Here is a 57,671-nt window from a genome sequence, read left to right on the forward strand (position 1 = left end):
GGGCAATCTTTAAAGTTCAACTGATTTACGCTGTCATTTAATCACGCAAAGTCGCAAAGCCGCGAAGAAAAACTTAAAAGAAAAAAACTTTGCGCCTCTGCGCCTTTGCGCGAGATTTGTGGGCAATCTTTAAAGTTCAACTGATTTACGTTGTCATTTAATCACGCAAAGTCGCAAAGCAGCAAAGAAAAACTTAAAAGAAAACTTTGCGCCTCTGCGCCTTTGCGTGAGATTTATGCGCAATCTTTTGGTAGAAACTTTAAACCTCAACTTCCGGTTTCCAGAAATGTTTTTCAAAATCTACAATTTGATTGTCCACAACTTCAATGCCTTCATTTTCAAGAAGCTGTTGCATTAAATTAGTGCCATCAAAATGATGTTTTCCTGTCAAAAGTCCTTTTTGGTTTACAACTCTGTGTGCCGGAACGTCTTCCATATTATGAGAAGCATTCATTGCCCAGCCCACCATTCTGGCAGAACGTGCTGTTCCCAAAGCTTTTGCAATAGCGCCATAAGAAGTTACTTTTCCGTAGGGAATTTGTCTGGCGACAGCATAAACTCTTTCGAAAAAATTTTCTTCGGCCATGATGAAATGGTTTTAGTATTGAGAAAATATTACTTAACGTAAATTAAATTTGTAGCAATAGAAAGTCCTAATTACCAAAATAGTAATTCAGGATATTAATAAGGGTAACAATAGCTACGATCCCTGTAATGCTTCCAATAATGGTATTCATGTTGCGCATTAGGTAATCTGTTTTCTTTTCTATTCTGCCAAAGAAAGCAATGTAGCTGTACAGCACCACGAAAGATCCTAAAACAGAACCAAATACAAAAGTAAAGATCGTATTGTTTTCGAATTTAAAAAGATGATAAGAAGCCAACGTTACACTCACTACAACATAATACGGAATAGGGAAGAAGTTTAATCCTGAAAGTAACATGCCTAAAAAGAAACGGCTTTTTTTACTGCTCTTTTTAATCTTCGATTTTTTTGCTTTTGGTTTCTTTGCTAAAAACAGAAAGTAGATGGTTAACATCGAAAAAATAGCAAAACCAACTTCTCGTAATAATGTTAGAATATCAGGACGATTGTCGATAACGCGCGCAAATAAAACAGCTATGTATACCTGACAAAAGATCACCAGAACAGCACCAATAACAAACCACATGGCGTTCTTTTTTCCTTCTTTAAGATTTATTTTGGCAGCCGTCATGTTGATTAAACCAGGCGGTATAATTCCGATGATAGCAGCAATAAAACCTGAAAGTAAAGGGGTAAGTAATGCCATTCAGTTGATTAATGGGTTAAAAAAAGTATGTTTTTGGAATTAATCTTTAATTCTAAAACGAATATACGTAATTGCTTTGTTAATTTCTAAATATTGTTTCTCATAGAAAGTTTGAAAAGCCGTAACTTCTTCCGGACTTCCTTCATTTTTGTATACGTTATGGTTAGCATACAAAACTTCGTGACCTTCTCCGTGAAGCAATCCTAAAGTGTATCCGTGCATAAATTCGCTGTCGGTTTTTAAGTTTACGACACCGTCTTTTTTAAGGATTTTTTTGTACAATTTCAAGAACTCAGAATTGGTCATTCTGTGTTTTGTTCTTTTGTATTTGATTTGAGGATCCGGAAAAGTAATCCAGATTTCATCTACTTCATTTTCTGCAAAAACGTGATCGATTAACTCGATTTGAGTTCGGATAAAAGCAACATTATGAAGTCCGTTTTCTACAGCGGTTTTGGCACCTCTCCAGAAACGAGCTCCTTTGATATCGATTCCAATAAAATTTTTGTTAGGATATTTTTCTGCTAATCCAACAGAGTATTCTCCTTTTCCACATCCTAATTCTAAAACTAATGGATTGTCATTTTTAAAGAAATCAGAATTCCATTTCCCTTTCATAGGCAGATCAGCCACAACTTCTTCTCTTGTTGGTTGAAAAACGTTTTCAAATGTTTCGTTTTCTCTGAATCTTTTTAGTTTATTTTTACTTCCCACTTTTTACAAAAATTTTCCGCAAAATTAAGGAATATAAATGAATCAGAGCAGTTGAATTCAGTTTTAAAAAAAGATAGCCACGAATTCACAAATTAGATACTATCATAAGAGTATAAAAATTCGTGAATTCGTGGCTAATAAACTTTAGCGATAGCTAAAATACTATCCGTAATGCGGTTCTGTGATTGGTTTTAATTTTGGGTCTAGTGTTTCGTCGTGTTGTGATAAGTCTAATCCTATGTGTTCGTTTTCTTCAGAAACTCGTAACGGAATGATAAAGTTGGTTACTTTGAAAAAGAAATAAGCCCCAAAGAAAGTAAAGATCGAAACCAGTACCAATGCCATCATGTGATGCGCAAATACATTCCATCCTCCGTGTAGTAAACTTGCATTTTCGCCATGAGCAAATATTGCGGTTAGAATCATTCCCATAATTCCACCAACACCGTGACAGGCAAAAACATCTAAAGTATCATCAAATCGTTTAGAGAAACGACAATTTACCACTGAATTAGAAACCAAAGCCGTAATAAATCCGAAAAACATACTTTCCGGAACCGATACATAACCTGCTGCAGGTGTAATCGAAACTAAGCCCACAACAGCGCCAATACAAGCACCAAGCGCCGAAACTTTTCTGCCGTTCATTCTGTCAAAGAAAACCCACGTTAGCATTGCTGCTGCCGATGCTGTTGTAGTGGTAGCAAAAGCCATAGCGGCAGTTCCATTGGCCGCAAGGGCAGAACCCGCGTTGAATCCGAACCAGCCAAACCACAACATTCCGGTTCCTAATAAAACAAACGGAATATTTGTTGGTATATGATCGCTGTTTTTTCTTTTTCCTAAAACCAAAACACCAGCCAAAGCGGCAAATCCGGAGCTCATGTGTACAACGGTACCTCCGGCAAAATCTTTTACACCAAAATAACTTCCTAAAACTCCTGTAGGATACCAAACCGAATGGCATAAAGGAGCATAAATGAAAATGGTAAATAAGCTAATGAAAAGTAAATAGGATATAAAACGAACACGTTCTGCAAAAGAACCTGTAATAATAGCGGGAGCAATAATGGCAAATTTCATTTGAAATAAGGCAAAAAGCATAAAAGGTATGGTGCTTGCCAATTGTTTATGAGGTAAAACACCAACATAATCCATAAAAGCAAAAGTAGTTGGGTTACCAAAGAAGCTGTAAAAATGATCTCCGGAACCAAAACCAACCGGTTCTCCAAAAGCAAGGCTAAAACCTACTACAACCCATAAAAGCGTTACAACGCCCAAACAGATAAAACTTTGTAACATCGTCGAAATTACATTTTTTCGACCTACCATTCCACCGTAAAAAAAAGATAATCCCGGTGTCATGATCAGTACAAGGCAACAAGAAGTCAGCATCCAGGCAACATCTGCGGGAACAATATGATCTAAAGTTCCAAATTCAGATAAAACATAACTATTTTCAGTAACCGTTGGCCAAAATGCACCAGTAATGCAAACGATACTAATAACGATAAAGGAAATGATCCAGCGTCTTTCTATTTTCATTTTTTCAATACTTAACTTAAACCCTATTTTTTTTGGGGTCAAAGTTATGAAAAAATAAATATTTCGTTTTTAATGGTTGTTAAATTAGGGGTTCGGTATTGATTTTAGTTGATTTTGTAAAATTTGCACCGTTTTATTACTGAAATTTTATTTTTGATACTAAAAAAAGGGTACTAACTGACAAATATGTTATAATTATATTCGCAAGTGTTTCCCTAAAGTGCTGAAAAAGTTATGATTGTAATAACAAAGTCAAATTTTGTTTATTTTTTTTGAAGCTTTGCGATTAAGGCATCTTCAATTGGTGCTTTTAGTTTGGTAACGGAATCCACTTCTTCGTTAGGAACGGTCATGGATAACACATAATGTTGAATTTTCCATTCTTTCCCCACTTTTACTAAAACACCCGAGCCACGGCAAATTTTCATTTGTGTACTTAGCAATTCATCAAACCAGGCAATTTTTCCTGATTTATCAAAAAAGATATGACGTTCTAAAGCGGTAAAACTCCAGGTTGTTCCCTGATTAAAGAAAGGAGTTGCCCAAGTTCTAAAGTCTTTTTTATTCCAGTTTTCAGTAGCATCTGTTCCTATATAGATCGCATCATCTGTTAAGTAGCTAAAATAAGCGTCGATTTTTACATCAGCAGCTGCTTTGTGCCAAGTGTCAAGCATCTGATTGATTTTATCTTTATCCGTATTTTGTGCATTGGCAAAAAACGTAACGAATAAAAGAAATAGGATTGATTTTTTCATAATAAAAGGTATTTGTTTTTTAAGGTTGGAAATATAGTAAATCATTTTTTTCAGTAGCAGGAAATCAAGGTAAATTTTATCGTACTGATAGCACAAATAGCGCCGTTAGGAAATTATCATCAGGTTAATTTTGTCTTTATCTTATCTTTTTAAAGTGAAAAAAAACGTATATTTGAGGGTTTTAAATAGTTACAATATATGAATCCGAAAATCTTTATGAGTTCTATCGCATTAAGCGCTTTGCTTTTTGCTTCTTGCAAAAAAGAATTAGAACCACAGGAACATACCCCAACCTCTGAATTGATTAAATTAGGGCTGGTACAAGATACAGCAAAAGTAAAATCAGTTGTAGAAACTCAGGGACAAGCTCAGGTTGCCAATACAAATACAGTACTTAATACAGCAAGCGGAATAAATCCTGCTCACGGACAACCCGGACACCGATGTGATATTCCGGTTGGAGCACCCTTAAATTCGCCTCCCGGACAAACACAAACACAAACTGCGACAACCCAAACAGCACAAGCAGTTCCGGTTAGTCAGAGTAATGTAACAACGACTACAACAACTGTAGCAGCTCCTGCAAAAGTAGGGAAGGGCATGAATCCTGCGCACGGACAACCCGGACACAGATGTGATATTCCGGTTGGAGCACCTTTGAACTCTCCGCCAGCAGCAAAACAAACGGCTACGAGTACTACAACAACCAGCGCTTCTCAAGGAGGAACGGCAACGCAAAACTTTACAGTTTCACCGCCAGCGAATAATGTTCCTGCTTTGTTAAGTACAGATGCAAATGCAACCAAAGCAGTTGCGGAAGGAATGAATCCTGCACACGGACAACCCGGACACCGATGCGATATTCCTGTTGGAGCAGCATTACCAAAATCATAAACATAAAATACAGACAATTTTGCTAAAACAGAATTGTACCTCAATACAAAAAGGACCAACATTGCACTTGCAGCGTTGGTCCTTTTTTTAGGTGTTATAGTCACAGTTCGTATGCAAATATTGAATACGATTTGTGTTGATTTTATTTTATTATTCGATCTCGAAAATAGCCTGAATTTCTACCACTGAATTTATTGGTAATGAAACAGCGCCAATCGTTGCTCTGGCATGTTTTCCGTTTTCGCCAAAAACTAATGCTGTTAAATTCGAAGCCGAATTCATAAGTCCTGCGTGTTGTGTGTATTCTGGTGTGGTGTTAAAATAACCTGTCAATTGTACACATTGTTTTACTTTGTTCAGGTCGCCTCCGCAAGCTTCTTTAAGTACCGCAATAACGTTTAGCATCGTTTGGTATGTCGCTTCTTTGGCTTGTTCTTCCGTAACGTTGGCACCAACTTTTCCCGGGTTTACAATTTTACCGTCTTTTAAGGCTACTTGATTGATGTATACTTTGTGATTCGAAATCGTATACGGAACATAATTCCCAACTGGTTTAGGAGCTTCTGGAATTACAATTTTATTATCCTTTAATGTTTTATTGACATCAATAGTTTTTGTTTCTGTTGAGGTTGTTTTGACGCTTTTAGTTGTCGGAACGTTTTTTAATCCCGATGCAACTCTTGCCAAAGCTTTTCCTTGTTCTTTTGCAACGCCTAATTCACTTTCGGAAGGACGTATTCCCGGTGATCCTGTCAACGAAGTAGCACCAAATGGTGTATTACCCTGAGCAACTGATTTGTCTAAAGTTGCCGTTCCCATAATTCCGGTTGGAACAATGATCATTCCGTGTGAGGCAAGGATATTCCAGAAAGACAAAATAGCTGCTTCTTTTCCTGCTCCCGATCCTGAAGACATAAACACCGTTGTTGGTTTACCTTCTAAAGTTCTTGATGTCCAAAACGGAATACTCTGACTGAAAAAGTAATTCATATCAGCGCTGATATTCGCAAAATGAACTGGGCTTCCAAATGCGATTCCGTCATAATTGGCCAATTCGTCGATAGTAGCGACAGCTAATTTTTCTACCTCAGCAGAAAGTTTTTCTTTAGGATTTATAGAAGGAACTCTTTTTATAGTAGCCTTTGTGTTTGGATATTCCTGAATTCCCTCGGCAATAGCTTTTGCCATTTTATACGTTCCGCCACCTTGCGAATAGATTAAAACAAGAACGTTGGTTTCTGAAGATTTAACTTGTGCGTGTACACCAAAACTCAATAGAACTGCTGTTACTAATAGGAGTAATTGCTTTTTCATAATACTTTTATTTAATTATTTTTGAATCCTACTTTTAGAAAGAAACAGTTGTTTCCTTTTTCTAAAACAAAATCCGTTTTAAGTAATGCAAAAGTAATTCTTACAAAAATCATAATACGTTATTTTTATACTAATTAAAGACATAATTTGTATCAGGCACCAAAATAAGATTGAGCATAAAAAAAATGGCATCATCTAAAAGTTAGACAATGCCATTCCTGCATGTTGCTCTATATTGATTAATACTCTTTCATTTTTTCGAAAGTAGTAGTAAGTGTTTTTTTTGCTTTAGCCAAAGCACCGCTAAATGCTTTTTCCAGCGTATCAGCATGTTCTGTAACCGTTACAGGCTGTAATTTTGCAGTACGAACTTCGATAACACATTTTTTATCGTTTAAACTGAATTTCTCTCCATTTTCATCACCAAAATGTACTTCAACGCGGGTTATTTTTTCCTCAAAACGAATTAAGCCTTTCTCTAATTCTCCAGAGAAATAAGCTTCTAATCTTTCGTGTCCTTCAATGTTTTTGTCTGTGTTGATTTGAATTTTCATATTGGGTTATATTTATAGTTTGTTTCTCAAAGCTATCGTAATTAGAATGAAAAGCCAAGTGAGTTAATAAAACATTAAGAAAAATATTTCAGGTATTTTTTGCGCCTTATTTTTATTCTGAATGTCAGAAAAAGAGGTGCTGAAGCTTTGCAGGAAGTCCTGCAACAATGCGCAACCTAAAAATTAAAAACCTTGCAAATTGATACCTAAATCCTACTATCCGCAATTGATTATTTGGTATCTTCGCAGTCCTAAACTTCAAGATTATGAATAGATCAAAACTTCTTGCCCGTGTGGTATGCTGGCGGTATTGGAAACAACTGCAACGTGTTCTTGAAGACGTAGGACAGCTAACCCATGCGGGTTTTATATTTCCTAAACTTCAAGATTATGAGTACAAACACAAACACCCTTTCCAAAGAAACAGAATTGCGATTAGCTGACTTTCTTACCAAAACAGTCGACCCCGAAAGTCTTGCTAAAAAAATCAGACACGTCAATTATCTTCTCGGATTATGTTTAATGTGTGAATGCGAAACCCTGCAACAAAACATCCAAACCGCAGAAAACGGTTATTTCTGGTTAAACGAATTAGCCGAAATTCTGGATCCTTATTTTGATGCGGATTGAGTAAAAGCAAAAAGCCACAGTGATGTGGCTTTTTTTTGTTTTTTGTTTGGGTTATGTCTTTGATTTATTGCGTTTTGTTTTGCTTTTTCGCCTGCTTTGTCATTCCGAAGAATGAGGAATCTCCGCAAGAAACTCCGCAAAAATATAATGAAAAATTGTTATAATTGATTGATTGTTAAAGTGTAATTTGTTTGTTGAAAATTGTGTCCAGATGATATTCGAGGAATTCTTTTCGGGGTAAATATTTTTGAGCGACCATTATTTTTTGATGTTCAATAGAGGCAAAATATCTACTATAGAATTCGTTTTCTTTTTTCTGTTTAATTGTATCAGAAAAAATTATTTCATGATTTATGTTTATTCCAATTAACCCTTTATCAAAAGCCTTGTCATAAAGTGCAGAAAAACAAATTCCGTTTTCGGGATTTAAACGATGTTGTTCGTTTTTAGACCAAGGAACTATATGACTAGCTAATAATAGCGCAGGAATATTAATGCCTGAAATTGCACATTTTGTATCATAGTTTGCAAGAACCATTTGTCTGAATACTGATTGATTTACTCTGGTTTTTAATTCACGAATTACATCATTACCTTTTAAGTCCTTTGTATCAAAAAGTATATCTTCAAATTTCTTTTCAATTGATGTATTCTCTTTTTGAGCGAGGATTTTTTCACTTAAGAAAATTAATTCTTCTTGGTTATTGAAAAACTCATTCCAAATAGGTTGAACTTGATTCATTCCATTTTTTAAACCTCCAACTCCTCTTTCTTGATGAAAAGGATCAACACTTGCAAAATTTCCTAATCTCATGCCTATTGAACTTGGTGTTCTCCCAATCAAATTTGCAAGTTGAACAATCTCAGCTGTACTTTTATTCATTTTTCCAAAAGGCAATTTAAGATACAGGTTGAAAGCAAGTATTAATTCTTCACGAGTCCAAAGATTTTTTTGATTATTCAAATTATTAAATCATTTATTGTTATATTTTTTCCAATTTTAACTAACGCATTTTTATTATGCAATAATAATGAGGCTATTACTGGATCAGTTTTATAAACCTTTTTGATATGATAATCATAATTTTGTATCATTTGAGAATAAACATTATCAGTAGATTCACCATTAATAAAAAGAAATAAACCATGATTTGCACACTCTAGAAAAGAAGAGAAACCTGAGTAGAAATTAAAATGTTCTTTATATCCAAAAAAATTTTTACAACCATTTTTTATTAATTCATGACCAAGTGTATGTCCACTACTACATGAAACAGTATAAAAAAAAGTATTCGAAAAATTGCTAATGTTGATAGTTTCTGAAAGAAAAACGTTAGCTCCACCTTCTGCTAAGCAAGTTTCATTGCCATGACAATAAGTTACGAAAATGAACGACTTTAAATGTGAAGTACTTTTATTTATGTGATTATGATTTAGTTCATTACTGTTAATAATAGATAAAGGAAAAACTTTCCCATTAAAAAAATTTAATATATCATCACGACATTCTGTTAAAAATATACCAGCGTTAATGTCATCATTGTCAAATGCTAAAAGAATATCAATCATTTAATTTTTCTAGTTTATTAAGTAATAAATGTATTGTAAGCTGATTTAGTTTTTTAGAAAAGGATTTACCTAAATAAGTTTGGTTCCTTATTTCATACAAAATCTGATTTAGCGATAATGATAATCCGTTTGCAGTAAAAAAAACAGGAATATCTTTATCTTCAGGTTTTTGAATTATCCAATCTTCAATTATGTTATCCAAATTTGTTTTTAGAAAAGTTAATGCTTTGTCAATTAAAACAAATGCTTCTTGAATTGTAGCATCCTTACTTATAAAGCCAAAGGCATTGTTATTAATGAAATCGCTAAAAGATTCTTCAGTTTCATTTATACCACTCCAGAGTATTACAGGAATTAATTCAGATTTTTCGCTTATTTTTTTCAAAATTGAATGACCATTTTCTATGTCATTAGCAGAGAATTGAATGTCAAGAAGTACAATCATATTTAACTCCAAATGGCTCGTAATGAAATTTAGCCCATCTTCTGGTTTTAAAAAAAATTCTACGTTTTTATATTTATCTTCTAATGTATATAATAAGGGGTGTTCCTTAATTGAAATCGTATCGTCGATAACTACAAATGTTACTTCCATAATTGTTATTTTTTAAAAGGTAATGTGATTTTGAAAGAAGCACCAGAAGGTTTAAATTCATTTTCTATAACTTCAATTTCCCCACCCATTGTTTCAATTCGAGTTTTAGTCATATAAAGTCCCATTCCTGCTCCGCCATCTTCAGCTGTTGTTGTAAAAAATATGTCAAATATTCTATATTTATCTTGCTCGTCAATCCCTGATCCATTATCAGAAAAAGTTAAAGTCAAATCACTCTTGTTTACAATTCCAACGCATTTTATTTTTTTATTAGTTTGATGTTTAAGTGCTTTTATAGAATTTGAAATTAAATTATCAAATATATCTTCAATTGCTTTTCTGTTGTAATTTAAAATTAAATCTTTATCTAAGATTAGTTCTGTTTGTATTTTTTCTTTTGATAAAATATCTTCATAGATATTATTAAAAAGATTTTCAATTAATCCTTTCATACTTATTTCTTCAAAATCGCTGTCAGATTTAGCATATTTAAGCATAAAATCAACTCCGGTTCTTAATTTCATCATCTCAGAATAGATTTTTTTAGAAATTTTTAAAAATCGATCTTCTAACTTTGGATTTGGAAAATTATTATTGAAGTATTCAGCGCCTGTAATAATATGACCAATGGTATGTTTTGCCATATGAGAAAACATGGCAGCAAAAGTTTGTAAAGAAACTAAACTAAATAAAAGATTCTCAATTTGTTTTTTCTCTTCTTCTGATTTGTTAAAATCATTAATACTTTTATTAACTGTTCCTTGTAATTTTGAAAGGTTTTTTTCAATGTTAGTTAGAACTTCTTTTACTTCAGGGCTTGAAGAATTTTTAATTTTAGAAATATCACTTTTTAAATCTTTTATATTGTCACTTGCGCCACTTAATCCAGATTTAGTAGTTTCTCTTGAAGAATTTCTTTGATTCTTTAAAAAATTTTCAATTTGTTGAATTTGTTCAATGACGAATTTCTTAAGTTGATAGAATTGTTTATTATCTACAAATCCTTGCCTATTAGTAGATTCAACAATAAATGGGTTTGATTTATCTGTTATTTCTATATAGCCTAATAAATCTCTTGTTCCAAGTCGATCAAAAAAACCTGACCATCTTCTTTTATCAAGACCTAATATGTCTTTCTGTTCATTTTGAGTATCTACATATTCTGCAAATGGAGTTGTTATTAATCCGTCTCGATATATCTTAATACCATCGATTTCAACATTGAAGTGCTTTTTATATTTATCTTTTGCTAATCTGTCAAAATAATAAATTGTGGTTTTTAAAGGGCCACAATCTCTTATAGGAACAGTAACTTTATTTAATTGATTGTTTTTAAATTGTAATATTTCTTGAGTATTATTTTTTAAATCAAAAGATAGTTCGAATTTTAAACTTGCAAAATTAATTATTTGAGGTTTAATAGAAATATCTTTATACTTCTCATATTCTGATTTTATATTTATGTGAAATGGATATAATTTACTATCATTATTTGGAGATATTAGTTTTGATAATTCTTTATAAGCTCTATCTATATCTTTTTCTGACCATTCTTCTTCTATTCCTGATATTTCAAGACTAGTTCCTTGTGAATCAATTTGTCCATCTTCTAACCAATATCTATTTTTAATATCTGTAAAGTAATCTTTTGACTCTTCAAAATTTAAAGACATTTGGCTATATTCAATTTTTGAATAATTAACCCAATCTGTTTCTAAGCAAAATAATTTATTAGTGCCTTTTTTCTTCGTTTTTAAAATTAATTTTGCGCCAAGTTTATCAACTGCGAATCGACCTACACCTTTTTTTCCTGAAACTATTCTATTATATGGTTCAGGCGTTGTTCGTTCTCTTCGTTTACTACTTGTTCCAATTACCATCCACCTATTTTTTATGTCACTATAATCCATACCAAATCCATCATCACTGATTATAATTTTCGATTCTTTGCTTATGGGATTAATGTTTATAAATTCTATAGTTACAGTATTTGCGTTTGAATCATAAGAGTTTTTAACTAATTCAAATAGTGCAGTTATTCTATCTGTAATTAATTCTCTTCCTAAAAGCCTAAATGCGCTTACATCGAAGTTAAATTTTAAAAAGTTCTCATCGTTTTTTGTTTTTGCCATTAGGTGTTAATTTGATAATTTGTTCAAAAATTGCTTTAGCTAATAATGGTGGTACTGCATTTCCTATTTGTTGCTGTTGAAATGATATATTTCCTTTAAACTCAAAATTATCAGGAAAACTTTGAATTCTTGCAGCCTCTCTTACTGATAATCCCCTATTTTCATAAGGATGTATTAACATATTCTTTCTATAATTAGCGATAACTACCGAAGGGATATTTGGATCTAATCTTTTATAAATTCCGCTATGACAGTTTTTAGTGTCTTTGTAATTGCTCATCAATTCTTTAGGTATTGCTTGCCAATTTTGGCCAGGTTTGATATGCTTGTATCTTTCAAGAACATAATCTTTGTTTTTTGACACATAGTTTTGAGATACTTTTTCAGAAGCACCTCGCATTAGTTTTGCATATGAATTTGGCTCAATTTTTTTATAATCTAAAGAATCATGAAAATCACCATTTTGTAATTGAGGTAGATCCTCAATAGCGTCATTTACAGTTACAGTTTTTTCATGTTTTTCTGGAAATACGAAGTCAATATCTAGTCTATTTCCAATCATGAAAAATCTATTCCTATTTTGTGGAACTCCATAATCAGAAGCAGTTAAAACATTCCATTCTGTTTTATAACCTAATTTTTGAAATTCTTCTTCTAATTTATTAATTACAGTTCCTTTTTCGAAAGATTTTATTCCTTCAACATTTTCGAAAACAAACCATTGTGGAGTTAATTCTTTAACTTGTCTAATATATTCATGAAATAAGGAATTGTTAGCGTTGTCAGAATTACGTGTTTTCGTATTTGAAGTTGAAAATCCTTGGCACGGTGGGCCACCAAAAAGAATGAAAGGATTTTTGTATTTTTTATCAAATGTAACTTCTCTTATATCTTTGGTTATTATTTCGGAGTTTGGATGATTTGCCTTGAAGGTTGCGGCAGCATGCGTATCATATTCGACAGCAACAGCTACATCTATTCCAGTCATTGATGCTCCGATGCTCATTCCACCAGCTCCGCTAAATATATCGATTGCAAAAAGTTTTTTTTTAGTTTTCATTAATGTAGAAAAAAGTAATTGGTTTTTTATAATAATTTGCTAGAACAAAAAGTTTAGCGGCAGTAATTCTTTTTGCTCCATTTTCAATTTTAGATAAATTACTTTGATTGATAATCTTATCTTGTTGCACCTGCATCTGTGTATAGCCCATTTCTTCTCGTGCTTTTACTAATTGGTGTGAAATAAATTGATTGATTTTTTTTTCATTCATCAGGATTTTTTTTCAATATTCCATATAGCAATATTCTTATTTTTATGTGAGTATTCCATATTGGAATATTTGTGAGTTTTTGTTTGAAAAACAGACTAAAAAAAAACGCCAATCATTTCTGACTGGCGTTAATTACATTTGTAAATTTCTCTTGAAACCCGAAATCCCTAGCCCTGATAGGAGCGGCATCCTTTTGTGGTGGGGTTCACCACAAAAGATAGAGCGGATAGCAGGAATAGCTTCTAATTATTTTTATTATTGACCTTCTAGCTTAGTTGGGCTTAATTTTATTCTTCTTTTTTATTTTTTTTGCCCCATTTAATTTTCATTTTTCCTTCGTCATCGAGAGCGATGAGGTGGAGGACGATTCCGCGTTCGCGAACGGCATCACGTTCGGCTTGGGTGGCGAGGTTGATGTCGTTTTTGGAGTTTCGAAGCGGGATGGTGAGGGCGAGATTGGTGCCTCGGCCAAAGGAATAAATACCTTCGGCATCGAGGTTTAAGACGCTGGAACTAATCTTAAAGTTGTTGACATCGACTTGTTCGCCACGCAATTTGAGCTGACCTGATAAATCGCTAAAGGTGATGTTGTTGACATCGCGAAGCGGAAACGCCAATTTGCCCACTCGCACAATGGGGTCAAAATCGATTAAAGCGCCTTGGCTGACATTGAACGCCAGATTTCCGTGCATGGAATTGGTAATGAGTTCTCCATTGCTGTTTATGAAGCCGGTAACGTTTGCCTTGCTGCTTAGTTTTCCTTTAATGTTCTTTGGACTAAAAGACTGGATTCCGAAGTTGTTAAACGACTTGAGAAAGCTTGCAATATCGACCTTGCTGACCTGAGCATTTGCGCTAAAAGCGTAGTTTTTTCCGTTGGGATGTACTTCGCTGTTGAACGTGATGCTTCCGCCTGAGGTTTGCAGGGATCCATTTTTGATGACGAGTTTTGAGTCGAGCATTTCTACCGTTGCTCTTGTATTGGTTGCGGTAAGTTTGTTGTAGGTAATTTTGTCTGCCTTGATATCGATGGTAACGGCGCATTTGTCGATTGCAGTTCGCAGCTGATTCGAAATCGTGCTTCGTTTGGTGTTTTTAGCGGTAGCTTTCTTTTTTTGAGATGATGCCAGAACGCCCAAGAATTGTTTTAGATCCAGACTTGGACTGTAGATTTTCCAGTTTACGACCATTTTCTCCGGAGCATCGTAGTACAGATTTAGGAAATTATCGATCTGACCTTCGATGAAAATGGTGTTTTTTTGGTGTTTGTACGCGATTTGTTTGATGTAAAGTGCTTTTTCGGTAAAGTCTAGCTGAACGTTGGTTTTTACGGCGCGCACGTTTTTTGGAATGTAATGAAAGGAAGCGTCCTTAATATTAACGTTACCAATAAAACGCGGTTTTGTGATGTACAAGTCCACGATGTCGAACTGAAACTTTAGATTCGCTGTGGCGTGACCTCCTGTAAACTGAATCCATTTTTCGCTGCTTATTTCGTTGAGCCTTTCGATATCAAAGTCAGAAGTTACGTTTCCGGTGGCTAAGGGTTTGTTGAGGTTGCTAATGACTACTTGCGGAATAACAAGCGGAATATTCTGGTAATCGCCCGAGAAACGGGTTAGGATTATGGCAGAATTGGCATCGTTGCAACCGTCTTTGGGTTTGAAATTATTGGTAAAAATACCTTTGAAACCGCAGTTTTTTATTAAACCATCGGGAATGCTGAGTTCATTGTTTTTTACTTCTGCCTGCACTACAATTTTGGGATCGCCTTCGTCATTAAAATCGCCTTTGATGTCGCAATTGACGTCGATATTGTCTTTTAAGTCAAAGCGGTCCAATTTAGAGCTGATGTTTTTGGATAAGAGATTCGAAGCGTTTTTCCACAAAATAGTGGTCGAAATATTGATTCCGAAAAGGGCGTTTCCTTTGGTGAGATTAAAAAAGGCGTTGATGTCGAAAGCATCGCTTCCTATTTTTAGGTTGCGGGTGGTGACGCTTATTTTTTCGTTTGCAGCAACGTACGAAACGGCAAAGGTTCCTTTGAGTTCTTTTTCTTTGGCAAAGCTTCCTAAGCCGGTGTTAAAAGCCAGACTGCTAATTTGAGTGTCTAAAAACACGGCGGTTTGCCAGTTGTCGCCATCAAAATCTACTTTGGATTGTAGGTCTATAATATGAAAATCAAACAGTTTGTGTCCGAGGCGATTGTCCAAAACGAAATGAACCTGATTAAGGTCGATTTGGTTGATGCTCGTTTCGGTTTCTGATTTTTGTTCCGTTGTTTTTTTCTTTTTGGGTTTAAAGATATCGGCATTCGAATAACCGTTTTCGGCTTTGTAAACGTAGATGTTAGCGTTGTTAATGAGGATTTTGCGAATGTTGATTTCGCTTTGCAGTAAACTCCAAATGTTGAGGCGTACTTCGATTTCTTTTGCTTTTAGTAATGTGTGTTTGTGGGTGTTCCATTGATTGTCTTTTAATTCAACGTCTTTTAGAGCGAGCGTAAAATTGGGAAAACCAGTCAGAAACTTGTATTGGAAATCGCCAATGTGGAATTTACCATTGATGTTTTCGTTGATTTTAGTATTGATTTTGGCAATAATTTCGGGTTTGTTGTTGCTGAAATACAACGACAAAGCACCTGAGGCCAGAAGTAAAAGTGCAATACATCCTAAAAGGAAAAAACCAAATCGCTTAGCATATTTTTTGAAGGTAGCAGATTGGCTGGTATTTTTTATAGCGTGTAAAGTTTTTTTCATATTCAGGTATTTTCAGGATTATTAAAGATAGGCTAAAAAACTGAAGGATGTGTAAAAATTAGGACGTTCGATTTGTTGAAAGGGAATACTTATAAATAAGGTTTTTAGTACTAATATAAATATTGACAATGCATTTATAACTAAAACTAATTTAGGAATAACGTTTGATTGGTTTAAAATTTCTAAATTTGTACTCAAGTTAAAGAATTAATTACAAAAATTGTTTCCCTGAGTAAAGGCGAAGGGATAAACTTAAATAAAATTATTATGGCATTAGCAATAACAGATGCTACTTTTGATGAAGTAGTTTTGAAATCAGATAAACCAGTAATGGTAGATTTTTGGGCAGCATGGTGCGGTCCTTGTAGAATGGTTGGTCCAATCATTGACCAAATTAGTGAAGAATACGCAGGTAAAGTTGTGGTTGGTAAAGTAGATGTAGATGCTAACCAAGAATTTGCTGCAAAATACGGTGTGCGTAACATACCAACTGTTTTGGTTTTTCATAACGGTGAAGTAGTAGGGAAACAAGTAGGAGTTGCTCCGAAACAAACCTACGCTGATAGTTTAGACGCTTTGTTGTAATCGTAAGATTATGATTTATATTTAAAAAAGGTTTGACGCAAGTCAAACCTTTTTTATTGGAATAAACTAAAATATTAGAAATTATAAATCGATTTACGGATTTCTAATTGCAGCGGAGTCGCATTTGGAAGTTCGCTAATCGTATAATTCTTTTTGATGAACTTTTCATCTTTTTGTTCTCCTTCTAAAGGTTGTAAGTCGATCTGAAGTCCGCCGTATTTGAGGTATTTTTGATAATCGATTTCTGTAACTGTGTTTACGTATGTTTTGATTTCGCTTAGCGAACGTCCTGAAGTGTTTTCACAAGCAGACCAAAACTCGTCTTCGGTAAAGCCTCTTTGCTTTTTCTCATAATATTCGTCGTAAAGAAAGCGCATTACATCATCGAGCGATTTTTTGTTGGCTGTGTTGTTTCTGATTTCCAGATCCAGTAACATGCCAATTGTTGGGCCTTTGTCGTAATACGAAATAATGGTTTCCTTGGCGTTGGTTTCGCGATTGAAAAAGTTCAGCCAGATATCAAAGCTTGATTGCGAAAGTGACATATGTCTGCTTCCTTCTGCGTTTTCGTATTTTTTGATGGAGTTAGAAAGATAATCCAAAGCGCCTTTGCCATCTAGCAAACCTGCTTTTATCATGATAATGTATTCGTAATAAACGGTAAAACCTTCTGAAACCCAAAGCATCGTGGTGTAGTTTTCTTTGTTGTAATCAAAAGGTCCTAATTCGATTGGACGAATGGCTTTTACATTATAAAGATGAAAATATTCGTGGGTTACAAAGTTCATGAAATCTGTATAATCGCGTTTGTAACTCGAATCAAACGAACCTTTTGTGAAAATGGCTTGCGAGTTCCAGTGTTCTAGTCCGCCGCCTCCGGCTTCCATCATGATGTAGCTGTAATGATCGTAAGGCACTTTTTTCATGATAGAAGTTGTAGCACTCATGATTTTTTTAAGATCGGCAACAAATTTTTCTTCGTCTAATCCTTGCGGTGTGGCAACGCCCAGCGTATATTTTTTTCCTTCGTTTTCGAATTCAATTACTTTTTGATTGCCTATATAAATAGGACTGTCGTAAAAAACATCAAAATTCTTTGCGTAGTAATTGTTTTTTGAAGCATCTGCTATTGCTAGTCCTGTGGAGATTTTAGTCCATTTTGCAGGTTTGTTTAATGTAAGTGTAACAGGATTGTTGATGTTGTTTTCGATGTGCATAAAAACCGTGTTCGGCATTATAAACGCTTTATCAGCATCGGTATACGATTCTGCAACTGATTTTTTATTGGCAAATACTCGGTATTTTACAGTGATTTTAGATTTTGAACCATTTTCTACAACCCAGCGGTTTTTACTGTTTTTGTTCCATTTTATTTTTTGATTCTTTTCATCGGTAACATCAAAATCAATAATGTAGCGTGGTGTTTCGAGAATTAAATAATAACCTGGCGTCCAGACCGGCAAGACTAAATTGGTTTGTTTAGCAGAAAGGTTTTCAAAATTTAGTGTTACTTCGAGATAATGAGACTGAGAATCCTCAAACGAAACACTGAAATTGGCTTTTACAGGATCGGTAATTAGTTTGTTTTCTGCTTTGCAAACTAAGAAAGTATGAAACAGGAAAATATAACAAATAACTTTTAATGCTTTTGTCATGGTAGATTTTGGTTAAAATTGGTTTTGGGCTAATGCATAAATTTCTAACGCAAAATAATACATTCTGCTCTAAAAAACGGAAATTCGTTATTGCTTTGTTGGTGCTGAGATCGATATAATTGCTTTTTAGTTAAGCTAAAAAGTAAATTGTATTGTAGAGCAGGGCTTTTATATGCTAATTTTTCAGATCATCTTAGATTTTGTTTAGATTTGACAAACGGTACTAACAACGAAAAGTTTAAAGCGTTTTCTAAATGTTCGTATGCTTAAGAGTAATGATTCTGAAAAGAAAATGCTAAATTTAGTCCGTTATAAAAAGACAACAATTACAGATGCTTTGAGTTTAAGCATCTTTAGAATATAAAAAAGAAACCGAATGAAAATTGAATCGGAAATAGAGAAAGTCTCCAGTTTTCAGCATCTCGAAATGCTGGCAAATCAGGTTGTAGAAGGTTTTATATCCGGAATGCACAAGAGTCCGTTTCATGGCTTTTCGGCTGAGTTTGCCGAGCACAAAGTATATAATGCCGGAGAAAGTACCAAACACATCGACTGGAAACTGTTTGCTAAAACAGATCGTTTGTATACCAAACGTTTTGAAGAAGAAACCAATTTGCGTTGTCATATTATTGTAGACAACTCGTCGTCGATGCATTATCCGGAGCTCAAATCGGGTCAGCCGTTTTATGAAAAGAAAATCGGTTTTGCGGTTTTGGCATCGGCTGTGTTAATGAATATTTTGAAGAAACAGCGTGATGCAGTAGGTTTAAGTGTTTTTTCGAACACTTACGAATATTATGCGCCCGAAAAAGGAAGCGATCGCCACCATAGAATGTTGTTGAATAAACTCGAAAACTTATTAGAACAGCCAAAGGTGAAGAAAGGCACCGATACGATTACGTATCTGCATCAGATTGCAGAGAAAATGCACCGTCGTTCGATGATTATATTGTTTACCGATATGTTTCAGGCAGAAGATGATGAAAAACTCTTTAATGCGCTTCAGCATTTAAAGCATAATAAACATAAAGTCGTTTTATTTCATGTCGTAGACAACGAAACGGAGCTTAGTTTTGATTTTGATAACACGCCAAGAAAGTTTATTGACCTCGAATCTGGCGAAGAAGTATCGATTTTTGCCGATAATGTAAAAGAAGAATATGAAAAACGAGCTTCGGCGTACTTCAAAAAACTGGCTTTGACCTGCGCGAAGAACCAAATTAAGTACGTTGAGGTAAATGTTGGCGATAATTTTGAAAAAATATTGACTACATATTTAGTTGAAAAACAAAACTTTGGCTAATATTTGAAAAATAATTTAAATATTTTTTATAAAAACGCTTGCAGAAACGAAATTCTGTACTATCTTTGCAACCGCAATAACGCAGAGGTTTGGTAGTTCAGTTGGTTAGAATACATGCCTGTCACGCATGGGGTCGCGGGTTCGAGTCCCGTCCAGACCGCAATATTGGGAGAAGCCTTTCTTAACGGAAAGGCTTTTTTTGCCCAAATACGGTATCTAAGATTAGTTGTGTTGTTTTGCTACGACTTTGTAACTCGTAGCTGGTTTAGTAGTTAGACCAATGAAAAGCTTTCCACTTTTGTGGATGGCTTTTTTGATTTAAGCCTTTTTGGTTTTTGTATTTCGATAGAAATCAAGGGATTAAAAAATAATGATTTTTTTTGATTAAAAAAACGCAAAAATCCTTGCAGAATCAAAGTTCTTATGTATTTTTGCACTCACAATAACGCAGTTGGTTTGGTAGTTCAGTTGGTTAGAATACATGCCTGTCACGCATGGGGTCGCGGGTTCGAGTCCCGTCCAGACCGCAACATTGGGAGAAGCCTTTCTTAACGGAAAGGCTTTTTTTATTTAAAGCATTTAAGTCTTAAAGTACCTAAGTCTTAAAGTTGGAAAGTCGAAAGTCCTAAAGTCTTTCTTGGATCATGATCCTCTTTCCTGTTTACTTTTTGAAATGCATTCCTTATATTTACTTAATGTTTATTTTTTCGATATCGCTAGAGTCTTATTGAGTTGTGAAATGACAAGATGGAATAGTGCCAGCTTTTCGACTTTAAGACTTTCGACTTTCCAACTTTATGACTTACAAGACTTATTTAAATGGAAACATCCGGACACAAAGTCGACAAGTATTACATCAAAAAAGTAGATGCTGATAAAAAGAGCATTTACTGTCATCATGATTTGATGGGTGAATTACTCGTGCCAACACACAAACACGATAAGGCACAGATGCTTTATGCCGAAGGCGATGTTGTATTTGTTACTACCGAAACGAAATCTTATTTTTTACCCGCCAGACACTTTATCTGGATTCCCAGCGGTATTGAACACAGCATACATCCGAAGTCTGAAAATGTGATGATGCGAAATTTGTATTTCCCCACCGACAAAGACGAAGATTCGTTTTATAAAAGCGAAGGTATTTATCCGGTGAATAATTTACTGCTTCAAATGATGCTTTTTACCAATCAGTGGAATGGCGACCTTAAAAAAGGAAGCCCCAATTTTGTTATAGCAAAAGCCATTAAAGCGATACTTCCTCAAATTTGCCTGACCAACTTACCATTAGAATTGCCTTTGCCTAAAGATGCCCGTTTGGGTAAAATCCTGCGCCATATCGAGAACAATTTAGGAGAAACGATCCTGTTTGCCGATGTAGCACATGAATTTGGATATAGCGAACGCTCTTTGTATCGCTTGTTTCAAAAAGATCTCAGCATGTCTTTTATTCAATACTACACCATCCGACGAATTTTGAAGGCGATCGAACTCTTACTCGACAGAAAACTTTCAGTAAAAGAAGTAGCGCAGGAAGTAGGATACAGCAGCGTGCCAACGTTCAGTAATACCTTTTTTAAAATGTTGGGGCAACGTCCGTCAGAATATTTAAGCGGAGAAGATATTTTGAAGAAAAGGTAACGTTTTCGCAACTGTATTTCTTACAGATTTGTGCCTTTTCACCTGTTTTTTGCCGTAAATCCTGTTTTGGATATTTTTACTGATCCGGCACGTGTTTTTGTTATCTATTTGATTATCATTAATTTAAAAAATTAACATTTGTCCGAAATGAATATGTTATTGACTTTTTAGAATTATCAGTCATTGAAAAAATGAAGGAACTTTGCATCTTAAATATTAATGTATTCATGTTCCTTAAAAAACAGATTTCCGCACTAGAGTGTTTCTTAAAAAAATCGGCATTGGCTTTATTATTTTTAGGATTCACTACTTTACAAGCGCAACAAGTAAATTCGATATCATTGCATGATGCAATCAAAGTTGCCAAAGAGAATAATCGAAATATTCTTAGATCTAAACTAGAAGTAACTCTTTCTGAGCAAAACATCAAAGAAAACAAAGAACTCAGATTACCAGAAATTGAACTAAAAGGTGCTTACTCCAGAATTACCAATATTACAGAATTCAAAGGTGGTTTCTTAAAAGACAAAGAAGTAACGCCGGCAATTCCTGAAATTTATGAGGTAGGAACGACTTTCAAGGTTCCTTTGTATGTTGGAAACAAAATCAACAATGCGATTAAGATTGCCAATTACGAAAGTCAGATTGCTCAAATCAAAAAAGAGAAAATCGAAAAAGATATTGAACTCGAAGTCATTGGTACTTATCTTGGTATTTATAAAATGATGGAACTTCAAAAAATCATCGACGAAAACATTAAGGAAGAGCAAAACCGACTGAAAGAAGTACAATCATTACAGAAACACGGAACGGTAACCAAAAACGAAGTACTTCGCGCTGAGTTGCAGCTTTCAGACCGTGAACTAAATGCTTTGACTAATGGTAAGAACATTAAAATTGCGCTGCATGATCTTAAAACCCTGCTTCAATTACCCGAACAACAGGAAATAGCAATCGATACCACGGCAAACATTGATCAAATGCAAGGTCTTGATCCTTACGATATGTATTTGAGCCAAGCAATGCAGAATGATCAAATGCGAATTTCAAGTCAGGAAATTGCAGTCAAAAAAACAGAGTTGAAGCTAGCGAAGGGCGATTTTTATCCCCGCGTGCATCTTTTTGGCGGATATGCTTTTAATTATCCTAACTACAAATTTTTCCCTCCAAATCCATATCTGTACACTTTGGGGCAAATAGGAATCGAAGCCAGTTTTGATATTTCGGGTTTATACAAAAACAAAACGCGAGTAGAAATAGCAAGTACCAGAATAAAATGGCAGGAAATGCAATCTGAAATCGTGAAAGATAGAATTCAGGACGAACTTTTTAAAAACCATACCCAATATCAGGAAATCGTAGAAAAGTTTAAAGTAGTCGATAAAGCTCTTGAACTGGCCAATGAAAATTACCGAATCGTAAAACTGAAATACCTCAACCAATTGGTTCTGATTACCGAAATGGTCGATGCTGATAATGCTTTATTACAGGCGAAATACAATAAAATTTCAACCCGAATCGATGCTGTAATGAAACATTACGAGCTCCTTCGCACAGCGGGAATGTTGCCTAATGAAATTTAAAGCAACTCAAAAACACAATCAGAAATTCTAAGAAAAAATTAAACAGAGATAAAGTATCATGGTAAAGATTAAGAATGAAACCAAAGCAAACAGGTCGTTTCATATCATCATAACAATTATTGCGTGTCTTTTAGTGGCAAGCGGCATCATTTTAGGAATTTGGTTTTACGTATTCAATCGCAATCACGAAGAAACCAACGACGCTCAGGTAGAGCAATACGTAACGCCAATTATGTCCAGAATTACAGGATATGTACAAGAAGTGCGTTTCGAAGAAAATCAGTTTGTGCACAAAGGAGATACTTTGGTCATCATTGATAACAGAGAATACAAGTCAAAACTAAACGTAGCCCTGGCCGATGTGCAAAGTGCGAAACAAAGCAGCGTTGTGGCACAAAAAAATGTAGCCACAACAGCAAGTTCAACTGCAATTGGAGAATCGCAATTAGCAGCAGCGAAAACCAATTTGTGGAAAACAAAACTAGAGTACGAGCGTTACATCGCCTTGGTAAAAGAAGAAGCCGCGACTTCACAACAATTAGAAAAAGTAAAAGCCGATTACGAATCTGCACAGGCACATTATCAGGAAATGCGAGACAGAATTCAGTCTTCTGCATTAAGCACTTCGCAGGCAGCTGCAAATGTACCTACAGCGCAAACCGTTATAGATTCTAAACAAGCACTGGCAGAAAATGCCGCTTTGTTTCTTTCGTATACCGTAATTACAGCGCCTTATGATGGTTGGGCAGGAAAAAGAATTCTGCAGCCTGGTCAAATGGTAAAAGAAGGGCAATCGTTGCTTTCTATGGTGAGCAAAGAAAAATGGATTACCGCAAATTTTAAAGAAACACAACTACAGTTTTTAACCGTAGGACAGGAAGTCGTAATTAAGGCAGATGCGATACGCGACAAAGAATTTGTTGGCGTAATCCAATCATTGTCTCCCGCAAGTGGAGCCCGATTTTCGTTATTGCCACCCGATAATGCCACAGGAAACTTTGTAAAAATCGAACAAAGAATTCCCGTTAGAATTCAGCTAAAAGATGCCGGCCAGCAAACCGATTTTTTAAGAGCCGGAATGAATATTACCGTTGTTGCCGAACACCAATAAAATGGAAGATAAAAGTATTTTTAAATCCTGGGTCCCCAATTGGGCCATCATCATAATCTTGTTTGTCTGCTTACTGCATTCCATGATTTTGTTGGGTGTTTACTCGTCCAATGTTACCTATGCGGCAAGTTTTCTGGATATAGAACCCGAGGATCTACAATTTTCGATGTGCGTAACCTATGGAACGCTGCTGGCAACCATCCTGATCGAAAGCCGATTTTCGAATTATTTCCCCGCGAAAAGTTACCTAATCGCACTTTATATTCTAATAGCCGTAACGATTATTTCGTCAGCTTATGTAGATAATTTTGCCGTTTTTATAATGCTAAGAGTAGCCGAGGGAATTTTAATGGCTTTGCCTGTTATGATTTTGAGGCAGTTGCTGGTCGAACGTTTTAAGTCTAAAAACGCCATAATAATTGGGTTTACCTTTTACTACGGATCGCTTTTGCTGGCCACACCCTTTATCATGAATATTGCCGTTTGGTTCCTGGATCATTACAATTGGAAATATATGTTGTACGTATCCGGAATGCTTCAGCTCATCAACGTATTTTTAATCTTAATCACGTTCAATAGTCACCGCATCACCAAGAAAATCCCTTTATATCAAGTCGATTTCCTAAGTTATGTTTTGGTGCTAACATCAATCATCACCGGAGCCTACTTTTTTGTCTATGCCGAAAAAAAGTACTGGTTCGATTCCTCTCAAATGATTCTCGCTGTTATAATCAGCCTCATTACAGGCGGTTTGTTTATCTTCAGACAATTACTCGTAAAACGACCAAGTTTTGACTTCGAAGTTTTTAAATACACCAATTTAAGAACTGGATTTGTGCTGTTTTTTATCTTCTACATCTGCAGAGCCACACTAAGCATTTGTCATAGCGCCATGTTTACCATCTGGAATTGGGATCCGTCGAGAGTTGCAGGAGTGCAATACATAAACGGATTAGGAAACGTAATCGGACTTATTATAGCCGCTTTTTTTCTAATGAAAGCCATGGCGACCAAATACATCTTTATGATTGGTTTTATGCTTCTGGCAGTGTATCATTTTTGGTTCACGTTTCTTTTCGTGCCCGATGTTGCTTTGTCAGACATCGTGATTCCGTATATTTTGCAAGGAATCGCCGTTGGTATATTGTTTGTGCCTTTGGTTTTGTTTACCGTAACCGCAGTACCCGCAAAAATGATGACCTCGTCCGGAATCGTAGGCGTTTCAGGGCGTTTTTGGGGAAGCACAATAGGATTTTGCATCATGCAAAACGTTCAGGTATTTTTGAACAAGAAACACTTTTTAAAATTAAGCCAATTCGTAACAGGCGAAAACCCTCAAGCTCAAGAAACCATTTCAAAAACAGCCCAAAGCTTCATGGCAAAAGGATACACGGTTGACGAATCGAATGCGCTAGCCTTAAAAAAAGTGTTTAGCGCCGTTGCTAAACAATCTACCTTATTATCCAACATGGAAATTTTTACCGTTGTAGGTTACGGTTTGCTTATATTGGTTGTTTTCATAGGCTTCAATCAGCATTTGCGCCACACCGCGAATTTGTTCAAAAAGAAAATTTGGATTAGTTAACGGATTTGTTTTAGATTATCCTGCAAGGTTTTCAAAATCTTGTAGGTATTTAATAAAGAGCTAATTTTAAAATAATATAATTTTTCAGGAGCTTAATCCTGCTGTCCGCTATATCTTTTGTGGCGAACCCCGCCACAAAAGGATGCCGCTTCCATCAGGGCTAGGAGGTGCAGAGGTTACAAAGAAATAAGTTTTATACCTAACAGGTCTTGAAGACCTGTTAGGAAATCGTGACGTCTACAAATTGGCGTTATCCTCAGGTTTTCAAGATTTGTTAGGTATTCTAGGAGAAGCGTAAACAATCTATTCTAAATACCACCCAAAAACCACAGGCTTGATATATATCGTAGTCCTTCTAAGAATTTTAGTTGTCCTAACAGGTTTTCAAAACCTGTTAGGTATCCTAGGAGAAAAGTAAACAATCTATTCTAAATACAATCAAAGAGCCATAGGCTCGGCAAATATTGTAGTGCAGGATTTTAATCCGGCTTTAAGAATGCAACGAGGTAAAAGAGATCCATAGGATCGGCTGATATTTTGTGCTAGTTCTTTTAAAATAAAATGGATCGTTCCTATGGAACTTTTGAATCGTGTCGTTTATAATCAACGGATTAAAATCCGTTGCTACAAAACACATCGTTCCTCCGGAACTAAAGAGCCATAGGCTCGGCATATATTGTAGTGCCGGATTTTAATCCGGTTTTACGAATGCAACGAGGTAAAAGAGATCCATAGGATCGGCCGATATTTTGTGCTAGTTCCTGCAATATAAAATGGATCGTTCCTATTGAACTTTAAAAGTAATAATCAATAGATAAACTTGAATTAATTATTTCAGTGCTATAATTAGTATAAGAATTAATACGAATAGAAAAATAGAAGAACTTAGTAAAAGCCACAAAACTTTTTCTGTCCATTTTATTTTTAGATCTCGAATAATCGAAATCGAATTGGCTAAAGAAAAAAAGAAGAGTAAAATACTTAGTACGATACAGCTTACATTTCCTACCACATATATCCAATGGAAGTCAGATGAAGATCTGAATCTTTGAACTAGCGATTTTGCTACACCGCTTACTAAAAACAAAACAGGAATTGCAATTGCAAACTTTTGTGTTTCATCAAGATTTTTGAATTTGCTCAATTTAGTGTTTTGTAGATTTATTTAGTATCGAAATCAAACAATTCTTTAGGTTCAATATCTAAAGCGTTTGCAATTTTTACAAGAGTTTTTACGCCAGTATTTATTTTAGCAATTTCTATTCTTGCTATTTGAGATTTACTAATGTTACAATCATCAGCTAAACCTTGTTGAGACAAGCCTTTCTTTTCACGTAATTGTCTAATGTGAATCCCGAGGTTTACAATAAAAGTTTCTTCTGAAATATTCATATTTCAAAAGTGATAAGATTTATTTTGTTCATGTAGGCAAATTTGCCTCCAATTTATTATATTTGTCGAATCTAAAAAATAAGACAATGATTACGAAAGGCATTACAAAAGAAACAGAAATCAGATTAAAAGACTTTTTTACTGATATTATCGAAACCAAAGAAATAGCAAAGAAAATACGACAAGTAAATCATGTTCTTTCCTTATGTAACATGAGAGGATGCGAAACCGTAGAAATTGAATTCGACAATCTTGAAGATAATTTTTACTGGCTCAATAAATTAGCCGAAGCCTTAGATCCTTATTTGGATGTGGAGTAAAAAAAACAATTAGCAAACCCAAAGTAAGTATGTGGTATGTCCTAATATCTAAAAGAAAAGATGCGAAAAATAATTTTTTTAAATGACTTCCTTGTATTGTGTGTTCCTTGAATCGTTTTTTTATAGAATAATTTAAAGAAATGTAAAATAGGTGACATTTCCCAAATTTTGATAAGAATAGATTTGTGATATAATTAAAACTAGATATATTATGAAAAAATTATTCTTAGTTCCTTTTATGATAGGGCTGATTACTGTATCATGCAGTAAAGATGATTCAAATGAAACAAAAAATCCAATTGCTAAAAACATCGAAACTGCTGAAAAAGTTAGTGTCGATCGTTTTAGTGAAGATGTTGGGCATTTACAAGTTCGAACTGCAACAAATGGGCTTCCTAAAGCAAACGAAGCGGTAGATTTCGACAAGCAACCATTTATTACTAAAGGATTAGGTAGATCAGGTGTGAAAGTTGAATACTATAATTTTGATATTCAGCCAGTAATTCCTATTCCAATTTATGCATTTTTTAAAGAAGACGGTGTTACACGAATAGAAGGGCAAAATAATGTGGTGTCAGCTATTCCAGGCGATGCAAAATATAGTGATTTCTGGCTAGTGCAAAAAGTATTGGTTCCGGATAATTATGTTCCTAATTCTATTACTAGTGAGGCTGAGGTTTTGGCTTCTAAATATAAAGTTGTTGCAACAGAAGATCTTGTAAATTGTCCGGTAGTTCCTTTTGGTTCAACTGCTGCAAAAAGCGATGTTGCCGGAGTGCCTAGCAAGTTAATTCTTGGCTGGTATAAAGGAAAAGCGGTTGCTTATTTTAATTTCCCGGAACCAGGTTTTAAAGTCTCTTCAGAAGGATTGGTGCCTATCTCACCGATTTACGTGATGTTTAATGTTGATCCATCATCAGATAATCCTGCTTCAGGACCTGCTTCAGGTTTTATGTACGAAACAGGAACTTTACAGTCTCATAATGTATTGGGTACGCCGGAAGGAGTTGCATTAACACCTTTGTGGGATGTAAGAGTTTTGAGTAATGTAAACTTTGACAAAGTTGTAGATTTAAAAACAGCACTTAGTTTTCCTTCTGAGAAAGCTAATGCGAATGTTAACTGTCCGGTAATTAGATTATAAAAAATAATAGAATTAAAATATTTTAGCAGCTGCAAGGAATGTTCCTTGCAGCTGTTTTTTTTTGTGAAAAAATTATAAGAATCCTTATAAATGTTGAATTTTTTGTTTTCACAGTGCCCAACTATTCATTATGCTTTAGTACCTGCACTTAAAAATAGGATATATAGCCCAGACTTGCTCTGGGTTTTTTTATATACTAAAATTATGAAATAACTAATTAGTATAAAAACAAAAAAGCTTCTGATTTCTCAGAAGCTTTTTTCGTGCGGATAATAGGACTCGAACCTACACGCCTTGCGGCACCAGATCCTAAGTCTGGCATGTCTACCAATTTCACCATATCCGCTCAATTGTGGGTGCAAAGATAATCATAAGTTCGAATAATCAAAGACTTTTTTGAAAAAAAATATTAAATCTTTTTTTGGTACTTTTGGTTTTCTATAAAAATAATTTAAATGGAAAATATAAAGTCCTACGTTCAACAACATAAAGATCGGTTTATCAACGAATTGATCGAATTATTAAAGATTCCGTCGGTAAGTGCCGACACCGCATACTCGCAAGACGTAATAGATACTGCTGAGGCAGTAAAAGAAAGTTTATCAAAAGCAGGCTGCGATTTAGTCGAAGTTTGCGACACTCCGGGTTATCCAATTATTTACGGAGAGAAAATAATCGACCCAAATTTACCAACCGTATTAGTTTACGGACACTACGATGTTCAGCCGCCAGATCCAATGGAATTATGGACATCGCCACCATTTGAACCCGTTATCAAAAAAACCGAAATACATCCAGAAGGCGCTATTTTCGCACGTGGAGCCTGCGATGACAAAGGACAAATGTTCATGCATGTAAAAGCGCTTGAATATATGGTACAAAGCAATACGTTGCCTTGTAACGTAAAATTCATGATCGAAGGTGAAGAAGAAGTAGGTTCAAAAAGTTTAGGATGGTTTGTAGAACGCAATCAGGAAAAACTAAAGAATGACGTAATACTTATTTCAGATACAGGAATGATCTCAAACCAACAACCATCGATTACGACAGGTTTACGTGGTTTGAGTTATGTTGAGGTAGAAGTTACAGGTCCAAATCGCGATTTGCATTCTGGTTTATATGGTGGAGCAGTAGCTAATCCAATCAATGTTTTGGCAAAAATGATTGCTTCACTTCACGACGAAGACAATCATATTACCATTCCGGGATTCTACGACAAAGTAGAAGAATTATCGGCAGACGAAAGAGCCGAAATGGCAAAAGCACCATTTAGCTTAGAAAAATACAAAAACGCATTAAACCTAAACGACGTTTACGGCGAAAAAGGATATGTAACCAACGAGCGCAACTCGATTCGTCCTACCTTAGACGTAAACGGAATCTGGGGCGGATACCAAGGCGAAGGAGCAAAAACAGTAATTGCAAGTAAAGCCTTTGCTAAAATCTCGATGCGTTTAGTTCCAAATCAGGATTGGGAAGAAATCACAGAATTGTTCACCAAACATTTCACCAGTATCGCACCAGCGGGAGTAACCGTAAAAGTTACGCCACACCACGGAGGTCAGGGATATGTAACACCAATAGACAGCATTGGATACAAAGCTGCAAACATGGCGTATACAGAAACATTTGGAGTTCCGGCTATTCCGGTTCGTTCAGGAGGAAGTATTCCAATCGTTGCTTTATTCGAAAAAGAACTAAAAAGCAAAACCATTCTTATGGGCTTTGGTTTAGACAGCGATGCTATACACTCACCAAACGAGCACTTCGGAATTTTCAATTACCTAAAAGGAATCGAAACTATTCCGTTGTTCTACAAATATTTCGTAGAGTTATCAAAATAAAATCAGGTTTAAGACCAAACTTTGGCTTAGCTCAAAAATCAAAATCCGTTCTGTGAAGAGCGGATTTTTTTGTTTACATACCTATTGATTGCAGGCATTAAAATCATTTTAGAAATGATGACATGTTTTGTTAAATATAAATCGTATCAAATTCATTTTGAATGACATAATAGCGTAAATTCGATTTTTTATTTAATAAAACAGATAGAAACGTATCGATAATTGTGCTTTAATGGGGTTTTGGTAGTCAGTTATAACTTTTGAAATTTTAAAAGTATAAATGAGCGTACTGTAAATACAGCTAAGAAATGAAAAATGCTCAGTTAACAAATTATGCTTCTCTTACTCAGAAAAAGAGTATGTTTTCGCCCATTGCATACACAAGGTATTTGAAAGGATTAAAGAAACCGCACTCGATGTTTCGGGAAGGAAAAGTTTTAGACAGTCTTGCGGTAAAATCATGGGAGATTGCTCCCGGAAATACAAATATTTCGCCAAAAGCTTATTTTTTGGAAGGTCAGCTAAAACGTATTACGGGTACGGCATATATCGATGATCCAAAAGCTGTTATGAATGGACGATTGAGAGTTAATCACGAACCAACGCGTGCTTATATGCTAAAGGATGTCTGGATGATTAATGGTTTTATTTATAAAGGGCTGCACAATTTCCGACTTCATCCTGCTTCTCAGGTAAACAAAAAAACGAATTATTTTCCGCCAATTATTGTAGACACAGAAATTGATAATGCCGCAATTTACAGTTCGTCTGAGGGAAATGAATATTTTGGTCTTTGGCTAACCGACGACTGCGCAAATTATAGTCTGGCTGCATCTGTGGGCGTACCGATAACTTCAAATATTATTCCATACTCTCACATGCTTCAATATGAGTCATTTTTAGAAATGAATCCGTTTCGAACGAATGCCGCTTATCTAAAAAATGCCGTATTCTTTGATGATAATTGGAGCAACAATAACTCTAAACATGAACGGTTTTCTAAAAACAGAAATAAATTATTGTCTCTGTTTCCTGCAACGTCTCATCCTGGCGTCTTTATTTTACGCCGAAATTCAGGATTATCCCGTGTAATGTTGAACGAAATTGAAATTGCCGAACAGCTCCGTGATAAATACGGGTTTAAAATTGTAGATGTAACGCAACATAGCGCTTCTGAAATAATTTCGGCTTGTGCAGGTGCAAAAGTCCTTATCGGAATTGAAGGAAGTCATTTGTTTCACGGATTAATGGTTCTTGAACCAGGAGCTTCTATTTTAGTTTTTCAGCCTCCCAATCGTTTCAGCGGTGTTATTAAAATTACTGCAGATATGGAAAACTTAAATTATGGTTTTGTAGTGGGAATTCAAAAAGAAGATAATTTTTATATTAATCTGGAGGAGGTAAAGCGAACGTTGGAGCTTTTTTAAGGTACTAAGGTTTTTTCTGAAGGTTCTAAGGGACTAAGATGCAGAGGGTCAAAGGTTTTTTTTAACGGGTCTGAGAAATTGAGGTGCTTTTAGTAAAAAAAAACTTGTTTTATTTAAAATTAACTCTACATTTGTAGAACCGTTACTACGATTGTAGTTCTGCTTTAAGCTTTAGGCAGTAAGCTTTATGCTAGAGAATAGGATTAAGAACAAATTAGGCACAAACGAAAATAACAATTTAGCAAGCAAGACTTAGCCGTCCCAAAGCAATAAACAATAAACAACAAACCATAAACTATCAACAACAAACCAAAAACCACTATGAAAAAACTTCTTTTCCTTTTTACCTTATTCACGTGTAGCTTTACACAAGCACAAGATTACAAACAATGGGTTCGCAAAGCCGATTCTTGTTACACGGCGAAGAATTACGCAGCGTCGGTTGCGTTTTACGATAAAGCATTTAAAATAGAAAAAAAGTCAGAAACTGATTTGTACAATGCGGCTTGTTCTGCAGCGATGGCAAAAGAAGAGAAAAAAGCGTTTAAATGGCTTGATCTTGCCATTGATAATGGATACGAAAACATCGCTCACATGAAAATTGATGGTGATTTGAAAGTCTTGCAAACCAATAAAGAATGGCCAAAGATGGTTGATAAACTTCAAAAGAAATTAGATGTTTTAGAAGTTAATTACGACAAGCCTTTGCAAAAAGAACTTTTAGACATTTATGTAGACGATCAGGGCGTTCGCCATGATTATATGAAAATTTACAAAGAAAAAGGTAAAGAAAGCAAATCCTTTGACAGCATTAATAACCTGATGGGATATAAAGACAGCATCAATCTTATCAAAGTAATGAAAATACTAGATCATAAAGGCTGGGTAGGAGCAGATGTTGTAGGTTCACAGGCGAATCAAACTTTGTTTTTAGTCATTCAGCATGCCGATTTGAAATACCAGCAAAAATACCTGCCCATGATGAGAGAAGCCGCAAAAACTGGAAAAGCCAAGCCAAGCGCATTGGCGTATCTCGAAGATCGTGTTGCGCTGCGAGAAGGAGGCAAGCAAATTTACGGCAGTCAGATTTTGATGAATCCAACGACTAAAAAACCATTTTTTGCACCACTTGAGGATCCGGATAATGTAGATAAACGAAGAGCTGCAGTAGGATTGGGACCTTTGGCAGATTATGCCGTAAAATCAAACATAGTCTGGAATGTAGAAGTGTATAAAAAAGAACTTCCCGAACTAATAGAATTAATGAAAAAGAAAAAATAACACTATGCAGCTATCCAATTCAGAAGAACAATTAATGGAGCATCTTTGGAAACTCGAAAAAGCGTTTATGAAAGATTTGCTCGAAGCTTATCCGGATCCAAAACCAGCGACAACAACTGTTGCAACACTTTTAAAGCGTATGATCGATAAGAAATTTGTTGCGTACAACGAATTCGGAAATTCACGCGAATATTATCCGATGGTCAAGAAAACAGCTTATTTCTCTAAACATGTAAATGGCTTAATTAGCAATTTCTTTAATAATTCAGCATCGCAGTTTGCTTCTTTTTTTACAACAGAAACCAATTTGTCGACCTCAGAATTAGAAGAGCTTAAGAAAATAATCGATTCACAAATTCAAAAAAAGAAAAAATGATAACGTATCTTTTAAAATCCGGATTGCTGCTTTTGATTTTTTATGCAGTGTATAAATTGTGGCTTGAAAACGAAAAAATGTTTCGCTTTAATCGCGCTTACCTCTTAGGCAGTTTAGTGTTGAGTTTTGTTATTCCGCTGCAATTGATTTCGCTTGACCCTTGGTTCGAAAATGCAGTTGGTTATATTCAGTTAGAAGAAATTATAATCCAAACAAACGGAAATCAGCAATTAGAAACAATCTCAGGAAGTCAATATGCTATGCTTTTTGCCGGTATTTTTTACGCCTTGGTTGCTTTGTTGCTAACGGTTCGCTTTATCCGAAATCTGTATTCCTTTTATGCTAAACAAACGAAAAATGAAGTGCAGGTAGTAGAAGATGTAAAAGTTGTTTTAATCGAAAAACCCGTTTTGCCACATTCTTTCTGGAAAACCATTTTTATCAACAAAAAAGAATTTGAAGAAGGTAAAATTCCATCGGAACTAATAGCGCACGAAAAAGCACATTTAACCCAGAAGCATACATTGGATATTCTTCTGATAGAAGTCTTGCAGATTCTCTTTTGGTTTAACCCGATGATTATTTTCTACAAAAAAGCCATTAAGCTTAATCATGAATTTTTAGCAGATGAAGCCGTAAACAAGCAATTCGAATCGGTTAGAGAATATCAGAATCTGTTATTGAATATTGCCTCCAATAAAAACACGATTGCTCTGGCAAGTAATATTAACTATGTAATAACCAAAAAACGTTTACTTATGATGACCAAAAAAGAATCTCCGTTTAAAATCGCAATCAAAATAGGTGGTACAGCGATTGTCTGTGTGCTAATGCTGGTAGTTTTTAGTACCAAAACTATGGCTCAAAAAGGGTTAGAAAAAAACACTACTTCCCAAGAATACAAAAAACTGACTGAGGTAGAAGTACAGCCTGAATTTCCAGGTGGTATGATGGGCTTTTATAAGTTTGTGGGACAACAATATAAAATCCCGGCAGAATTGTCTAAAACAAAAGCAATGGGAAAAATATTTCTAAGTTTTATGATCGAAAAAGACGGTTCTTTGACTGACATTACAATTGTAGATGATAAGCTAGGTTATGGCGCAGGCGAAGAAGCTGCTCGTGTTTTAAAACTTTCTCCAAAATGGAAACCTGCTTATGATGGCGGTGAACCGGTTCGCGTTATGTATAGTTTACCAATTACGATTCAGGCTGATAAATAAGAAAGTGTCTTATCAAGAATAATTAAAAAAAAATGATGTATAATCTGTTTCATATCAGACAAACAATAAAAACAATTATTTTATTGACATTCATTAGTAATGTCGGCTTTGCACAACAAACAAATAAAACAGCTTCAACAATTATTAAAAAATGGGGAGAAGTTGATATAAAGCCAGATTATAGAGGAGATGAAGCAAGATTCTACGCTTATGTAGGAAGCAATTTTACGCGAATTGATTCTGAAGATGGCAAAATCAAAGCTACTTTTGTCATTGAAAAAGATGGCTGCTTATCGAATATTGAGATAGTCGAAAATGAAGCAGGAGTTTTATCAGGTAAAGAATTAATCAGAGTCTTAGAGCGATGTTATTCCTGGAAACCCGGTTATCATGAAGGTGTTCCGGTACGGGTAGCTCACAGTGTTAAAATGACACTTCAATAAGTTGAAATAATAAAAATCCGCTTCTAAATTTTAGAAGCGGATAATTAAAACTAAAAAAATTCTCAAAAAAAAAACTAAATCAAGACTAGAATAAGTCCGGATTGTATCCAAAGTACGGTACTTTTTGTTCATTAAAAATAACCCCATATTCTTCTAACTCCTTCAAAATAGGCAGGTAAACTTCTTTGTTAATAGGAAGCTGTACACCAGGAGTTTTAATTTTACCATTCAAAATCAATAAAGTTGCCATAGCTACCGGTAAACCAACCGTTTTTGCCATAGCCGTATAAGTCTGATCGTCACCAATACAAACCATTTTAGAATCGATTTGTGCTTTTTTGCCCGCTAGTTCGTAACCAAACTTATGGTACATTACGATCATGTCTTTATCATCAGGTTCTAAAGTCCAGCTGTCCGTCAATATTTTTTCTAATATCTGAGCAGGAGTTGCATTGGGCAAATTCACTTTTTTGTTCGGATTAAATAAATCCAGTTCCAAAAGTTTATCCCACATAATATCATCCTGATCAATTTTAAGAATCAGGCGGGTTTTAATTTCAACAGAATCGGTTGGATGATACGGCAGGAACGAATTCACAAACTGACGGTAACTCATGTTTTCAGAATCTTCCATAATATAGCTATCATCCGTCATGCCCAATTGTACAAACATATTCCAAGCTTTAGAATATCCAACACGTCGAATAGTACCGCGGTACAAAGTGAGGATATTATCTAAACCATAAATCGATCTGTATTTGAGTGAATCGCGATTGGAATAAGCCTCAAATTTGCCATATCCTTCTACTTCCAGAAATTCAGTTCTGCGAAATAATGTTCCGTACGGAATGTATTTATAAGTACCTTCCTGAACAAATTTTGCAGCGCCGCCTTGTCCTGCTAAAACCACATTTCTTGGTGCCCATGTAAATTTGTAATTCCATAAATTAGTATCAGATTCCGGAGCAACTAAACCGCCGCAAAACGATTCAAACAGCAGCATATTACCGCCTTTTTCTCTAATTTCATCAATTACTTTCATGGCACTCATGTGATCGATTCCCGGATCAAGACCAATTTCATTCATGAAAATAAGATTGTTCTTTTTAGCTTCTTCATCAAGCGCCTGCATTTCATTACTGATATAAGAAGCCGTAACAAGATGTTTTTTATATGCCAGACAATCTTTGGCAATTTCGATATGCAAATGCGCAGGAAGCATTGAAATTACAATAGAAGCTTTTTCGATCGCCGCTTTTCGTTCTTCGGTTTCAAAAATATTTAAGGCTATCGGAGTAGCGTTCGGATGATTTTGCGTTTTTCTTTCGGCTAAAGCCAAAGATAAATCAGCTACAATAAGATGCAGGTTTTCCGTTTCTGATTTTGACAGCAGATAACGTATCAAAGAAGAGGCAGATCTTCCGGCTCCGATAATTAAAATACTTCTCATGATTTTTACATTTGTAACACAAATATATTAAAATGTTATAAATGTAACAATCTAAATGCTTTAAAAATGCATTTAATTTTTATTTATCTGAAAAATTCTAATAATTATTTTTATTTAAAAACATTTTTTAGAAGTAAAACACTTTTTAATTTGGATTGAAGTATTTTTGCTTAAAATCTGAAAGTTTTAAAAGAGATGAAAAAAAGAATAATCTTAACAGGTACTTTTATCGGAATGCTGGCTATTATTTTTGGTGCTTTTGGAGCGCATTTGCTAAAAAAGTATTTAACAGTCGAGCAATTAGCCACTTTTGAAATTGGAGTACGTTATCAAATGTACCATGCTTTCTTCTTATTTTTCCTTTCTACCAGAAAAGAACTTTCTAAAAGAGTCTTAAAAATCATTTATAATTTGGCGGTCGCCGGTGTAATTCTTTTCAGCGGATCGTTGTATTTACTTGCTACAAATAATTTGACTGTTTTTGACTTTAAAGTTATCGTATTCGCAACACCTATTGGCGGATTCTTATTAATTCTCGCTTGGTTGACATTATTTATCACTATTTTGAGGAAAAAATCATAAAATCCCGAATAAAAAATTCTATCTAAAAATTAATCTTTAATTTTGTCTCATAATTAACATCTAAGTTCAATTATGTGAAAATTTATTGCTTTTTATCGCTTAGGGTAAAAAATATAACAAACGTTGATTTTTAAGTAAGTGCTTAAAAGTCAATTTCAATTCATTTAAAACTCAAAAAACAACACTCACAACAACTACAAATCTATGGACACTAACACACTTTTCTCGCAATCGATTTCGTTAGAGGAGCTTGGAATCGAAAATGCGAAAATTCGTTATCAATTATCAGCGGATGAATTGCACGCTATAACGCTGCAAACAGGACAAGGTGTTGAGAACTCTACAGGAGCATTGGCAATTAATACAGGCGAATTTACAGGGCGTTCTCCACAAGATCGTTTTATTGTAAAAGACAGCATTACAGAAGACAAAGTTTGGTGGGGGAATGTAAATATTCCGTTTTCATCAGAAGCTTTTGATAAACTTTATACTAAAGTAACACAGTTTTTATCTAACAAAGAAGTTTTTGTACGTGACGCTTATGTTTGTTCTGATGCAAATTACAGATTAAATGTACGTGTAGTAACAGAAACGGCTTGGTCGAATTTATTTTGTTACAATATGTTTTTAAGACTGGAAGAGGCTGAACTGGCTCATTTTTCTCCGGAATGGACTGTAGTTTGTGCACCAAGTTTTATGGCAGATCCTGCTGTAGACGGAACACGCCAGTCTAATTTTGCGATTTTAGATTTTACTAAAAAAGTAGCCTTAATTGGAGGAACAGGCTATACAGGTGAAATGAAAAAAGGAATTTTTTCGGCTTTAAATTTCATTCTGCCAGTTTTTAAAAATACATTACCAATGCATTGCAGTGCCAATGTTGGTGAAGATGGTGATACAGCAATCTTTTTTGGATTATCAGGAACAGGAAAAACAACTTTATCTGCAGATCCGGATCGTAAACTAATTGGGGATGATGAGCACGGCTGGACAGCAGAAAACACTGTTTTTAATTTTGAAGGTGGTTGCTATGCAAAAGTGATCAATTTATCAGAAGAAAATGAGCCGGATATTTTCAGAGCGATCAAAAAAGGAGCGCTTTTAGAAAATGTGGTATTCAAAGCAGGAACAAACGAAGTTGATTATGACGACGTTTCAATCACACAAAATACACGTGTAAGTTATCCAATTACACATATCGATAATATTCAGCCGGGATCTATTGGACATAATCCTAAAAATATATTTTTCTTAACGGCAGATTCTTTCGGAATTTTGCCTCCAATCTCTAAACTTACTCCAGGTCAGGCTGCTTACCATTTTATCTCAGGATATACGGCAAAAGTAGCAGGTACAGAAGCTGGAGTTACAGAACCACAACCTAATTTCTCAGCTTGTTTTGGTGCACCATTCATGCCTTTGCATCCAACTCGTTATGCAGAAATGTTAACTCAAAAAATGAAAGAGGCTGGTGTAAAAGTTTGGTTGATAAACACTGGTTGGACTGGTGGTGCTTACGGAACCGGATCGCGTATGAAGTTAAAATATACTCGTGCCATGATTACCGCAGCATTAAGAGGAGAATTAGACAATGTAGATTACGAAAACCACGAAGTATTTGGAATCGCAAAACCTCAATCTTGTCCTAATGTTCCATCTGAAATTTTAAATCCACGTAATACTTGGGAAGATCCTGCGTTATATGATCAGAAAGCAATCGAATTAGCTCAGAAATTCAAAGCTAATTTCGCCAAATTCGAAGAGTTTGCCAATGCTGAAATTTTAGCGGGAGCGCCTAGAGGGTAGATTTATGATTTTAGACTTTAGATTTTAGATTTATGATTGAAGAAACTGGAATCAAGATTTTAGAATATATTTAATTGTTAATTCAAACTAAAAAAGCTGTTCATTACGAACAGCTTTTTTTTATGATTTTTGGATTTTTAGATTTTTGGATTGAAAAGATTGAAGAATTGAAAGATTGGAGGATTGAAATAATTAATTTGATTAAGTAAATCAACAACAAATCATCAAAAATTAACCGATTACACGATTACACGATTCAACAATAAACGATCAACAACAAACAATAAACCGATTACACGATTCAACAAATCAACAATTAAACTATCTCTTCGCTTCGTCAATTCGTTTTTGGATCAAGTCCCAAGCGTAGTAGTGAAAAGTCATTCCGTTGCTCATGGCTACGAAAAGTCCGTTTTTGTAAGCTCCGCCTAAATTGATGCTTGTTACATCTGCACCGTCGCATTCGATTGTTGAGGTTGGGATTTCAGCCAATAAAGGGTACTCATTCGGATTGCCTTTTGCTCCTTCTCTCGGGTAAACCATAAACGTATTCGCTTGCTGGTTGGACACTAAAATATATCCGGTAGAATCTGTTGCTTTGTAAATTGCAATTCCTTCATTGTCTGCCTTAAAGCCCGTTTTTCCGAAAATAGCCAATTCTTTATTATCGTTTAAAGCAGGATCAGCTTTGTATTTTCTGATACCAAATTGCTCGTCACAATATAAAACAGTTCCTAATTCGTTATCAACTGCAATAGCTTCGATTTCTTTCTTTCCGCTGTACGCACCAAACTTTCGAACCACTTTTGCAGTAGCAAATTTACCTTCAGCAGAAAGTTCGTATTGCCATAAATAAGTTCCCGAAGGTCCTGATTTACGTCCTACGATAGCAAATATTTTCTTGTCACTTGGACGTGTGTAAAGTGCAATTCCCATTGGATCACGTAATTCTTCACCATCAAAAACAGAAATTCCGCCATTATCAATTGCTTTTAGATCCGGCAGACTAAAAATTCTAATCTTATTGTTCTCACGTTCCGTTGTTACCGCAACATCAACTTTTTTTCCGTCGATGATTAAACCGTAAGCGATATCAACATTGTTAGGTCTTTTTAAAACTTCCGATTTTGCAACAATTTTTCCTTGCAGGTCAAAAGCATACAAACCGCCGTCAGTATCTTTATCTGTTCCTACGATAATACTTTTAGAAGTATCAGTTGGGTGAATCCAGATAGAAGGATCATCCGTATCATGCGGAAGCGCTTCGGTTACTGTTGTAGGTTTTACGGCATTTGGAGCAACAGGAGCTAATTTATCGTCTTTACAGGCAGTGAATAAAACACCGGCAATTAGTAAAGCAAGTATCGAATTATTTTTCATTATGATTTTCATTTAAATAAAATTAGACAGAACCGTTACGTTCTGTCTAATTTAAGGATTTTATAATTGATTTATTACAAGTCAAACTTCAAACCAAAATTGTATCTGGCCTGGTAGTATTCTGCTTGCTTAGTATGCGCTGCTACACCTTGGTAGTAACGTAATGGTTGGTTGGTTAAGTTGTTGGCTTCGGCAAAAACGCGAAGGTGAGACGTAATTTTATAAGACGCATTTGCATCTAAGAAAAATTGTTTGTCATAAAAACTGTCTTTATAAGACTCAGAACCTAATTCATCTAAATAATCAGATGTAAAGTTGGTTGAGATTCTAGCAGAAAAACGTTTGTTTTCCCAAGATAATGATCCGTTAAACATGTGTGGTGCTGTTCCCGGAAGACTAATGTTTTTTCTTTCGTTTCCGTCTTCGTCAGCAATTCCTTTTGCTTTCGATTTTGTATGCGTATAGTTTAAATAGATACCAAATCCTTTTAAGAATTTACCAGGAAGAAAATCTAACTGACGTTGAATCGCAACCTCAAAACCGTAAACATTAACCTGATCTCCGTTTCTTGATTGTAAGAACGACCAGTTTTCACCAGCTGGAATTGGGTTAGACTGATTAGGGAAATCAGCAGCAAATTTTGCATCTGTATACTGATTATCGCTATAGTTGTAAATGAAATCGTTTAATGTTTTGTAGAAAACACCTCCGGAAATTAATCCAACAGATTTAAAGTAATTCTCCGCCATGAAATCATAGTTGTATGCATACGTAACATCAAGTGCAGGATTTCCGGCAGTGATTTCTTTATCAGCAGAAATGTTGTTTACATAAGGTGCTAATGCGTAGTAATTTGGTCTTGCTAAAGCCGTTGTAGCAGCAGCTCTTAAAACTAAATCTTTTGTTGCGTTGTATTGAAAAGAAACACTTGGTAATAAATTAGTATAAGAGTTTTTGTTGTTGATTGTGCTTTCTAATTCTTCTTCATCTAATACACGATTTCCGGTATAATCGATTTGCGTATTTTCAACACGGAAACCTAAAACCATAGATAATTTATCTGTAAAATCCTGATCCCATCTTACATAAGCAGCATAAATACTTTCTTTAGCGTTATAGTTTACCGCTAAATATTCTGCAGCATCAGCTTCTTTTTCGAATAAGGCAGCATTGTTCAAATCAAGATTTCCTAAATAACTTGACGATACAAAAGTTCCCGGAACATATTTATTTCCCGGATTAAAGTTTTTTCCATCAAAGAAACTAGTCGGAACACCAGATAATAGTTCCATTCCGTCGTTGATTGGGCTGTAAGAAAAGAAGTTGTTGTTCCTTTCTTTTTCTTTTAAACGAAGTCTAAGTCCAGTTCTGATTCTACCTTTTTGAGAAGGAATTACAGTAAACGGAATACGTATATTTACTTTCGCACCAAATTCGCTTTCGCTTGTTTCATCTGTATTTTCAGTAATAGAGTTAAGCTCAAACTGATCAGCAGCTTCGCCTGTAGTTGTAATTAATGGGAATCTGATATCAGACAAATCCTGAGTCATTTCCAATCCTTTTTGACGGTATTCTGTATAACGTTCTCCCGGACGGTATTCTCTTGCTTTAGCGTAATTTGCAGACCAGTCTAAATCTAGTTTAGAATTGATTAAATGCTCTCCGCGAATCGAATAGTTTTGAACACGCTGATCTTCTAATCTTCTTCCTTTGTTTCTGTTATTGTCAATCCCGCCTTTTGTCTGACGTTTTACACGACCTTCGAAGCCAGTAATGTTTTCACCATCGTAAATCGCTTCGATATCATCGTATGTAGTTCTAAAACGGTTTTCTCTGTCATCTCTCCAATTGTAGATGGCATTGGCAAAAATAGAGTTGTTCTCGTTGAATTTATAATCTAAAGCAATAGATCCACTACGACGGATACGTTGTACTTCGTATTTTCTAATTTCAGAAGCCTGTAAAAATTCATTTCCAAATTCATCCTTTACCCATTCGTTTTCGATGTTATCAGAACCATAATCTACATTGTTGTAAGATCCGCTGAAAACAGCACCTAATTTGTTGTCAAAAAAACGATTTCCGTATACTAATCCTGCTGTGTAAGAAGCATTTTCGCGAATTGGCAAATAACCTCCTGCAAGTGTTGCAGAAATTCTTTCTCCGTTTGGCGTTGCTCTTGTAACTAAGTTTACAGAACCTCCAATAGCATCAGCATCCATGTCTGATGTTAAGGTTTTGTTTACTTCAATAGTGGAAATCATGTCAGATGGAATCAAATCCATTTGTACGTTTCTGTTATCACCTTCTGCAGATGGAATACGATCCCCATTTAACGTTACAGAGTTCAATGATGGCGCTAAACCTCTAATGATAATATTACGTGCTTCACCCTGATCATTTTGCATCGTAATACCTGGAACACGTTTTAAAGCGTCTCCAACATTGGCATCAGGAAAACGACCAACCTGGTCAGACGAAATTACGTTTCCTATATTTTTGTTGTTTTTCTGTTGATTCAAAGCTTTTGCCTGACCTTTTAAGATATCTCCAACAACAACTTCATTCAATTCTGTTCCTGACGTTTTCAAAGAAAAGTCAAGTACATTATTCTTTCCTTCAGCTACTGTAATTTCATGCGTTACGGCAGTGTATCCTATATATTTTACCTGAACCTGGTAAGTTCCCGGGTTAATGTTAAGTAATTCGAAACGTCCAGTGTAGTCTGAAACGCTGTATTTGTTCTCTCCAACAATTTGTACCATTGCTCCCGGCAAAGGCATTTTGTCATCTATATCTAACACTTTTCCTGATATAATACCTTTCTGGGCATAACCTGAAAAAGCTAATAGCACGAAAGCGATTATTAGATAAATTTTTTTCATTGTGTTTTAAGTTTTGGGTTCGGTTGCGAAACTAGAACCTTTGTATTACTAAAACCCGTAAAAAAAATTAACATAACGTTATGATTGTCCTTTAAATACTGAAACTTATTAATGCTTAGGTAACATCTTAGGTGCAAATATTTGATTGCCAATTGAAAACAAACCTGATAATTATGTTAGAATTAAAAATTTGGCGTTAAATTTGCCTTATCAATCACAATCAAAAATCATCAATCATGTTAAAACAATTTTTTATTTTATGCTCCGGGGCAGATCGCGATCTACTCGAGAGCTGTTCAGAAGGCGAACAAACCAAATATGTTGGTATTGGTGCCACCGTTTTTTTTACTGCTGTTATGGCTTTTTTAGCCAGTGCGTATGCGCTTTTTACTGTTTTCGACTCTGTTTATCCTGCTTTAATTTTTGGTTTTGTATGGAGTTTACTGATCTTTAACTTAGACCGTTTTATTGTTTCGACAATCAAAAAAAGGGATCGCTTTTTAGACGAATTACTTCAGGCAACTCCGCGAATTATGTTAGCGGTTATTATTGCTATTGTAATTTCGAAGCCTTTAGAAATTAAAATTTTTGAAAAAGAAATCAATACCGTTTTGTTGAAAGAAAAAAATGAGATGGAATTGGCGAATAAAAAGCAGGTTGGAAATTACTTTAAATCAGATTTAGACAAAAACAAGGCTGAAATTACTGCTTTGAAAAACGATATTCTGAAAAAAGAAAAAGAAGTAAACGATCTGTACACCACTTACATTACAGAAGCAGAAGGTACAAAAGGAACACAAAGATTAGGAAAAGGTCCTGTTTATAAAGAGAAACGTGATAAACACGATGCTGCCTTAAAAGAACTGCAAGCTTTAAAAACAACCAATGAAGCTAAGATTGCGGAGAAAGAAAAAATCGCAAAACAATTTCAGGCAGATTTAGATAAAAAAGTTTCGCAATCACAGCCCATTATTGAAGGTTTTGATGGTTTAATGGCACGTATTAATGCATTAGATAAATTGCCTTGGCTGCCATCATTCTTTATTATGCTTTTGTTTCTGGCTATCGAAACATCGCCAATTATTGCAAAGCTTTTAGCTGCAAAAGGAGAATTCGATTTCAAACAAGAAGAAGCAGAAACGGCAATGAAAGCCACATTGCTGCAAAACAAATACCAACGTGAACTGCTTGTAAAAACCAGCGCTTCAATGCACGATAAAGTATACGCTGATATTGCCGAAGATAAAAATCTTTACGACCTGCAACGCCGAAAAGCAATCGAATTATTAGAACTGCAAGCACATAATTTTGTCGAAAAACAGAAGGCTACTTTTTGAAAGTCCTAAAGTTTGAAAGTCGAAAGTCAAAAGTCTTGACTCTGTAAAATAAGAAAGCCAGAATAGTATTTTCTATTTCTGGCTTTCTCTTTTCTATTTCTTTCGACTTTAAGACTTTCGACTTTCGACTAAAATTTACATGTAGCTTAGGATTTCTTTTTTGAAAGCGTCGTATTCGCCTTGCATGATTAATCCGTTGTCTAAAAGTTTTTTGTAGTTCTGTAATTTATCAAAAAGTTCTTCTTTAGATAATTCGCTTAATTTGCGATCTCCAGATGCAGGCTGCGCTGGTGCTTGCTGAATTGGCTCAAAAGTTTCCGTGTAAGCAGGAGTAGTTGCAGGTAAGATTTCTGCAAAGCTCGTTACTTCTTCCGTTTCCATTTCTTCAACTTCTTCTTCCTCTTCAACCTCTTCTTCAATAGTTTGAACAGGTTCTGCAACAGGTGTTTCAGTAACAACAGGATTTTTAAGTAAATCTAATTGTTCTTTAGCATAAGTATAAATTTTTCTGGCTTGAGTTTTAGGAATATAATCAATAGAGATTGATAAATCGGTATTCGTATTAAATGAAAACTCAGAACCCAAAATGTTTTCTTTCACAAAAGTGGCAGCAATATCATCCCACGTGTAATCTGTAAAATCCATAGAAAGACCTAAGTTTTTTGGTTTACAGATAATAATACGTTTATTGGTTAAGATAATGCTATCCGGAAAAACATTAATTGCAGGTTTTTTTTGCACAGCAATATAGCCAACTTCTTCATTTTTCATCAATAAATCATTGAATTTCGAAGTGATTTTTTCAATTGCTTTGGGATCTTGTTCTTCGTTTAGAAATTTTTTAAATTGTTCTTTCATAGTGTATAAGTTGCTAAGTTGCAAAGTAACCGGGTTGCTAATTTTTTTGTCTTACGGTGCAAATGTAATCCTAATTTTCTAATTCAATAATTTCATTCTGAATTTTCTTTGTCAAACTTTTGAACACCAATTCGTACGAATGATCAATGAGCTCTTTTACTAAAGAAACAGGTAAATTTCCGTGCAAAGACACTGTATTCCAGTGTACTTTATTCATGTGAAAACCGGGTTTTATTTCGTCATATTCACCTCTGAGTTCCTGAGCACGTTCGGGATCACATTTTAAATTTACAGAAGCTTCATTCTTTTCCCATTGCGACAAAGAAGAAAGAGCAAATAGTTTTCCGCCTACTTTAAACACCAAAGTATCTTCATCAAAAGGAAAATGTTCGCTGACACCCTTTTTAGAAAGACAATATTCGTAATACGTTTCTAAATTCATTTCTTTTTCTATTTACCAATTTCACCTAAATGTGTATACTTAAATCCGGTTTCATATTTTAACCCATAACCAAAAGCTCTGTCCATTGCTGAATGCGCCAATAAAATTATGCCAATTAATTGTAACACTTCAATTTTTAGAAAACATCCTGCCAGATATACTAAAATAGCAAGTCCTTTATGGTGAAATACATTATACGAAAAGGCACCCGCTTTATTGCTGATTACATAACCAAGCATCGAGAAATCCGGTACCAAAATAAGCACTAAAAACCACCACCATTGATAATTCAAAAGGCTGAATAAATAAATGCCGAGTAAAAATAATCCTAATTCTTCGAGCTTAATAACTGTTTTCATGTGTTGTTTAGTTTTGGGGTATTTATTTAATTTTTTTCTCCATCATTTTCTCGGGATGTTCCAAAGCAGTGAATTCAAATTTTTGATATAAAAAATGAGCATCGGTAGTAGCTAACCTCCATACTTTTAAATTTTTTAGGGAAGGTTCGTTCATCATGTGTTCGATCAAAACAGATGAATATCCTTTTCCTCGCTGTTCTTCGGTTATAAAAACATCCATTACATATCCAAAAACAACATAATCAGTAATAACCCGTGCAAAACCAATTTGTTTGTCGTTCAGGTAAATTCCAAAACAAACAGAAGCCTCAATTGTCGTTAGAACCTCTTCTGTTGTTCGCGGAGCAGCCCAATAAATGTCTTTAAGAAAGTGCTGAATAAACGGAATATCAAGTTTGGTTTTATCGGTAGAAACGGTGATCATGTTGATTTTAGATTTCTGATTTTAGATTTTAGATTTTTTTGCAGCTTGAAGAATGTATAACTATACTAATTTTTAGATTTCTGATTTTAAATTTTTTTTGCAACTTAAAGAATCTAAAATCTAAAGTCTAAAATCTGCAATTTTATAGATAACTGGTTTGCTTGGACTTGCATCATTTTCAAACGAAGCAATTTGTAAATTCAACAAATAAATACCATTCTCAATTTCCGGAGCTACAAAAATCATTTCGGTTATGGTGGCTTTTAATCGCGCATCAGGATTTAGATTTACAGTATCTTTTACATTCCAAAAAGCTTTGTGTGCCAATAGTTTTCCTTCGTCATGTTCTTTGTCTACACTTGGCAAATCAATTAAAAGATGTTGAATTTCGCTTTCGCGGATGAAAACTGCAGCTTCTTCAGATAAGTAAGGCGGATTTGTATTAGAGTATTTTCTAGACTTCTTATCGTGTTCATTAGGAAGTGTCCTGATAATAAGAGCCGTTGGTTTCGTGTTTTGCAATGCATTAGAAAATTGCATTGCTTTTTCAATCTGACTTTTTATAATAACCAGATCATCGTCAATTTTTTCAGGCTCAACAGTAATTAATACGGCAAAAAAGAAAAACTGTTTTAAGCTGTCATTTATGCTGTAAAACGCATTTGTAATGTGTCCTAAACATTCGGTATGTGTTCCGTGTCCGTGAGGATTAAAAAAAATATTATTGAAGTTGGTCGACGATTTTCCTTCTGAAACCTTTCCAATCCAATCACCAAAGACTACAGGTTCAATAACCGGTTTTTCGATGTACCAGGCAATCGGATTTTCGTCTGTATTCGTTAATGGAATAGAAATGTCAATGGGTTTTGACAAATCGATCTCACAGTTGTTGATTTTTGCTAACACAAATTACAATTTTATGCCTTCGGGCTAATTTTACTCTTCCAAATTTAAGTAAAAGAGATCACTTGCAATTCCATCTGTTAAAAATTTTCCTTTTGGAGTTGGTTTTAGAATATTGTTTTCGATAGAAAGTAAATCATCGTTTAAGAATTTTTGACTTTGTTTGTTTAAATACGCTAGGTAATCCGAACCAAACTCAGTTTCAATTCTTTCTAATGAAACGCCCCAAATGGTTCGTAATCCTGTCATAATGTATTCGTTATAACGGTCTGAGAGTGTCAGTGTTTCAGTTTCTATAGGTAGAATATCTTCCTGAATAGATTTTAAGTAAAGGGAATTATTGGCTATATTCCATCCTCTTTTTTCACCATCATAGCTGTGTGCCGAAGGTCCAATTCCGATGTATTTTTTGCCTAACCAATACGCAGAATTGTTTTTAGAGAAATAACCTTCTTTCCCAAAATTGGATAATTCGTAATGAATAAAACCGTTTTGTTGAAGTGTTTCAACCAAAATCATAAAGTGATTTGAAGCTACTTCGTCTTGTGGTTCAGCAATTTTACCGGTATCAATTAGTTTTTTCAGCGCCGTTTTAGGTTCTATCGTCAAAGCATAACTTGAGATATGTGGAATGCCAAATGACAAAGCTGTTTCAATATTTTTCTTCCACATTTCGTCAGTCAATCCCGGGATTCCGTAAATTAAATCGAGCGAAATATTATCGAAATATTTGGTCGCTTCTGTAAGACAGTTTTTGGCTTCCGCCGAATTATGTGCGCGATTCATCATCTTCAAATCTTCTTCATAAAAAGATTGAATTCCAATGCTTAATCGGTTTATTGGACTTTTAGATAACTCCAAGATTCGTTCCGCAGATAAATCATCCGGATTGGCTTCGAGCGTGATTTCCGGATTTTCAATTACATCGTAATTCTTGTAAACTTCAGCAATTAAGAAGTTTATTTCGTCATTCGTTAGAACAGAAGGTGTTCCTCCGCCAAAATAAATGGTTTCAATTTTGTTGCCTATTTTATTTGTACCAGCAACTTCAAACTCATTTTTACGCGTAGCAATTTCTTTGGCTAAAGCCAAAACCATCTCATCTTTCTTTTTCATAGAAGTCGAAAAATGAAAGTCACAATAATGACAAGCCTGCTTGCAGAAAGGAATGTGAATGTAGATGCCGCTCATTTTTTTTAGTCTAAATCATGACGTTCTTTAAATACACCATCTGTTATGACTATTTTTTCATTAGTAATAGGATCTGTGGCTGTTAGTGAAAAAGTACCAACTATATATTGATTATTTACTTCAGTAATTTCGAGTGTGCCTGTTGAAATAAATTCATTTGGCCCAATATAATAACTTTCCGGCCCAATACTATTGGGATAATATCTTAAAAAATTGACGGTAAAATCTTTAGAGATGTCTGAGTTTTTATTAAAAGTATATTTCCCAATTTTGCGAGTTCCCTTAGGAAAAACAATATTTATGCTATATTCATTGTCTCCATTAATATTTAAGATATGACTTTTTTCGCTTTCAAAAGATGTCCATATGTAACCTAATCCTCTCCAGTTTTGTCCATTTATCTTCATTGTAGTTCCATAAGTTTTCCTAGAATTTAAAGGGTTTTTATCAGAGTAAAAAAGAGATATTGAACCATTTAATTTCTTGTTATATTCATAGATTTGATGATTATAATGTTCGTATAGATTTCCATTAAAGTTTACTTTTATCTTTTTATTTACTTCATCAATATTTTCAATATTGAATTTAAAGAGGTTTTTTGAAAAGTAAAAGGGAGAATATAAGAAATCCTTAAGTGTATTGTCATAAATTGTTGCTGTTAATAAAGTGCCGTCTTTATGAAAATAAAAGGATAGCCCATTTGCTATATTACTTGTAGATGTTGGCTGTGGAAAATCATTAATATCGCCAATTGAAAAATAATCACCATCTCGTACAGCTTTTAAACTTGCAAATTCTAATGGAGTATCATTAAAATTGATTTTATATTCTACAGTTTCATTTTCTTTATTATTTTCATTGTTATCTGAATCAGAAGTACAAGAAGTAAAAAATGCTGAAAGTATTAAGTAGATAATTAGATTTACTTTTTCCATTGATGTATAGTATATTAATTTTTTTAATAAGATAAGTATTTATTTTTTAATTCTTTCCTCGTTCTGTTTTACAAATGCATCCCAGCCACTATAACTTTTCCCGGCAACGATTTTTCCGGAATTAAAGAAATGACAAACTGCTGCTGCCAAACCATCTGTTGAATCGAGATTTTTAGGTAATTCTTTTAAGCCTAAAAGCTGTTGTAGCATTTTTGCTACTTGTTCTTTACTGGCGTTTCCATTTCCAGTAATCGCCATTTTGATCTTTTTAGGCTCATATTCTGTAATCGGAATATCTCTCGAAAGTCCGGCTGCCATTGCAACACCTTGTGCGCGTCCTAATTTTAGCATCGACTGAACGTTTTTACCAAAGAAAGGAGCTTCGATTGCGATTTCGTCCGGATGATGCGTTTCGATTAATTCTATTGTGCGTTCAAAAATGAGTTTTAGTTTTTGATAATGATTATCGTATTTTGAAAGCTGTAACTCGTTAAGCTGCAGAAATTCCATTTTTTTGTTAACGACTTTAATCAATCCGAAACCCATAATCGTGGTTCCAGGGTCAATACCTAATATGATGCGTTCTTTTGTCAAGTTTATTTTTGTTTCAGGTTTACTTCGTGTGTTGGAGTATAGTCCTTAAGCGAAGTTTCAAGTTGCTTTTTTTTGAAAAAACGAATTGTAATTTTCAAATTGTCACGTATTCAAATTGATTACTTTTGCAGCATGATTTCAATTCCTCACAAAGCTAAACAATTCCTTGTTCTTCTGGTCAAACTTTTGATTGTAGGTGGCGCATTTTATTTTATTTACAATCAGCTGGCTAATAACGATCAGCTTAATTGGCAGAAGTTTATTGTTTTATTTCGTAAAAATCAATCGGTTTTAGGAATTGGATTTATTTTATTGCTGAGTGTTTTGAATCGTTATTTTGAGATTTTAAAATGGCAGAATCTAGCCAGTTTACTTCGTGAGATTTCTTTAGGAGAAGCTACAAAACAGGTTTTAGCCGCTTTAACGGCTGGTATTTTTACACCAAATGGAGTAGGAGAGTATGCCGGAAAAGCACTTTATTATCCTAAATCAGAGGCTAAACAAGTCGTTTTTTTGAATTTGATCTGCAACGGAATTCAAATGATCTTAACGGTAGTTTTTGGAATTATTGGTTTGTTGTATTTTAATGCGGCATTTCATGTAATTTCTACCAGAACGGTTCTGATATTAATTGGAGGTTTAGTAGCGTTTTTGGGTGTTTTATTTTCTTTGAAGAAGATAACAATCAAAGGGTATTCGATCGAAAAATTATTGTTTAAAATTAATGAAATTCCGAAAGCAACACATCGCAAAAATATACTCTTAGGGATTTTACGCTACACCGTTTTTTCACACCAATATTATTTTTTGTTTTTGGCTTTTGATGTCGATTTACCTTATGTTACGCTTATCACAACAATTGCTGTGGTATACTTTTTAGCCTCATCATTACCCACTTTTCAGTTTTTAGACTTCGCAGTTAAGGGAAGTGTAGCTATTTATTTCTTCGGAATGTTGGGCGTAAACGAATGGATTGTTGTTTTTATAAGTACACTAATGTGGTTTCTTAATGTGGTGTTGCCTGTAGTAATTGGTGCTTATTATGTGCTGAATTTCAAAACAAAACAAGTAGAATGAGTTTGGTTCTCTATGTCATATTAGCCTTTTATCTAATTAATATTGCATTGCTTATTTATGGCTTTTTTAGAATAAAGAACTTTTATACAACAGATTTAACGCCTCAAACTAATTTTACGATTATCGTTCCATTTCGGAATGAAGCTGATAATCTGCCGAATCTTTTACTTAGTTTTTCGGCACTTCATTATCCCAATGCTTTATTTGAAGTAATTCTTGTAGATGATAGTTCTACAGAGAAAATTTCTTTTTCGGGTTTCAAGTTTAAGGTTTCGGTTATTGATTCTGTTCGTATTTCTAATTCGCCTAAAAAAGACGCGATTACAACCGCAATGCAACACGTAAAAACGGATTGGGTTATTACTACCGATGCCGATTGTATGGTGCCCAAAAACTGGCTTAAAACTTTTGATCAATATATTCAGCAAAATAAGGTTGCTATGTTGGCAGGAGCTGTTACTTATAATGGTAATTCTTCTTTTCTGGATTCTTTTCAACAATTGGATCTAACGAGTTTACAGGGAGCTACAATTGGTAGTTTTGGATTAGGTAAAGCCTTTATGTGCAATGGCGCTAATTTGGCTTATACCAAAGAATTATTCGATCAGCTAAACGGATTTGAAGGAAATGATAAAATTGCCAGCGGAGATGACGTTTTCTTATTGCAAAAAGCAGTTGATTTAGTTCCCGATCAAGTACATTACTTAAAAGCTAAAGAAGCAGTTGTAGCGACAAAACCAACAAAAGATTGGAGATCATTATTTCATCAGCGCGTGCGATGGGCAGCCAAGACAGGTTCTTACCAAAGTCTTTACGGCAAATATCTTGGCGTAACTGTTTTTTTGGGCAATCTTAATTTTGTAATAGGATTTTTGCTTTCTGTATTCGGGATAATAGAACTGCAAAATTTTGTCGTGTTCGCTTTACTGAAATTCTTTTTTGACTTTGTACTTTTAAATTATACAAATGATTTTTTGACTAATAACAGAATAAAAAGCTTGGTCTTGAGTAGCTTGTGGTATCCTTTTTTTAGTACTTCGGTTGCTTTGTACAGCTTATTTGGTTCGTATGAATGGAAAAACAGGCGTTTTGTTAAATAAGCAAAACGAAGTCAGGAAATTCAATATTATTTTTTGCTTCTCTCTTTAACAATGATTGGTAAGAGAAATTGAGTTCTAACCGGAATTCCGCGTTTGATAGCCGGATTTACTTTTGGAAAATCAACTAAACGAGCATGTAAAATGCTGTCTACTTTAGTTTTATCATAACCTACAGAATCTTCAGGAAATAAAGGTTCAAATAACAGTACGGCATTTGGAAAAACAGTTACTTTAAGGTTAATTGTATCCAATTTAGGATATAACATCGAAAGCGTATCAACACTTAATTTATCTTCGATAACTTTTGTCATCACTTCGAAAAAACATTGCTGACGCTGTTTTTTATCGCTAATTTTTTCGCAATTTTCAACAGATGGAAATTCATCAACTTCTTTCCAGTTAATCGCTTTTAATTCTTTTTGGAGTAACTCTTTTTCAGAAGGAATTTGCTTCTCAAAATATTGACAAGAATTTAAAAATAGGAAAACTGAAAAAAGAAAAAAATGCTTCAAGAGTATGGTTTTGAATGAGTGATTAAATAAAGTATAAAAGTACAATTATTTTATTTGAGATTGTTTCTATTAGCGATATTCTTCACGGTTTTTTAAAGTTAGAAACTAATACTTTTTCTTAGTACTTTTATATACCTTATCCTGAATCAAATTGTAAAATACATGAGCTGCTAATTCTTTGAATATTGAGGCTTATGGTTTTGATTAACAGGTTTGTAATGTTTTAATTGAAGAAAACGGTTGTATGGATTTATTATTGTTGATACTGGGCTTTATTTGTGTTATTGTGGGGATATTCGGGAGTTTTCTACCTGTTTTACCTGGTCTGTCGGCTTGTTGGGTTGGCTTATTGTTGCTGTATTTAACGAAAGCGGTAGAAAACAATTATTGGGTTTTGGGAATCACTCTTGTAATTACGATTGTTATAACCGTGTTGGATTATATAATTCCGTCTAAAGGAACTAAAAAATTTGGAGGCAGTTCGTATGGCGTTTGGGGAACTAATATTGGTTTGATAGTTGGAATTTTTGCTCCAATTCCGTTTGGTGTTATTATCGGTCCTTTTGTTGGAGCTTTAATAGGAGAATTAATTTATGATTCAAAAAATCATAGTCGTGCAATAAAAGCGGCCACAGGTTCGTTACTCGGATTTTTGGCTTCAAGCTTCATAAATTTCATGTTTTGTATTATTTTTCTTGGGATATTCGTTACTATTGTCTGGCAGAACAAAAGTATGCTATTCTAAATGTTAAATTATCCTTTAAGCATTTTCTTATTTTTTCATTTTTTATTAAAATTTTTTATTTTTTTTTAACTTTATTTTTTAGTATATGAAGTACTGTGTTTATTGATATTTTTGAATTTTACGGTTAAACAAGTGTTAAATATAACATTTTGTTTATAATATCTTTTTTGGAAGTGTTGATATATTTTATATTTTTATCCGGATAAACGTTGAAAAAGCCCACTTCATCGGTTATTTTGAATTGATTTAAATAATTCTAAATATTTTATGTTATGACTCCAAACCTACAAATCGAATTGAGACGTTTTATTTCTTCTAATGTTGTCTCTAAGTTAAACAAATTTTATTTTGAAAATGATGCTCTTTTAATAAAGGGAATTGATGTTTCGATAGGAACCGTTTTAATGGGTTTGTACAATAGGGCAGAGGAGTCGGAGTTTTATACTAACATAATTTCTTTCGTTCAGACTGATTCTACATTTTATCAGGAAGTCGATTTTACTGCAGGCAGAATTTTATCAGTAGATGATTGTTATCGTATAGAAGGAAACGATATTCTAAAAGAAATTTTCAGCAACAAAAAAGGAAGAATTTCAGAAATGATTTCTAATGAAGTTGGAATTAAAAGTGAAACAGCCAGAGAAATCCTTAACTTTTCTGCATTATTAGTGATCTCTTATCTTAAAAACAACAGTCAATTATTAGATAGTTTGAAGTTGTTGTTAGAAGAACAAAAAAGAGACATTCTGAACAGCATTCCTCCCGGAATCAAAATCATCCTTGGGTTTAATTGTCATGAAGTGGTTGAAGATAAAAACCAGGCTAATTTAGGAAGATCGATCTTCACGCTTTTTGGACACAATTTTTTTTAACCTTTTTCAAAAGAAAAACAGCTGAATAAAAAAAATCCCATTTTACAAAAGTAAAACAGGATTTATAGCAGTTAATTTGTAGCGTTTTATACGTTTTTCAAATTAATGATTTCTTGTTCTGTAAGAAAACGCCAGTTACCTCTTGGTAAATTCTTTTTGGTTAAACCAGCAAAAGAAACACGGTCAATACGTAAAACATCATAGTCAAAGCTTTCGAAAATAGCACGAACTACTTTTACATTAGACGAACGTAATTTAAGGCCAACTTCACTTTTCGGTTCATTGTCGATGTAGCTTACTTCTTCTACAAAAACACGGTGTCCGTCAAGAACTAAACCTTTGCTTATTTTTTCTAAATCCTCAAATTTTAGATTTTTATCTAAAGAAACCTGATAGATTTTTGATGATTTTTGACTCGGTAAAGTAAATTTACGAATCATATCTGTATCATTTGTGAATAATAACAAACCTGTAGTGTTCTTGTCCATTCTTCCAATTGGAGCAATTTTAGATGTAGTAGAGCCACGAACAAGTTCAAGAACGTTACGGTATTCCTGACCTTCGTCAAGAGCTGTTGTAAAGTTTTTAGGCTTATTTAATAAAATGTATTCTTTCTTTTCAGGAGTCAAAACAACACCGTCAAAGTTAATAACATCATTCAATTTTACTAAATATCCCATTTCAGTTACCGGAACGCCATTTACTTTTACGTTTCCAGACTGAATGTATATATCGGCATCACGACGCGAGCACACCCCTGAATTGGAGATGTATTTGTTCAGACGAATTTCGTCTGCAGCTTTTTGTCTTTTTGGAGCCTGATTCTGTTTTTTAATTATTTGCGCCTTTTCTTCTTCAGCGGCTTTAACAGCTGGCTTCACTTTTTTAGGCCCTTGAGCACGCTTTTGCATGGCAGGTTTTGGCTTGTTAGAGTTTGGTCTAGAGCTATTTGGTCGTGAACCGCCTCTTTTATTATTGCCTTCCTTATTGTTCATAAATTCTGTAATTTGTGCAAAGATAGTTTATTCTTGCTAAATAATCTTAAGTTGATTGTTCTTAGATTAATAGCTATGATTTTTTTGATTTTAGAAACTGAATTTCAACTGTTTTTTACATCTATTTCAGTTAACTATTTGAGAATGACAGCTAAGCTTTTAAAAGTAAATTCTTTCCGTGCCATAGTACACTCGGATTAATCAATACAATGCAAAAGACTCCGGAAACAATAAGAAACTTCAATACATTATGAAGACGTAAATAATGTTCTTTTGAGTCCGATTTCCAGAGGTAAATCAATGAAAAGATTAATACCATCAAACAAACGTAAAAATAGATATCCATGTAGCCTACGTCGTAAATATTTATTAAAATATATACCGGAAGTATTGTTAGAATTGTTAGTCCGGTTATGATTCGTTTAGAAATGGTTTCATTGTAAAGTATAGGAATGGTTTGATAGTCGTTTGCCAAATCTCCTTTTAGATTTTCTAAGTCTTTAATCATTTCGCGAATGAGTAATAATAGAAACAAAAACATAGCGTGTGCTGATATAACAGCAAAATGACTTGTATGGTTTTCCAGTTCTTCAAATAAAATTTTATTGTAAAAATAAAGCAGGATAGCAAAAAAAGGAACAACCGCGAGTAGAGCAGAAGTTAAGTTCCCCACGATAACATACTTTTTTATTTTGTGAGAGTAAAACCAAATAAGGAAAATATAACAGGAGAAAAATAAAAAAGCGCGCCATGAAACTATCAATGCTAATAAAACAGCTAAAAAATTAAGGCTAAAGTATACAGATAGTTTTGTTTTCTGGCTCACCAATCTGTCCAGCATAGATTTTGTCGGTCTGTTGATTAAATCTTTCTGACTATCATAAAAGTTGTTGATGATATAACCGGAAGCAATGGTTATGGCAGAAGCAAACACAATTAAAAACAATTTAAAATCCAATAAAATATCCAAAGCTCTTTTATCCGGAGCAAGTATAAAAATGGCAGATAAGTATTGTGCCAAAATAATGATCGGGATGTTATAGCCTCTCACCACAGAGAACAAACTAACAATTTTCATTACTAAAAGTTTGTGCTGTCTGCTTAACATTTTTTGATTTGGGTTTTTAAATGAGAGCGTAATTTAAGATTTTTAAATTGAGAATCAGAACTCTTAAAGTTTATTTTATGATTTTTTATTGAGTAGCTAGTCTAATTTTCTGACACAAATAAAGCTTCTACAGTTATGACTTTAGCTTCTTTACTACAAAAATATTAGGTTTATTTCATCAGCTTTTTTTTGCTTCTGTTTTATAAAAATGCAAAAAAACGCAGTCTGTACTACTTAATATAGATCAGAAAAGATTTGTGATAAATTTTTAGAACCTTAAAATTGATAAACGACCTCTAATTTGTAGTCTTTCAAAGATGCTTTAGCACGCTCTAAATCTTCTGTAAAGCCTAGGATATAGCCTCCGCCTCCAGAACCACAAAGTTTAAGATAGTAGTCATTAGTGTCAATTCCGTTTTGCCAGATTCCATGAAATTGTTCCGGAATCATTGGTTTGAAATTGTTTAAAACAACTTTTGAAAGTTTCTTGGTGTTAGTAAACAATGATTTCATGTCACCACGTAAAAAGTTTTCTACGCAGGCATCAGTATGTTTTACAAATTGGTTTTTAAGCATAGCACGGAAACCTTTGTCTTTTAGGTTTTCCATAAAAATATTCACCATCGGAGCCGTTTCGCCTACAATTCCAGAGTCTAATAAAAAAACAGCACCTTTTCCGTCAAAACTTTGAGTAGGGATACCGGTTGCTTCAATATTATCTTTTGAATTAATTAAAATCGGAATGCTTAAATAGCTGTTTAAAGGATCTAAACCAGAACTTTTTCCGTGAAAAAAACTCTCCATTTGAGCAAAAATATTCTTTAATTGTAACAGTTTCTCGCGAGTTAAATTCTCTAAAACTGTTATTTTATCTGTTGCATATTTGTCATAAATAGCTGCTACAAGAGCACCGCTGCTTCCAACACCGTAACCTTGCGGAATACTAGAATCAAAATACATTCCAGTTTCAACATCATTTTTTAAACTTAACAAATCAAAAGTAACCAATTCAGGTTGTTCTGTTTGTAAAGCTTCAAGATAAGTGCTGTAACGTCTTAGACTTGAATTTGATGCTATTGCTTCTGTCGAAGGATCTTCAATTTTCTTCAAAGCACCATTATAAAAATTATAAGGGATAGAAAGTCCTTTAGAGTCACGAATAATTCCGTATTCTCCAAA

At 34.4% G+C, this 57,671-nt stretch carries 55 protein-coding genes and 3 tRNA genes (1 of these 58 running past the window's edge); 25 read left to right on the forward strand and 33 right to left on the reverse strand.

Going from position 1 to position 57,671, the window contains the following annotated elements:
* Nucleotides 1–259: 259 nt before the first annotated feature.
* From B0A66_RS08360 to B0A66_RS08380, 5 genes are all read right to left on the reverse strand, one after another.
* A complete protein-coding gene (locus B0A66_RS08360; protein WP_089049402.1) occupies nucleotides 260–586 on the reverse strand; it encodes an MGMT family protein in 327 nt (108 codons plus the stop codon).
* A gap of 67 nt (nucleotides 587–653) precedes the next feature.
* On the reverse strand, nucleotides 654–1,292 hold the full coding sequence (locus tag B0A66_RS08365; RefSeq protein ID WP_089049403.1) for a LysE family transporter: 639 nt from the start codon (nucleotides 1,290–1,292) through the stop codon (nucleotides 654–656).
* 39 nt (nucleotides 1,293–1,331) lie between these two features.
* Complete coding sequence (gene trmB, locus B0A66_RS08370) at nucleotides 1,332–2,006, reverse strand: tRNA (guanosine(46)-N7)-methyltransferase TrmB (RefSeq protein WP_089049404.1); 675 nt, start codon at nucleotides 2,004–2,006, stop codon at nucleotides 1,332–1,334.
* A 162-nt stretch (nucleotides 2,007–2,168) separates the two neighbouring features.
* A complete protein-coding gene (locus B0A66_RS08375) occupies nucleotides 2,169–3,551 on the reverse strand; it encodes an ammonium transporter (RefSeq protein WP_089049405.1) in 1,383 nt (460 codons plus the stop codon).
* Between the two features lie 263 nt (nucleotides 3,552–3,814).
* Nucleotides 3,815–4,306, reverse strand: a complete 492-nt coding sequence (locus B0A66_RS08380; RefSeq protein ID WP_089049565.1) for a nuclear transport factor 2 family protein — start codon at nucleotides 4,304–4,306, stop codon at nucleotides 3,815–3,817.
* A gap of 198 nt (nucleotides 4,307–4,504) precedes the next feature.
* Here B0A66_RS08380 and B0A66_RS08385 point away from each other — a divergent pair, with 198 nt between their 5' ends.
* Entirely contained in the window at nucleotides 4,505–5,200 is a 696-nt protein-coding gene (locus B0A66_RS08385) for a hypothetical protein (protein ID WP_089049406.1), read from the forward strand.
* Nucleotides 5,201–5,350: 150 nt separating this feature from the next.
* On the opposite strand, the gene wrbA is transcribed toward B0A66_RS08385, so the two are convergent.
* Both wrbA and B0A66_RS08395 read right to left on the reverse strand, forming a co-directional pair.
* The gene (gene wrbA, locus B0A66_RS08390; protein ID WP_089049407.1) at nucleotides 5,351–6,514 is read right to left on the reverse strand and encodes an NAD(P)H:quinone oxidoreductase; all 1,164 of its coding nucleotides are present in this window, start codon (nucleotides 6,512–6,514) and stop codon (nucleotides 5,351–5,353) included.
* A 239-nt stretch (nucleotides 6,515–6,753) separates the two neighbouring features.
* Nucleotides 6,754–7,068: an HPF/RaiA family ribosome-associated protein gene (locus B0A66_RS08395; protein ID WP_089049408.1), complete on the reverse strand. Its 315-nt coding sequence runs from the start codon at nucleotides 7,066–7,068 to the stop codon at nucleotides 6,754–6,756.
* Between the two features lie 390 nt (nucleotides 7,069–7,458).
* Between B0A66_RS08395 and B0A66_RS08400 the strand changes: the two genes are divergently transcribed.
* A complete protein-coding gene (locus B0A66_RS08400; protein ID WP_089049409.1) occupies nucleotides 7,459–7,698 on the forward strand; it encodes a hypothetical protein in 240 nt (79 codons plus the stop codon).
* Nucleotides 7,699–7,873: 175 nt separating this feature from the next.
* On the opposite strand, the gene B0A66_RS08405 is transcribed toward B0A66_RS08400, so the two are convergent.
* The 7 genes from B0A66_RS08405 to B0A66_RS08435 all read right to left on the reverse strand — a co-directional run bounded on the left by B0A66_RS08405 (nucleotide 7,874) and on the right by B0A66_RS08435 (nucleotide 16,024).
* Nucleotides 7,874–8,662, reverse strand: coding sequence for an HNH endonuclease (locus B0A66_RS08405; RefSeq protein ID WP_244283414.1), 789 nt, complete (start codon nucleotides 8,660–8,662; stop codon nucleotides 7,874–7,876).
* The gene (locus tag B0A66_RS08410) at nucleotides 8,659–9,267 is read right to left on the reverse strand and encodes a hypothetical protein (protein ID WP_089049410.1); all 609 of its coding nucleotides are present in this window, start codon (nucleotides 9,265–9,267) and stop codon (nucleotides 8,659–8,661) included. Before B0A66_RS08410 ends, B0A66_RS08405 begins: the two co-directional genes overlap by 4 nt.
* Entirely contained in the window at nucleotides 9,260–9,862 is a 603-nt protein-coding gene (locus B0A66_RS08415) for a DNA-binding transcriptional response regulator (protein WP_089049411.1), read from the reverse strand. Before B0A66_RS08415 ends, B0A66_RS08410 begins: the two co-directional genes overlap by 8 nt.
* 5 nt (nucleotides 9,863–9,867) lie before the next feature.
* The gene (locus B0A66_RS08420; protein WP_089049412.1) at nucleotides 9,868–11,994 is read right to left on the reverse strand and encodes a sensor histidine kinase; all 2,127 of its coding nucleotides are present in this window, start codon (nucleotides 11,992–11,994) and stop codon (nucleotides 9,868–9,870) included.
* Nucleotides 11,972–13,054 carry a DNA cytosine methyltransferase gene (locus B0A66_RS08425; RefSeq protein ID WP_089049413.1) on the reverse strand — a complete coding sequence of 361 codons (1,083 nt, stop codon included), beginning with the start codon at nucleotides 13,052–13,054 and terminating at the stop codon, nucleotides 11,972–11,974. Before B0A66_RS08425 ends, B0A66_RS08420 begins: the two co-directional genes overlap by 23 nt.
* Nucleotides 13,044–13,265 (reverse strand): helix-turn-helix domain-containing protein, encoded by a 222-nt coding sequence (locus B0A66_RS08430; protein WP_089049414.1) that lies wholly within the window; start codon nucleotides 13,263–13,265, stop codon nucleotides 13,044–13,046. The genes B0A66_RS08425 and B0A66_RS08430 overlap by 11 nt, the downstream gene beginning before the upstream one ends.
* Nucleotides 13,266–13,552: 287 nt before the next feature.
* Nucleotides 13,553–16,024, reverse strand: coding sequence for an AsmA family protein (locus B0A66_RS08435; RefSeq protein WP_089049415.1), 2,472 nt, complete (start codon nucleotides 16,022–16,024; stop codon nucleotides 13,553–13,555).
* 264 nt (nucleotides 16,025–16,288) lie between these two features.
* Here B0A66_RS08435 and trxA point away from each other — a divergent pair, with 264 nt between their 5' ends.
* Nucleotides 16,289–16,609, forward strand: coding sequence for a thioredoxin (gene trxA, locus B0A66_RS08440; protein WP_262490194.1), 321 nt, complete (start codon nucleotides 16,289–16,291; stop codon nucleotides 16,607–16,609).
* Between the two features lie 74 nt (nucleotides 16,610–16,683).
* Here the strand turns inward: trxA and B0A66_RS08445 are convergent, their stop codons facing one another.
* Nucleotides 16,684–18,264, reverse strand: coding sequence for a M61 family metallopeptidase (locus B0A66_RS08445; protein ID WP_089049416.1), 1,581 nt, complete (start codon nucleotides 18,262–18,264; stop codon nucleotides 16,684–16,686).
* Between the two features lie 376 nt (nucleotides 18,265–18,640).
* On the opposite strand from B0A66_RS08445, the gene B0A66_RS08450 reads away from it, so the two are divergent.
* The 7 genes from B0A66_RS08450 to B0A66_RS08480 all read left to right on the forward strand — a co-directional run bounded on the left by B0A66_RS08450 (nucleotide 18,641) and on the right by B0A66_RS08480 (nucleotide 25,487).
* Nucleotides 18,641–19,567 (forward strand): DUF58 domain-containing protein, encoded by a 927-nt coding sequence (locus B0A66_RS08450; protein WP_089049417.1) that lies wholly within the window; start codon nucleotides 18,641–18,643, stop codon nucleotides 19,565–19,567.
* 86 nt (nucleotides 19,568–19,653) lie between these two features.
* Nucleotides 19,654–19,727: transfer RNA gene (locus B0A66_RS08455), tRNA-Asp, on the forward strand.
* Nucleotides 19,728–20,020: 293 nt separating this feature from the next.
* A tRNA-Asp gene (locus tag B0A66_RS08460) sits at nucleotides 20,021–20,094 on the forward strand.
* A gap of 292 nt (nucleotides 20,095–20,386) precedes the next feature.
* Complete coding sequence (locus tag B0A66_RS08465) at nucleotides 20,387–21,208, forward strand: AraC family transcriptional regulator (RefSeq protein ID WP_089049418.1); 822 nt, start codon at nucleotides 20,387–20,389, stop codon at nucleotides 21,206–21,208.
* A 281-nt stretch (nucleotides 21,209–21,489) separates the two neighbouring features.
* Entirely contained in the window at nucleotides 21,490–22,791 is a 1,302-nt protein-coding gene (locus B0A66_RS08470) for a TolC family protein (RefSeq protein ID WP_244283415.1), read from the forward strand.
* A gap of 58 nt (nucleotides 22,792–22,849) precedes the next feature.
* Nucleotides 22,850–23,902 (forward strand): HlyD family secretion protein, encoded by a 1,053-nt coding sequence (locus tag B0A66_RS08475; RefSeq protein WP_089049420.1) that lies wholly within the window; start codon nucleotides 22,850–22,852, stop codon nucleotides 23,900–23,902.
* 1 nt (nucleotide 23,903) lies between these two features.
* Nucleotides 23,904–25,487: an efflux MFS transporter permease gene (locus B0A66_RS08480; protein WP_089049421.1), complete on the forward strand. Its 1,584-nt coding sequence runs from the start codon at nucleotides 23,904–23,906 to the stop codon at nucleotides 25,485–25,487.
* 829 nt (nucleotides 25,488–26,316) lie between these two features.
* Here the strand turns inward: B0A66_RS08480 and B0A66_RS08485 are convergent.
* Both B0A66_RS08485 and B0A66_RS08490 read right to left on the reverse strand, forming a co-directional pair.
* Nucleotides 26,317–26,631: a hypothetical protein gene (locus B0A66_RS08485; RefSeq protein ID WP_089049422.1), complete on the reverse strand. Its 315-nt coding sequence runs from the start codon at nucleotides 26,629–26,631 to the stop codon at nucleotides 26,317–26,319.
* A gap of 17 nt (nucleotides 26,632–26,648) precedes the next feature.
* Nucleotides 26,649–26,879, reverse strand: coding sequence for a helix-turn-helix domain-containing protein (locus B0A66_RS08490; protein WP_089049423.1), 231 nt, complete (start codon nucleotides 26,877–26,879; stop codon nucleotides 26,649–26,651).
* A gap of 86 nt (nucleotides 26,880–26,965) precedes the next feature.
* On the opposite strand from B0A66_RS08490, the gene B0A66_RS08495 reads away from it, so the two are divergent.
* Nucleotides 26,966–27,199, forward strand: coding sequence for a hypothetical protein (locus B0A66_RS08495; protein ID WP_089049424.1), 234 nt, complete (start codon nucleotides 26,966–26,968; stop codon nucleotides 27,197–27,199).
* A gap of 211 nt (nucleotides 27,200–27,410) precedes the next feature.
* Nucleotides 27,411–28,343: a hypothetical protein gene (locus tag B0A66_RS08500; RefSeq protein ID WP_089049425.1), complete on the forward strand. Its 933-nt coding sequence runs from the start codon at nucleotides 27,411–27,413 to the stop codon at nucleotides 28,341–28,343.
* Between the two features lie 264 nt (nucleotides 28,344–28,607).
* On the opposite strand, the gene B0A66_RS08505 is transcribed toward B0A66_RS08500, so the two are convergent.
* Nucleotides 28,608–28,689: transfer RNA gene (locus tag B0A66_RS08505), tRNA-Leu, on the reverse strand.
* A 109-nt stretch (nucleotides 28,690–28,798) separates the two neighbouring features.
* Here B0A66_RS08505 and B0A66_RS08510 point away from each other — a divergent pair.
* The 6 genes from B0A66_RS08510 to B0A66_RS08535 all read left to right on the forward strand — a co-directional run bounded on the left by B0A66_RS08510 (nucleotide 28,799) and on the right by B0A66_RS08535 (nucleotide 34,937).
* Nucleotides 28,799–30,187, forward strand: a complete 1,389-nt coding sequence (locus tag B0A66_RS08510) for a dipeptidase (RefSeq protein ID WP_089049426.1) — start codon at nucleotides 28,799–28,801, stop codon at nucleotides 30,185–30,187.
* A 308-nt stretch (nucleotides 30,188–30,495) separates the two neighbouring features.
* A complete protein-coding gene (locus B0A66_RS08515) occupies nucleotides 30,496–31,614 on the forward strand; it encodes a glycosyltransferase 61 family protein (protein ID WP_089049427.1) in 1,119 nt (372 codons plus the stop codon).
* A 321-nt stretch (nucleotides 31,615–31,935) separates the two neighbouring features.
* A complete protein-coding gene (locus B0A66_RS08520) occupies nucleotides 31,936–32,895 on the forward strand; it encodes a DUF6624 domain-containing protein (RefSeq protein WP_089049428.1) in 960 nt (319 codons plus the stop codon).
* A gap of 4 nt (nucleotides 32,896–32,899) precedes the next feature.
* Nucleotides 32,900–33,271 (forward strand): BlaI/MecI/CopY family transcriptional regulator, encoded by a 372-nt coding sequence (locus B0A66_RS08525; protein WP_089049429.1) that lies wholly within the window; start codon nucleotides 32,900–32,902, stop codon nucleotides 33,269–33,271.
* On the forward strand, nucleotides 33,268–34,494 hold the full coding sequence (locus B0A66_RS08530; RefSeq protein WP_089049430.1) for a M56 family metallopeptidase: 1,227 nt from the start codon (nucleotides 33,268–33,270) through the stop codon (nucleotides 34,492–34,494). The genes B0A66_RS08525 and B0A66_RS08530 overlap by 4 nt, the downstream gene beginning before the upstream one ends.
* A 32-nt stretch (nucleotides 34,495–34,526) precedes the next feature.
* Nucleotides 34,527–34,937, forward strand: coding sequence for an energy transducer TonB (locus B0A66_RS08535; protein WP_089049431.1), 411 nt, complete (start codon nucleotides 34,527–34,529; stop codon nucleotides 34,935–34,937).
* An 85-nt stretch (nucleotides 34,938–35,022) separates the two neighbouring features.
* Here B0A66_RS08535 and B0A66_RS08540 read toward each other — a convergent pair whose 3' ends face one another.
* Nucleotides 35,023–36,387 (reverse strand): saccharopine dehydrogenase family protein, encoded by a 1,365-nt coding sequence (locus B0A66_RS08540; protein ID WP_089049432.1) that lies wholly within the window; start codon nucleotides 36,385–36,387, stop codon nucleotides 35,023–35,025.
* Nucleotides 36,388–36,582: 195 nt separating this feature from the next.
* Between B0A66_RS08540 and B0A66_RS08545 the strand changes: the two genes are divergently transcribed.
* Nucleotides 36,583–36,969 (forward strand): DUF423 domain-containing protein, encoded by a 387-nt coding sequence (locus B0A66_RS08545; protein WP_089049433.1) that lies wholly within the window; start codon nucleotides 36,583–36,585, stop codon nucleotides 36,967–36,969.
* Nucleotides 36,970–37,173: 204 nt separating this feature from the next.
* Nucleotides 37,174–38,775, forward strand: a complete 1,602-nt coding sequence (gene pckA / locus B0A66_RS08550; protein WP_089049434.1) for a phosphoenolpyruvate carboxykinase (ATP) — start codon at nucleotides 37,174–37,176, stop codon at nucleotides 38,773–38,775.
* 321 nt (nucleotides 38,776–39,096) lie between these two features.
* On the opposite strand, the gene B0A66_RS08555 is transcribed toward pckA, so the two are convergent.
* Together B0A66_RS08555 and B0A66_RS08560 are read right to left on the reverse strand one after the other, a co-directional pair.
* Nucleotides 39,097–40,155, reverse strand: coding sequence for a phytase (locus B0A66_RS08555; RefSeq protein WP_089049435.1), 1,059 nt, complete (start codon nucleotides 40,153–40,155; stop codon nucleotides 39,097–39,099).
* 74 nt (nucleotides 40,156–40,229) lie between these two features.
* On the reverse strand, nucleotides 40,230–43,040 hold the full coding sequence (locus B0A66_RS08560) for a TonB-dependent receptor (RefSeq protein ID WP_089049436.1): 2,811 nt from the start codon (nucleotides 43,038–43,040) through the stop codon (nucleotides 40,230–40,232).
* Nucleotides 43,041–43,276: 236 nt separating this feature from the next.
* On the opposite strand from B0A66_RS08560, the gene B0A66_RS08565 reads away from it, so the two are divergent.
* Complete coding sequence (locus tag B0A66_RS08565; protein ID WP_089049437.1) at nucleotides 43,277–44,377, forward strand: DUF4407 domain-containing protein; 1,101 nt, start codon at nucleotides 43,277–43,279, stop codon at nucleotides 44,375–44,377.
* A gap of 135 nt (nucleotides 44,378–44,512) precedes the next feature.
* Here the strand turns inward: B0A66_RS08565 and B0A66_RS08570 are convergent, their stop codons facing one another.
* The 8 genes from B0A66_RS08570 to ruvC form a co-directional block, all read right to left on the reverse strand.
* Nucleotides 44,513–45,235, reverse strand: a complete 723-nt coding sequence (locus tag B0A66_RS08570; protein ID WP_089049438.1) for a PH domain-containing protein — start codon at nucleotides 45,233–45,235, stop codon at nucleotides 44,513–44,515.
* A 70-nt stretch (nucleotides 45,236–45,305) separates the two neighbouring features.
* Nucleotides 45,306–45,677, reverse strand: a complete 372-nt coding sequence (locus B0A66_RS08575) for an MmcQ/YjbR family DNA-binding protein (protein ID WP_089049439.1) — start codon at nucleotides 45,675–45,677, stop codon at nucleotides 45,306–45,308.
* A gap of 8 nt (nucleotides 45,678–45,685) precedes the next feature.
* Entirely contained in the window at nucleotides 45,686–46,036 is a 351-nt protein-coding gene (locus B0A66_RS08580; RefSeq protein ID WP_089049440.1) for a DUF4260 domain-containing protein, read from the reverse strand.
* A gap of 22 nt (nucleotides 46,037–46,058) precedes the next feature.
* Entirely contained in the window at nucleotides 46,059–46,460 is a 402-nt protein-coding gene (locus B0A66_RS08585; protein WP_089049441.1) for a GNAT family N-acetyltransferase, read from the reverse strand.
* 120 nt (nucleotides 46,461–46,580) lie between these two features.
* Nucleotides 46,581–47,366, reverse strand: a complete 786-nt coding sequence (locus B0A66_RS08590; RefSeq protein ID WP_089049442.1) for a cyclase family protein — start codon at nucleotides 47,364–47,366, stop codon at nucleotides 46,581–46,583.
* Between the two features lie 30 nt (nucleotides 47,367–47,396).
* Entirely contained in the window at nucleotides 47,397–48,554 is a 1,158-nt protein-coding gene (hemW, locus tag B0A66_RS08595) for a radical SAM family heme chaperone HemW (RefSeq protein WP_089049443.1), read from the reverse strand.
* Nucleotides 48,555–48,559: 5 nt separating this feature from the next.
* Nucleotides 48,560–49,489, reverse strand: coding sequence for a DUF6252 family protein (locus tag B0A66_RS08600; RefSeq protein ID WP_089049444.1), 930 nt, complete (start codon nucleotides 49,487–49,489; stop codon nucleotides 48,560–48,562).
* Nucleotides 49,490–49,528: 39 nt separating this feature from the next.
* On the reverse strand, nucleotides 49,529–50,083 hold the full coding sequence (ruvC, locus tag B0A66_RS08605) for a crossover junction endodeoxyribonuclease RuvC (protein ID WP_089049445.1): 555 nt from the start codon (nucleotides 50,081–50,083) through the stop codon (nucleotides 49,529–49,531).
* A gap of 132 nt (nucleotides 50,084–50,215) precedes the next feature.
* Here ruvC and B0A66_RS08610 point away from each other — a divergent pair, with 132 nt between their 5' ends.
* Both B0A66_RS08610 and B0A66_RS08615 read left to right on the forward strand, forming a co-directional pair.
* Nucleotides 50,216–51,160 carry a lysylphosphatidylglycerol synthase transmembrane domain-containing protein gene (locus B0A66_RS08610; protein ID WP_089049446.1) on the forward strand — a complete coding sequence of 315 codons (945 nt, stop codon included), beginning with the start codon at nucleotides 50,216–50,218 and terminating at the stop codon, nucleotides 51,158–51,160.
* Nucleotides 51,157–52,260 (forward strand): glycosyltransferase family 2 protein, encoded by a 1,104-nt coding sequence (locus B0A66_RS08615; RefSeq protein ID WP_089049447.1) that lies wholly within the window; start codon nucleotides 51,157–51,159, stop codon nucleotides 52,258–52,260. The genes B0A66_RS08610 and B0A66_RS08615 overlap by 4 nt, the downstream gene beginning before the upstream one ends.
* Nucleotides 52,261–52,286: 26 nt before the next feature.
* Here B0A66_RS08615 and B0A66_RS08620 read toward each other — a convergent pair whose 3' ends face one another.
* A complete protein-coding gene (locus B0A66_RS08620) occupies nucleotides 52,287–52,772 on the reverse strand; it encodes a hypothetical protein (protein ID WP_089049448.1) in 486 nt (161 codons plus the stop codon).
* Nucleotides 52,773–53,016: 244 nt separating this feature from the next.
* Between B0A66_RS08620 and B0A66_RS08625 the strand changes: the two genes are divergently transcribed.
* Nucleotides 53,017–53,517: a DUF456 domain-containing protein gene (locus tag B0A66_RS08625; protein WP_089049449.1), complete on the forward strand. Its 501-nt coding sequence runs from the start codon at nucleotides 53,017–53,019 to the stop codon at nucleotides 53,515–53,517.
* A gap of 272 nt (nucleotides 53,518–53,789) precedes the next feature.
* The gene (locus B0A66_RS08630; RefSeq protein ID WP_089049450.1) at nucleotides 53,790–54,389 is read left to right on the forward strand and encodes a DUF937 domain-containing protein; all 600 of its coding nucleotides are present in this window, start codon (nucleotides 53,790–53,792) and stop codon (nucleotides 54,387–54,389) included.
* Between the two features lie 86 nt (nucleotides 54,390–54,475).
* Here the strand turns inward: B0A66_RS08630 and B0A66_RS08635 are convergent, their stop codons facing one another.
* From B0A66_RS08635 to B0A66_RS08645, 3 genes are all read right to left on the reverse strand, one after another.
* The gene (locus tag B0A66_RS08635; RefSeq protein WP_089049451.1) at nucleotides 54,476–55,384 is read right to left on the reverse strand and encodes a pseudouridine synthase; all 909 of its coding nucleotides are present in this window, start codon (nucleotides 55,382–55,384) and stop codon (nucleotides 54,476–54,478) included.
* A 151-nt stretch (nucleotides 55,385–55,535) separates the two neighbouring features.
* Nucleotides 55,536–56,492, reverse strand: a complete 957-nt coding sequence (locus tag B0A66_RS08640) for a geranylgeranylglycerol-phosphate geranylgeranyltransferase (RefSeq protein ID WP_089049452.1) — start codon at nucleotides 56,490–56,492, stop codon at nucleotides 55,536–55,538.
* A 276-nt stretch (nucleotides 56,493–56,768) separates the two neighbouring features.
* On the reverse strand, nucleotides 56,769–57,671 hold the 3' portion of the coding sequence (locus B0A66_RS08645; protein ID WP_089049453.1) for a mevalonate kinase family protein. It continues 36 nt past the right edge of the window; the window shows 903 of its 939 coding nt (coding positions 37–939); the start codon falls outside the window, past its right edge; its stop codon occupies nucleotides 56,769–56,771.

This window comes from Flavobacterium hercynium, from assembly GCF_002217285.1.
Taxonomy (GTDB): Bacteria; Bacteroidota; Bacteroidia; order Flavobacteriales; family Flavobacteriaceae; genus Flavobacterium; species Flavobacterium hercynium.

What these genes read in the sequence shown, in the direction of transcription:
- B0A66_RS08450 (WP_089049417.1), top strand. Translation starts at nt 18,641, where the DNA reads ATGAAAATTGAATCGGAAATAGAGAAAGTCTCCAGTTTTCAGCATCTC.
- B0A66_RS08625 (WP_089049449.1), top strand. Translation starts at nt 53,017, where the DNA reads ATGGATTTATTATTGTTGATACTGGGCTTTATTTGTGTTATTGTGGGG.
- B0A66_RS08520 (WP_089049428.1), top strand. Translation starts at nt 31,936, where the DNA reads ATGAAAAAACTTCTTTTCCTTTTTACCTTATTCACGTGTAGCTTTACA.
- B0A66_RS08580 (WP_089049440.1), bottom strand. Translation starts at nt 46,036, where the DNA reads ATGAAAACAGTTATTAAGCTCGAAGAATTAGGATTATTTTTACTCGGC.
- B0A66_RS08475 (WP_089049420.1), top strand. Translation starts at nt 22,850, where the DNA reads ATGGTAAAGATTAAGAATGAAACCAAAGCAAACAGGTCGTTTCATATC.
- B0A66_RS08360 (WP_089049402.1), bottom strand. Translation starts at nt 586, where the DNA reads ATGGCCGAAGAAAATTTTTTCGAAAGAGTTTATGCTGTCGCCAGACAA.
- B0A66_RS08535 (WP_089049431.1), top strand. Translation starts at nt 34,527, where the DNA reads ATGATGTATAATCTGTTTCATATCAGACAAACAATAAAAACAATTATT.
- wrbA (WP_089049407.1), bottom strand. Translation starts at nt 6,514, where the DNA reads ATGAAAAAGCAATTACTCCTATTAGTAACAGCAGTTCTATTGAGTTTT.
- B0A66_RS08630 (WP_089049450.1), top strand. Translation starts at nt 53,790, where the DNA reads ATGACTCCAAACCTACAAATCGAATTGAGACGTTTTATTTCTTCTAAT.
- B0A66_RS08525 (WP_089049429.1), top strand. Translation starts at nt 32,900, where the DNA reads ATGCAGCTATCCAATTCAGAAGAACAATTAATGGAGCATCTTTGGAAA.
- B0A66_RS08435 (WP_089049415.1), bottom strand. Translation starts at nt 16,024, where the DNA reads ATGAAAAAAACTTTACACGCTATAAAAAATACCAGCCAATCTGCTACC.
- B0A66_RS08500 (WP_089049425.1), top strand. Translation starts at nt 27,411, where the DNA reads ATGAAAAAATTATTCTTAGTTCCTTTTATGATAGGGCTGATTACTGTA.
- B0A66_RS08465 (WP_089049418.1), top strand. Translation starts at nt 20,387, where the DNA reads ATGGAAACATCCGGACACAAAGTCGACAAGTATTACATCAAAAAAGTA.
- B0A66_RS08570 (WP_089049438.1), bottom strand. Translation starts at nt 45,235, where the DNA reads ATGAAAGAACAATTTAAAAAATTTCTAAACGAAGAACAAGATCCCAAA.
- B0A66_RS08510 (WP_089049426.1), top strand. Translation starts at nt 28,799, where the DNA reads ATGGAAAATATAAAGTCCTACGTTCAACAACATAAAGATCGGTTTATC.
- B0A66_RS08490 (WP_089049423.1), bottom strand. Translation starts at nt 26,879, where the DNA reads ATGAATATTTCAGAAGAAACTTTTATTGTAAACCTCGGGATTCACATT.
- B0A66_RS08430 (WP_089049414.1), bottom strand. Translation starts at nt 13,265, where the DNA reads ATGAATGAAAAAAAAATCAATCAATTTATTTCACACCAATTAGTAAAA.
- B0A66_RS08610 (WP_089049446.1), top strand. Translation starts at nt 50,216, where the DNA reads ATGATTTCAATTCCTCACAAAGCTAAACAATTCCTTGTTCTTCTGGTC.
- hemW (WP_089049443.1), bottom strand. Translation starts at nt 48,554, where the DNA reads ATGAGCGGCATCTACATTCACATTCCTTTCTGCAAGCAGGCTTGTCAT.
- B0A66_RS08545 (WP_089049433.1), top strand. Translation starts at nt 36,583, where the DNA reads ATGAAAAAAAGAATAATCTTAACAGGTACTTTTATCGGAATGCTGGCT.
- B0A66_RS08560 (WP_089049436.1), bottom strand. Translation starts at nt 43,040, where the DNA reads ATGAAAAAAATTTATCTAATAATCGCTTTCGTGCTATTAGCTTTTTCA.
- B0A66_RS08445 (WP_089049416.1), bottom strand. Translation starts at nt 18,264, where the DNA reads ATGACAAAAGCATTAAAAGTTATTTGTTATATTTTCCTGTTTCATACT.
- B0A66_RS08495 (WP_089049424.1), top strand. Translation starts at nt 26,966, where the DNA reads ATGATTACGAAAGGCATTACAAAAGAAACAGAAATCAGATTAAAAGAC.
- B0A66_RS08635 (WP_089049451.1), bottom strand. Translation starts at nt 55,384, where the DNA reads ATGAACAATAAGGAAGGCAATAATAAAAGAGGCGGTTCACGACCAAAT.
- B0A66_RS08385 (WP_089049406.1), top strand. Translation starts at nt 4,505, where the DNA reads ATGAATCCGAAAATCTTTATGAGTTCTATCGCATTAAGCGCTTTGCTT.
- B0A66_RS08600 (WP_089049444.1), bottom strand. Translation starts at nt 49,489, where the DNA reads ATGGAAAAAGTAAATCTAATTATCTACTTAATACTTTCAGCATTTTTT.
- B0A66_RS08400 (WP_089049409.1), top strand. Translation starts at nt 7,459, where the DNA reads ATGAGTACAAACACAAACACCCTTTCCAAAGAAACAGAATTGCGATTA.
- B0A66_RS08615 (WP_089049447.1), top strand. Translation starts at nt 51,157, where the DNA reads ATGAGTTTGGTTCTCTATGTCATATTAGCCTTTTATCTAATTAATATT.
- pckA (WP_089049434.1), top strand. Translation starts at nt 37,174, where the DNA reads ATGGACACTAACACACTTTTCTCGCAATCGATTTCGTTAGAGGAGCTT.
- B0A66_RS08480 (WP_089049421.1), top strand. Translation starts at nt 23,904, where the DNA reads ATGGAAGATAAAAGTATTTTTAAATCCTGGGTCCCCAATTGGGCCATC.
- B0A66_RS08380 (WP_089049565.1), bottom strand. Translation starts at nt 4,306, where the DNA reads ATGAAAAAATCAATCCTATTTCTTTTATTCGTTACGTTTTTTGCCAAT.
- B0A66_RS08375 (WP_089049405.1), bottom strand. Translation starts at nt 3,551, where the DNA reads ATGAAAATAGAAAGACGCTGGATCATTTCCTTTATCGTTATTAGTATC.
- B0A66_RS08530 (WP_089049430.1), top strand. Translation starts at nt 33,268, where the DNA reads ATGATAACGTATCTTTTAAAATCCGGATTGCTGCTTTTGATTTTTTAT.
- B0A66_RS08575 (WP_089049439.1), bottom strand. Translation starts at nt 45,677, where the DNA reads ATGAATTTAGAAACGTATTACGAATATTGTCTTTCTAAAAAGGGTGTC.
- B0A66_RS08415 (WP_089049411.1), bottom strand. Translation starts at nt 9,862, where the DNA reads ATGGAAGTAACATTTGTAGTTATCGACGATACGATTTCAATTAAGGAA.
- B0A66_RS08515 (WP_089049427.1), top strand. Translation starts at nt 30,496, where the DNA reads ATGAAAAATGCTCAGTTAACAAATTATGCTTCTCTTACTCAGAAAAAG.
- B0A66_RS08640 (WP_089049452.1), bottom strand. Translation starts at nt 56,492, where the DNA reads ATGTTAAGCAGACAGCACAAACTTTTAGTAATGAAAATTGTTAGTTTG.
- B0A66_RS08565 (WP_089049437.1), top strand. Translation starts at nt 43,277, where the DNA reads ATGTTAAAACAATTTTTTATTTTATGCTCCGGGGCAGATCGCGATCTA.
- B0A66_RS08365 (WP_089049403.1), bottom strand. Translation starts at nt 1,292, where the DNA reads ATGGCATTACTTACCCCTTTACTTTCAGGTTTTATTGCTGCTATCATC.
- B0A66_RS08420 (WP_089049412.1), bottom strand. Translation starts at nt 11,994, where the DNA reads ATGGCAAAAACAAAAAACGATGAGAACTTTTTAAAATTTAACTTCGAT.
- B0A66_RS08410 (WP_089049410.1), bottom strand. Translation starts at nt 9,267, where the DNA reads ATGATTGATATTCTTTTAGCATTTGACAATGATGACATTAACGCTGGT.
- B0A66_RS08395 (WP_089049408.1), bottom strand. Translation starts at nt 7,068, where the DNA reads ATGAAAATTCAAATCAACACAGACAAAAACATTGAAGGACACGAAAGA.
- B0A66_RS08425 (WP_089049413.1), bottom strand. Translation starts at nt 13,054, where the DNA reads ATGAAAACTAAAAAAAAACTTTTTGCAATCGATATATTTAGCGGAGCT.
- B0A66_RS08555 (WP_089049435.1), bottom strand. Translation starts at nt 40,155, where the DNA reads ATGAAAAATAATTCGATACTTGCTTTACTAATTGCCGGTGTTTTATTC.
- B0A66_RS08585 (WP_089049441.1), bottom strand. Translation starts at nt 46,460, where the DNA reads ATGATCACCGTTTCTACCGATAAAACCAAACTTGATATTCCGTTTATT.
- B0A66_RS08540 (WP_089049432.1), bottom strand. Translation starts at nt 36,387, where the DNA reads ATGAGAAGTATTTTAATTATCGGAGCCGGAAGATCTGCCTCTTCTTTG.